This window comes from Acetobacter sp., from assembly GCF_022483985.1.
Classification (GTDB): domain Bacteria; phylum Pseudomonadota; class Alphaproteobacteria; order Acetobacterales; family Acetobacteraceae; genus Acetobacter.
The window spans coordinates 1208800-1265280 of record NZ_JAKVME010000001.1 but is presented as its reverse complement, the minus strand read 5'-3'; the positions used below and the strand labels follow the sequence as shown (position 1 = coordinate 1265280).

Below are 56481 nucleotides of genomic sequence, written 5' to 3'. Positions count from 1 at the left end.
TCGAAAAGTCAGCCAGAGACTGTGGCTTGCCCCATGACATGGCGCCACCCAACTGACGGGCCGTGGGCATCAGCGCCACAGGAAGCAGGGTCTTTTCCGGGGCCGCATGAGCAGCCGTTTCACTGCCGGCTGTGTCAGGCGTGCTCTGGACGCTGTCTTCATGCCCGGCGAGCGTGCGACCGGCAAAACGGATCAGTGTGCCACCTATTCTGACCCAGTCCGCGACTTTCTGCTGGGTCTCCGTATCGGCGAGAGTGCCGTCCGGAGCAATCAGAACCGATAGAGGCTGTGAGAGAAGCGTGGCGGTGCTGCCGGTATGCAGGTCGGCGTTCGGTGCAAGGGCTCGGCGCAGATAGAACAGATTTCCCACCAGAGGCGTGTCGCCGCTGCCGGTCGCAATCAGCCCGACGGGACGCAGCCTGTCGCCTTCGTCCAGCAGTAGGGTTCCAGGCGCGCTGGCGCTGCCGTCGATCGTCAGCATATCGACCCGGTTACGCATGACAGTCGGCAGGGAAACAGAGACCGGCGCGCTGCTGGTTCCGGCTGGCAGAGTGACATCGGTCAGAGACAGCGTTCCACCATCTTCACTGTGGGCTCTCACCCGAATACGTCGCGGAAGAGCGGACGGCAGAGTCTCCAGACGCGCCATGACGCCAGCGGTTGAGAGGCTGTCAGGTGATGCGTCTTGAGTTTCTGCCACGGCGTGACTGAGGACAAAGACGCCGTTACCCGTGAAACGGATTTCCTGAACGGCGCCAAATGTCTGCATAGCGGTTTTGAAAGAGCGATCCGCCGCATCACCGTTCTTGTCGTCAGAAGCAAGACCATTCGACAGATAGATGGTTGCCCCGACAGAAAGCCCGTCCGCTTTCATTTTCTCCAGCCGTTGGGCGGCAACAGCGCGGTCGGCGGCCCATGGCAGAGGGCGTAGCGCATCGAGCGTCAGGGCAACCTGCTCCGCCGGAAGAGCACGGAGTGTCGCCGGATTTTCTCGGTCTTCGGACGCCGTTGCCAGAAGGACAGCGGAACGGCCAGCCCTTCCTGCCGCGTCGAGCAGCGCATGGGCCGCAGCAGTTCGTTCGCTCCAGTCGGGAGCGGTCATCATATCATTGTCGATGACAAGCAGCAGGGTGCCGCTTCCGGGCAAGGGGACCGGTCTGCCCGGAATGACCGGACCGGACAGCCCCAGAATGAGCAGCGTCGCCGCAGCCAGACGCAGGATGAGCAGCCAGAACGGAGGTGTCGCCGCATCATCCTGTCTGGGATGGAGCGCTGCCAGCAGAGCTACAGGCGGGAAAATCTGGGCGCGCGGCGAAGGCGGACGGGCGCGTAACAGCCACCAGATGGCCGGAAGGCTCAACAGACCCGCGAGCAGGGCAGGGAACTGAAAGATCATGGACGTCCGCCCCCCCGGTGGCCTGACAGAGAGGCGCTGAGAGAGAGCAGGGCAGCGGCCGCAGAGGTGTCTGTCTGGTGAGGCTGGAAAGTATGGCGGCAGCGTTCCGCAATGGCCCGGAGATGCGCCTGTCTGCGCGCGAAGGCGGCGTCATACTCGGGACGCAGAGTTTCCACTGCGGGAAGAGTCAGGCTCGCCTCGTTTTCCAAGCCTTCGAAACGGATGCGCCCGGCGTAGGGCAGTGCACGTTCGGCGGGATCGATGATCTGGAGAATGTGAGCACGGACGCCACTTCCCGATAGCTGTCGGAAAAGGGTTGTCACATCCTTGTCTGGAGCAAGGAGATCGCTGGCGATGACAAGCTGTGAATGCGGAGGCAGAACCGTGCCCTTCAGAAGAGCCGTCTCATCGGACTGCCGGACCAGTGACGTGAGCGCTAATGCGATACGACTTGCGATCCTGCCCGCGCCGGGTGGCAGATCGACACGCCCGTTCGGAGACACAAGGCGCACACGTTCGCCGCTCCGCTCCAGCAGGGACGCCGCCGCCAGCAACAGCAGAATGGCGCGATCCCGCTTCAAGGGCAGAGAAAACGGCTGGGAAGACCACACCATCGACGGGCTGAGATCGCACCAGAGATGGATGGTCTGGGCATGCTCGGCTTCCGTCTCACGCACATAGGCCTTGTGACTGCGGGCCGACTGCCGCCAGTCGATGCGTGTGACCGGTTCGCCGGGCAAAGCTGGTCGATACTGCCAGAACGTCTCACCCGGACCGGAACGCCTCTGACCGTGCAGTCCGGCAGCGACAGTCGCGGCGATCCGTTCAGCTTCCGGCACGAGGGAAGCGAGCGTCGCCGCCAGCCTGTCCGCTTCTGACGCCAGCACAGCGGGACTGCCGCTGATGAGGGCGGCTGTGTCACGTCCGGCCGCAGGAGAGGCCGAGCGTATCCTGTCCGCCAGTCTGGAGAAAAAACCGCCGGACGAGGAAGAAGTGTCTTGCGCCACGATCAACCCAGACGGGAGACGAGCCCGTCGATCACATCCTCGATCCGGGTCGAATCGGCTCTGGCCGAAAAGCTGAGCGCCATACGGTGCGCCAGCACGGGCCGTGCAAGAGCGGCGATATCATCAAGGTCAGGCGAGAGACGCCCATCCAGCAGGGCGCGGGCGCGGGTGGCCAGCATCAGGGTCTGCGCGGCACGCGGACCCGGACCCCATGCGATGCTGTCTTTCACGGTCTGCACATCGGTCGTCTCGGGACGCGCAGAACGCACGAGGCGCAGGATCGCGTCCACAATACGTTCACCCACAGGGAGAGCCCGGACCATCGCCTGCGCGTAAAGCATGTCTTCAGTGGAAAGAATCTGCTGCGGAGCTTCCTGCGGCACGCCCGTCGTCGCCAGCAGCATGGCCCGTTCATCGGCGGCTTCCGGGAAGGTCAACTGGATCTGGAGCATGAAACGGTCGAGTTGGGCTTCCGGAAGCGGATAGATGCCTTCTTGGTCGATCGGATTCTGGGTCGCCAGAACGTGGAACGGACGCGGCAGCGCATATTCCGTGCCGGCAATGGCGACGCGATGCTCCTGCATGGCTTGCAACAAGGCTGACTGGGTGCGGGGGCTGGCGCGGTTGATTTCGTCGGCCATCAGCAACTGGCAGAACACCGGTCCCGGCACGAAGCGGAAACTGCGGTGACCGGCGGCGTCTTCATCAAGAATCTCACTGCCGGTGATGTCGGATGGCATCAGGTCGGGTGTGAACTGCACACGCCGGGAATCGAGACCAAGAACCGTGCCGAGCGTTGTGACCAGCAGGGTCTTGCCGAGACCGGGAGCACCGACCAGCAGGGCGTGACCACCTGAAAGAATGCTGACAAGCGCCTGATCGACAACATCTTTCTGGCCAAAAATGATTCGGCCGATTTCCGCCCGCACATCCTGCAAACGGTGGGCGACGAGGTCGACCTGCTGTGCTGCGGAGGCGCTGTCCGGGAAGGCGTTTCCACCGGAGGAACCCGTCTCGGGGGCAAGGAATACGGTCTGGTTTGGCATCATTTCAGGCGTCATAGGTCCAGTCTGACACGTCCGGGGCTTACATCAAGCCGGGGGGCAACCCTATATCGGTATGGTGCGCAGGCAAACAGATGTGGGTTAATTGAACGTGACATCAGATGCTTTTGGCGAAAAATCGGGAGATGACCGCCAGATCTCCAACGACGACCAGAGGAGTGGCAAGCCGCATCAGTGTGGCCAGTTGCCCTTTCTCATCCGTCGTGACGGAGTCTGGCTCTACAAAGGCTCCCCGATCAAACGAAAGCCGATGGTCTGCCTTTTCGCCTCGGCTCTTTCCCGTGCGGCGGACGGCGCTTACTGGCTCCGCACCCCTGTCGAGGAAGGCACCATCGAGGTCGAAGATGTTCCGTTCGTGGCGGTTGAGCTGGAATGGTGCGGTGTCGGACGGGAACAGCGCCTGTGTTTCCGCACCAACATTGATCAGGTTGTCACGGCTGGGCCCGAGCACCCCATTCTGGCGCGCTGGGATGTGCCGCTCGATGCCTGCGACAGCGCGCCACCGCCCTATCTCACGGTGCGGCAGGCTGAGGGAGAACTACCATTGCAGGCCCGCATTTCACGCCCCGTCTGGTACGAACTGGCGGCTCTGGCTGAACCCGGCTGCTGTGGAGGACAGGCCTGCATGGGAGTCTGGAGCGCTGGCGCGTTTTTCCCGTTGGCCCTTGTCCCGCGCGGATGCAGGGAAGGCATCGATGAGGATGGCGACTGCTGATGGTGAAAGTCGTGAGCCTGCCTCTTGAGGCGCTCCCGGATTTCCCGGCGCTCTGTCAGATATGGGAGGTGCTGCCTCAGGCCCGGCTGGTCGGAGGGGCTGTGCGCGACATGCTGAATGGCATGGTCGCCAGCGATTTCGACTTCGGAACACCGGAGACGCCTCAGGAGGTGATGAAACGTCTACGGGATGCAGGCATCAGCGCCGTTCCTACCGGCCTGTCTCATGGAACGGTTACCGCCGTGATTGATCATCGTGGTTACGAGATCACCACGCTTCGGCGGGACGATGTAACAGATGGCCGCCATGCCGATGTATCATGGACTCAGAATTGGGAAGAGGACGCGGCCCGGCGCGATTTCACCATCAATGCGATGTCCTGCGACCGGACTGGGCATATTCATGATTATTTTGACGGGCAGGCAGACCTGAAAGCCGGACGGGTCAGATTTGTCGGTGAGGCGGAAACACGGATACGCGAGGACGCTCTTCGTATCCTGCGGTTTTTCCGCTTTCAGGCCCGCTTTGGCGCAGGGGTGCCTGACCAGGTTACTCTGACTGCCCTTCGGCACGGTGTGGCGTTGATCGAGCGGCTTTCGGTAGAGCGTATCTGGTCTGAGTTGCGGCGTATCCTGACCGGTCCACGCGTGACCCAAACCTTGTGTCTGATGAAGGAAACGGGTGCGCTGACAGCCTGCCTGCCTGAACTGACAGACTGTCTGTCTGATGCGATCCAACATCTTGACGCGCTGATCTCCTCTGGAGGTCCGGCGGATTATGCCTTGAGGCTGGCGGTTCTGCTTGCGGGGGCGGCTGTCGATTCTGAGACGGCAAAGAGGTGTGTCGAACGGCTCCGGCTCTCACGCGCCGATTCCTCACGCGTTTTGGCATTTCTTCAGAAGCCCTTTCCGATGCCGGAACGTGTCGTGACGGAGGAGGACGTTATCTGCGTGCTGGCTGAAATCCCAAGAGAGGTCGCCTTGGGGCAAGTCTGGCTCGCGGAAGCGCAGCAGGTTCTGGCTGATCGGGCATGTCATGAAGCAGCGCCATGGAAACGTCTGAGGTTTCAGCTTGAGAGCCTTCCCGTACCGGTCTTTCCGCTTGCCGGGCGCGACCTTCTGGCGGAAGGGATACCGCCGGGGCCACGTGTGGGTGAACTGCTTTCCATGATCCGCTCATGGTGGTTACAGTCCGGTTGTCGAGCCGGAAGGGAGGAATGCCTGACCTGCCTGCGAAGGCTGCATAAGAGTTTTTCTTGAGTATTTTTATTAAGAAAATAAAATATCATATTGATAATAGAAAATATTTTCAGAAAATAATCTGTCCGGTCCGTGGTTGGGAAACGGTGTTCGGTTCAGCGGTTCTTTTCGTAAGCGGCCCGCGTTGGTAGATGACGCGAATGAATGCTCTTCCGCCGCGCGCCCAGTTGACTGATCTCCGGAACAAGTCCTCGCAGTCTGACGACAGCAGAGCGCTGCTTCTTCGCCTGTGGCGCGAGCAGATACGCCTCCATCGCGGCAGGATTCTGAGTGTTCTCGTCCTGACCATCGCCATGGCGACGCTGACGGCGCTCTATCCTCTGGTCATCCAGCGGGCTCTCGACATGTTCTCCACCCATGACGAGCGTATCCTGTATCAGGTGCCGCTTCTGATCGTGGCGATCACGATGGCAAAGGCCGCCGCCCAGTATGGACAGACGCTGGCGACACAGGGTCTGGTGCTTGTGGTTATCCGGGGCTTGCAGGGATCAATGTTCAGACACCTGACCATTGCTGACGTAGCCCGGATCGAGAAGGAAGCGCCCGCTTCGCTTGCCGCCCGTTTTACGACCGATGCGATTTCAATCCGTGAAGCCATGATCCGGGCCGTCAATTCCCTTGGCGATGTGGTGACGGTGGTCGGACTGATCGTGGCGATGATCTACATGGACTGGGAACTCAGTCTGATTGCCGCAATCCTGTATCCGATTGCGGCGGTGCCGATTCAGAGACTTGGCAAGAAAGTAAGGCGCGCTTCCGGCAACGTCAACGAACAGATCGCCTCGACAGCCGCCTTCCTGACCGAGAGCTTCGCTCAGGCCCGGACAGTGCGTGTCTACCGTCTTGAAGAGCGTGAGGAAAAGCGCGCGGATACCGCCTTTGACCGTCTCCATGAAGCGTTTCTAAGGATCATGCGTGGCCGCGCCCGTGTTGACCCCTTGCTTGAGGCTCTGGGCGGTTCAGCCGTGGCGGCGGTGCTGGGCTTTGCCGGATGGCGCGCCGCAATGGGAGGCGCAACGCTTGGGGATTTCTCCGGCTTTGTCGCGGCTCTGCTGCTGGCCTCACGTCCGCTCCGTGCGCTCGGAGCGCTGAACGCTGCCCTGCAGGAAGGGTTGGCCGGGCTTTCACGAATCTTTTCTCTTATTGATGAGAAACCCGCCGTGCAGGACCGTCCGCAAGCTCTCGCACTGCCTGCCGGGCATGGGCATCTGCGTTTCGACAGGGTTGCTTTCCAGTATGCCGACGGCCGCATGGGATTGAGTGACCTCTCGTTCGAGGCCCAGCCGGGGATGACCGTAGCGCTGGTCGGACCATCCGGCGCCGGAAAATCAACGGCTCTTTCACTTATCCCCCGTCTGCATGATGTGACCCGCGGGACCATCACCCTCGACGGGGTTGATCTGCGTGATGTCGGGCTGGAGCATCTGCGCAACGCGATTGCCTATGTCAGTCAGGACCCGCTGCTTTTCGATGTTTCCGTGCGGGAGAACATTCTGATGGGTCGCCCCGACGCCACTGATGCCGAGGTGGGGGAAGCGGCCCGTCTTGCCGCCGCCGAGCCGTTCATAACGGCGCTTCCTGATGGTTTTGACACGATTGTCGGCCCCGGCGGAGGACGGTTGTCCGGTGGCCAGAGGCAGCGTGTCGCTCTGGCGCGCGCGCTGCTGCGCGATCCGCGCCTGCTGCTGCTTGATGAAGCCACCAGTGCGCTGGACAGCGAAAACGAGGCGCTGGTGCAGGAGGCGTTGGGTGAGCTTCGGGCCGGGCGCACAACCATTATTGTGGCGCATCGTCTCTCAACGGTGCGTTCCGCCGATATGGTGGTGGTCATGGAAGATGGACGGGCCGTGGAACATGGAACCCATGCTGAACTGATCGCGCTTGATGGCCTGTACGCCCGTCTGGTTCGTAGTCAGGGGCTTGAGGAGTAGCAAAGAGTTGGGTTCACTGCCTCTACAGGGTGTCGCCCTCCGCCTGTGATCGGGGTTGCGGTATATTCTTCTCACCGTAACCACCGCCAGAACCGTATCCGGCTGCTCAGTCACGGCCAACCAGACATTCCATGTCTATGTGTGGATGTTCGGGTAAGGCATGGCTTAGCCGTCACGAAGATACGTGCGTTCCATTCCGTGCGGATAACAGGCAGGTGCTTCTTCCGTAAAAGAAAGTCGTTTTCAGACAAAACTGGAACAGGATTGTCCGCTATAAACAGTCGGTTTCAGACTGCCACAGCGTTATCTATCCGGAGAGTGTCATCATGGCGACAGGCTGGGCTCCAGAGGGAGCGGTACAGGAACAGATCGACGACACCATTGCAGATGCTGTCAAACAGGCCCGTTCCGGTATTCCGTCCGGAGAGAGCGCCCGTGAGTGTTGTGATTGTGGAGAACTGATACCAGAGGCCAGACGCAGAGCGCTGGCTGGCGTGAAGTTCTGCATAGAGTGCCAGTCAGAGCGTGACAGCCAGCGCGTGTTCAGCAGCATCAATCGGCGCGGCAGCAAGGACAGCCAGTTACGTTGATCAAACGCCGTTTTTAATCACGGTCCGTGTTTTGAGCAGGTTAACCGGTTGCCCCAAACGGCTTACGAAGGATCAGCGTTCCCCAGTCACCTTCACGAAGATGACGTTCCAGCACCAGCCCGCAACGCTGGTGCGCAGCCAGCACCATGCGGACCTGAATATTCAGCAGTCCGGCCAGAATGACCGTGCCGCCCGGCGCAAGACGACGGCTCAAATCCTTGGCCATCATGCAGAGCGGACGGGCCAGGATATTGGCGAAAACCAGATCATAGGGCGCACGACGACGGATTTCCGGTGTGGACCAACCATTGCCGAGCCGTGCTTCGATCAGACGTGACAGGCGGTTGCGGGCCGCATTCTCCTGCGTGATCCGGACGGACCACGGATCAATGTCGGTCGCCAGAACAGGGCGATGCAGCAGGGCCGCAGCACCCATGGCCAGAATTCCGGACCCACAGCCGAGGTCGAGAATATTCCGGGGCTTGCGGTGCGCCACCAGTTCAAGCGCCCTCAGGCATCCCCGCGTCGAGCCATGCTCTCCCGAGCCGAAAGCCATGCCCGCATCCAGCGTGATGGTGATGCGGTTGCTGTCAGACGCCTCATCCAGATGCGAGCCCCGAACGATAAACCGTTTGCCGACTTCCTGCGCCGGAAACGATTCATAGGTGCGGGCGAGCCAGCCTTCCGTCTCGGTGTTGGTGCGCTCCAGATCAGCGTTGATGCTTGTGGTCAGGGCAGCCAGAGCCAGAGCGGCCGCCAGTTCGTCTTCCGCATGACCGGTGTCTTTCACACCTTCGACACGCCAGAGTTTTTCTTCCTCGTCGAACTCGAAAATGCCGACCGTTGCGCAGACCGTGCTGATGGCGTTCTCGTAAGCTTCAACGGCAATTTCCGGAACAGTGACGGAAATTGTTTCAAGTTCTGTCGCATGTCTGCGGCGGGTGGCGGTCATTCGGGGCTCCGGATAGCACACGCGGGAGCAGTGTCCCGTTCGGAAAGGCTGGTGTTTATCAGTATCGTAGGGAGCAGCGCCAGAGCAATGCAGAGAAACAGTCGAGTTCCCAGCGCGCCCTGATGAAGCTTCTGCCGGACGGGAGCGTTAGCGCTTTCCGTTTGCCGCGACAGCAAAAGGCTTATCCGCTCACAAGGTTGCACGGATAAGCCTGTTGCTGGTTGCGTGGCATTATCCTTATCGGACCAGACAATGAAATCTGGTCCGATAGGAGGTTTAGCCGTCGAGTTTCTTGCGCAGGATATCGTTGACGATCGCAGGGTTGGCCTTGCCGCCGGTCGCTTTCATCATCTGTCCGACGAAGAAGCCGAACAGCTTGTCCTTGCCGCCTTTATACTCCGCCACCTTGTCGCCGTTCTTGCTGATGATGTCGTCAGCAGCAGCTTCGATGGCCCCCGTGTCCGTCACCTGACGCAGACCTTTGCGATCCACGATGGTTAGCGGAGCCTCACCGGTCTCGAACATATCTTCGAGAACTTCCTTGGCGATCTTGCCGTTGATCGTGCCGTCGGCAATCAGGTCGAGCATCGCACCAAGATTGTCGGCGCTGACCGGGCTTTCCTCAATCGACTTTCCCGTGCGGTTCAGGGCTGCAAAGAAATCGCCCGTCACCCATGCTGCCGCCGATTTGCCGTCACGTCCCTTGGCGACCTTTTCGTAGAAGTCCGCCGTCGTCTGCTCGGCCACCAGAACACCCGCATCATAAGCGGTGATCCCGTAATCCTGCTGGAAACGGACACGCTTTTCGTCCGGCAGTTCCGGCAGTGTCTGCTTGATCTGGTCAACCCAGCTCTGCTCGATCACCAGCGGCAGAAGGTCAGGGTCAGGGAAGTAGCGGTAATCGTGCGCATCTTCCTTCGAGCGCAGCGAGCGCGTCTCGCCCTTGTGCGGATCGAACAGCCGTGTCTCCTGATCGACCTCGCCACCAGACTCCCAGATTTCGATCTGGCGGGCCGCTTCGATCTCGATGGCTTGCATGACAAAGCGGATCGAGTTGACGTTTTTGATCTCGCAGCGGGTGCGGAACGGCTCACTGGCGCTCTTGCGAACGGAAACGTTCACGTCGGCGCGCATTGACCCTTCTTCCATGTTGCCATCGCAGGTGCCGAGATAGCGCAGGATCTGGCGCAGCTTGCGGACATAGGCTCCTGCCTCTTCAGGGGAGCGAATGTCCGGCTCACTGACGATCTCCATCAGCGCGACGCCCGCACGGTTGAGGTCCACGAAGGAACGCTTCGGGTCCTGATCGTGCATCAGCTTGCCCGCGTCCTGCTCAAGATGCAGACGGGTGATGCCAATGTCGCGTGTGCTGCCGTCGGAAAGCTCGATCTGCACAACACCGGTGCCGATAATCGGATGCTCGAACTGGCTGATCTGATAACCGGTCGGCAGATCGGCATAGAAGTAGTTCTTGCGGTCGAAACGGCTTTCCAGATTGATCCGTGCCTTCAGGCCCAGACCCGTGCGGACAGCCTGTTCCACGCAGGCTTGGTTGATGACCGGCAGCATGCCGGGAAAGCCTGCGTCAATCAGACTGACATGCGAGTTCGGCTCACCGCCGAAAAGCGTGGATGCACCGGAGAACAGCTTGGACTTACTGATGACCTGAGCGTGAACCTCAAGACCGACGACGATTTCCCACGTGCCGGTGTTGCCTTCAATCGTGTAGCTCATGCGCTCACTCCTGCGCGCAGGTCCGGACGGGCCGTGAACCCGGCGGCTTTTTCCAGAGCGGACCCGACCGCGATGATCGTTTCCTCGTCAAAGTGCTTCCCGATCAACTGGAGACCGAGCGGCAGACCTTTGTCATCGAGCGCCACCGGCACCGACATGGCGGGCTGCCCGGCCATGCTGGCTGGCACGGTGAAGATGTCGTTGAGATACATCTGCACCGGATCTTCCGGCTTCTCGTCGCGGGCGAAGGCCGCGGTGGGAGCCGTCGGAGTCAGCAGCACATCGACCTTCTCGAAAGCCTGCGTGAAGTCACGCTGGATCAGGGTGCGGACCTTCTGGGCCTTGAGATAATAGGCGTCGTAATAACCGGCGGACAGCACGTACGTCCCCATCAGGATACGACGGCGGACTTCCTCGCCAAAGCCATTGTGTCGGGTCTTCTCGTACAGGTCATCAAGGCTGGTCGCCCCTTCAGCTCGCTCACCAAACCGCACGCCATCATAGCGGGCGAGGTTGGACGAACATTCGGCCGGCGCGATGATGTAATAGGTCGCAAGACCGTATTTCGTGTGGGGCAGGGAGACATCGACAATCTCGCATCCGGCTTCACGGAGCATGTCGATGCCCTTCTGCCAGACGGCGAGAATTTCTTCCGACATGCCGGGTGCGCGATACTCAGCTGGAATACCAACGCGCAGACCCTTCAGGCTGCGACCGCAGGCGGCGCGATAGTCCGGCACGGCAACAGTGGCGCAGGTGCTGTCCTTCGGATCAGCGCCCGCCATGGCTGACAGCATGATCGCGGCGTCCTCGACGGAGCGGGTCATGGGGCCAGCCTGATCGAGCGAGCTTGCGAAGGCGATGGTGCCCCAGCGGCTGCAACGACCATAGGTCGGTTTCAGCCCTACGATACCGCAATAGGCTGCGGGCTGACGGATGGAGCCGCCGGTATCGGTGCCAGTGGCGCCCATGGCCATACGTGCTGCGACGGCCGCCGCGGAACCGCCGGACGAACCGCCGGGAACCAGAACTGACGCATCATCCTTGCGATGCCACGGGTTCTCGACGCTGCCGAACGCAGACGTCAGATTGCCGGACCCCATGGCGAATTCGTCAAGGTTGGTCTTGCCGAGAAAAATCGCGCCGTTTTCGAGCAGCTTCGCCGTGACGGTGCTCTCATAAGGCGGCACGAAGTTGCCGATGATCTTGCTGGCGGCAGTGGTTCGCACACCGTTGGTGCAGAACAGATCCTTGATGCCGAGCGGAATACCGGTCAGGGTAGGAGCCTCACCAGCGGCCAGCGTAATGTCGGCGTTTTTGGCTGCTTCCAGCGCCTTGTCGGAGGTGACGGTGATGTAGGCGTTCACCCGTCCGTTCAGCGCCTCGACTGCGTCGGTATGTGCCGTTGTCAGTTCGACAGCGGAAAATTCTTTCTTGCGCAGGCCTTCAGCGGCCTGTGCGATCGTGAGATCAGTCAGCATTATTCGACCACCTTCGGCACGGTGAAGAAGGGACCTTCACGGTCCGGGGCGTTTGACAGCACCTTCTCCTGACAGTCACCGTCAGTTACGGCATCTTCTCGGGGCTTGAGCGCCGCGTTGGTGCTGGTGCCGATCATGGGCGGTACGCCTTCGACATCAACTTCGTCGAGAATCTCGATCCAGCCGAGAATACCCCCGAGCTGTGTGCGGACAGCCTCGATTTCCTGGTCGTCAAGCCCGATGCGGGCGAGCTTGGCAATGCGTCTCGTGGTCGCGAGATCAAGCGACATGAAGCAAAAACTCTCAAATCATGAAAAATAACGCTGGCGTTGCCGCCGGCGCGACACCATACCCTCAGGCGATGCCTCTGTTCAACATAACCGAACTCAGTGAAAAACTTTCCACCGGTCAGCGGCTGCTGGGAATTGACCCCGGTGCGAAGACGGCTGGGCTTGCTCTGTCAGATGTCATGCTGATGGTTGCTTCTCCGTATGGGGTCTTGAAACGCGAAAAACTCTCGCTGATGGCTCAGAAAATCTCCGGGATTGTCAGAGAGCAGGATGTCGGAGCGCTTGTGGTGGGACTGCCGCTTTCCATGGATGGTGGATTCGGTCCTGCTGCACAGGCGGCCCGAGACTGGGCGCAGGCCCTTTCCGAACAGATCGGGATTCCAGCGGTGCTGTGGGATGAGCGGTTCTCTTCAAGTGTCGTGAACCGCACGATCATCGGTGAAGCTGACCTCTCCCGGAAGAGGCGGGGAGAAATCGTTGACAAGATGGCGGCAGCCTACATGCTGCAGGGAGTTCTGGATTATCTGTCGATGGAACGCAGCAGACGGTTCTCTTCGCCAGAAGACTGAAGCGACCTGACACCCCTTTGGAAATCAGGTCGCTTCATTGGTCAGGCAGCGACTGCCGTGCATTTCTCTCTGAGAAAATCGAGCTGCCAGTTCAGTTCCTTGGGGGTCAGGGCGTAAGAGCCGTCAGCAGAAGGCAGGATCGCGCGTGTCGGCGGAATCAGGGCAAGGTGAATCTGTATCGCGGCTGCCAGAGACGCTGGCAGACCAGCTTTCCATGACAAGGCGACAAGGCCGCGCGCATTGCGTCCGTTCAGCGTTTCCCGGGTGACGTCCGGGGCAATGTTCGGTGTACGGGCGAGAATCTCGATAATGGCGTCTACATTGTCATCATGAAGGGCCTGAGTGGCCAGATCGACGATATTGTCGTTCATGACCGTAGAAACTTGAGCATGTCTCGTTGGCTTGATGACTTCCGATGTCGCGGCCAGTTCGAAGGAAAGCTCTCTTTCGATCTTGTGTTTTACTGGCGCCACAAGGTTGGCGCACCGTTCTCTCACAAGGTTTTTTACCGTGGTGATGCACGCATATTCGAGACTGGTCGGCCGTTCCGGTGACCGCTCCATTTCATCGAGAGCCGGTTCCAGTTCGGTCAGCGGTCGTTCTGCGAGATGCTCAAGGATGGCGTGGGATCGAACCGTTTTGACCGACGAGATCATTTTACCGTCGTGTTGACGCCGGGTGATTTCCTGCTCCAGCGTGGAGTCATCAATTTCGTCCATGAGACGGTCAGCAATGGACGGAGATTCAGAGAGAGGTCCGACGATTGAAATCGCCTGCGCGTCTCCGGCTGCCTGAGCAATGACGCGGCGCGCGCGCTGCCAGCTTTCGGCCATTAGAACTGTCAGGGAGCCCTGAAGAGAGGCTGTCAGTGTTTCAATGCGCTGGTTGTTGAATTCGGGTCTCAGGGTCGCAATGCGGTTTTTCAGGCATTCCCATAATTCAGGTGCCGTCGCCATTGTGACGGTGGTCGCATTGCGTGATTTATCGCGTGACGCGGGGTTTATTGATGCTGGCGGAACGGAAGACAGCGAGCGCGTGGGCAGAATCTGAAAAAATTTTGGATCTAATGAATGGCTCATGGTGAGGACTCTTCCAATGATGTGTGCCAGCGAGCGCCCCCGGCGAGCTTCACGCTCCGCATGGCAAAACTTGCTCGGTCGATAAGGGATTCAGCGCTTTCCCCGGTTTCCCAATTCCGGGCGGCAAGGCCGACCGAGAAGGTGAGGGTGATGGGCTCCGCGACAAAAATAGCTGCGCCGTGCTGACAGAAGGCTTCCGCCCGTTCAGCAGCGACAAAATGATCAGCGCCGTCGAGCCAGAGCCCGAAAATGTCTCCACCAAGCCGTCCCGCAAGATCTGTCGGACGGATGGCGTCCCGCAGATAGCTGGCGACCTGCTGAAGGGCGCTGTCACCTGCTTCGAAACCGAAGCGGGCGTTGATGTCTGAAAAGCGGTCCAGTCCGATGACCAGAAGGGTGCCGGACAGACGTTCCCGATCCAGACGAGGCAGCCGCCGGGAAATTTCGGTCAACAGACCATTCCGGTTCAGCATGCCCGTGAGTGGATCAAATCGAGCATTGCGGGCCAACGCGCGGTTGAGAGCGCTCATTTCGAGAGCGGAGGCGAATGTCGCGAGGGCGGCGTCCGCCAGATTGGCGTCATCCTGTGACCAGACGCCGACATTGTTTCGCCACAGCGCCATGGCGGCAGGAGCATTGTAACGCACCCTGCTACGGCAAAGGATGACGTCATGCCCTTCGATCTGCCTGATTTCCGGCTCGAAGGAGAGGTTGCCCGCCACCGGCTGTCGCAACATCTGTTCAATCATGGCGTCGAAGGACGGTGTGGAGGTCTGAAGCCGGTGAACGATTTCCTCATCGGAATCGTCTTCGTCAGTTTCTGTTTTTCCTTCCGGAGATTCAGAAATCAGAATACCTCCGACTGCGCCGAGCATGGCGGCCAGTTCGTCGAAGGCAGGTGGAATGCCCAGACGCGACAGGGCTCGTGAACGCATCGTCGCCGTGATGCGCCGTACGATTTCACTGTGAAGACGGGCGACTGCCAGATCAGCGTTTGATCCGACCTCATCGGACACGTCGATACCAAGACCGCGCACGCCGGCATGCTGTCCGTCAGGAGAAAGCAGGGGAGTTGCATAAACCAGCATGCAGCCGAAAGTGCTGTCAGACCTTTTGATCCAGCAGCGACGGCTGCGAATAACATTTCGGGTTCTGAAAGGGTTGGGGGCCGGGGTCGAATTCACGCAGGGGAGGAGTCTGGTACCTTCTTCCCCGATCAGTTCCTGATCATTCCAGCCGAGTGCAGGCCCGGCCTCGAAAAAGGTGAAACGGCCTTCATTGTCCGTTTCAAAAATAAAATCGGCGACCAGCTGCGTCAGGCTTTTCCAGCGGCGACGACTGGCAAGAAGCGCGTCCATCAATTTGCCATCCTGACCGGGTGGCGACGATTCTGACGCAGGAGAGGAAGGCGTGATGTTCATGCTTCCGCATTTCATCCGGGAATAGTTTCTGTCCCGTTAAGAGCGGGTCGCGTTGACAGAAGATGCCCCGAACAGCATGGTCCGCCCTTCAGGTAACCTGTTCTGGCCCATTGCAGGGGCGCCTTTCAGCTATTTTGACTGTGGAAGACGATGAGCGAAGAGAAACTCAGATCCCGGATCGAAGCGCTTTGGGAAGCGCGTACCACCGTGTCGCCAGCCACGACCGGGGATGACCGGTCTGCGATCGAGACGGTTCTTGAAGGACTGGATTCCGGTCTTCTCCGTGTCGCCGAACCCGGAGAAGAAGGCTGGACGGTTCATGAATGGCTGAAAAAAGCCGTTCTGCTGTCTTTCCGTCTGTTCGATAATGCGATCATCGAAGGTGGAGCCGCAGGCGCTCCGGCGTTCGACAAGGTGCCGCTCAAATTCGAGGGCTGGGATGCGGCACGCTTTGCCGAAGCAGGATTCCGCGCTGTTCCGGGCTCCGTCGTCCGTCGTTCAGCTTTCATCGCGCCCGGTGTCGTTCTGATGCCAAGCTTCGTGAATGTCGGTGCGCGCGTTGATTCCGGCACCATGATCGACACATGGGCCACAGTCGGCAGTTGCGCCCAGATCGGCAAAAACTGCCACATCAGCGGCGGTGCGGGAATCGGCGGCGTGCTGGAGCCTCTTCAGGCCGCTCCCGTCATCATCGAGGACGACTGCTTCATCGGCGCCCGTTCGGAAGTGGCCGAAGGCGTGATCGTCGAGCGCGGTTCCGTCCTGTCGATGGGTGTGTTCCTCGGCGCTTCCACCAAGATCATTGATCGTGAGACAGGGGAAATTCACATGGGCCGCGTCCCGGCCTACTCCGTGGTCGTGCCCGGTTCGCTGCCGGCGAAAGTGCCGCTCAACGCCAATGGTCAGCCCAACCCGTCTCTGGCCTGCGCCGTGATCGTCAAGCGTGTGGATGAACGGACCCGCTCCAAGACATCCATAAACGATCTGCTGCGTGACTGAGAACACTCCATGACGCGTGCGCTTGATGTTACCGCCCTTGCTTCTGACCTGATTCGTCACCCGTCCGTCAGTCCGGATTCCGGCGAATCCCAGATCGCTCTGGGCGAAACATTAAGCGCCATGGGGTTTGAGGTCTTTCATCTGCCCTTCGGAGATGGTGAGGAACGTACGCCCAATCTCTTCGCCCGACTGGGGAAAAGCGGTCCGCATCTCTGTTTCGCCGGACATACGGATGTGGTTCCACCGGGACAGCAGGACTGGCGGCACGGACCGTATGCAGGCTCCGTTGAGGAGGGCGTTCTTTACGGACGGGGTGCCTGTGACATGAAAGGCGGTATCGCCGCCTTTGTCTCCGCCGTGTCTTCCTTTCTCGCGAACAGGCAGGAACCGCAGGGTTCCATCAGCCTGCTCATTACCGGTGATGAGGAAGGCCCCGCCCGCTTTGGCACCGTCAAGGTGCTGGAGTGGATGAAGGACCATGACCAGATTCCCGACTTCTGTGTGGTGGGTGAGCCCACCAATCCGACCGTCATGGGTGAAGTTATCAAAATCGGACGGCGCGGCAGCATCAATATCCGCGTTGTCGTGAAGGGACGGCAGGGGCACGTCGCTTATCCGCATCGTGCGGATAATCCGGTTCACAGGCTGATCCGTATCCTGAGCGAGTTGACGGAAAAACCTCTGGATCAGGGTTCGGAATGGTTTGAGCCATCCAGTCTTCAGGTAACGAGCGTGGATGTCGGTAACTCTGCTACGAATGTGATTCCCGCAGAGGCGAGAGCGGCCCTGAATATCCGCTTCAATGATCTTCACACCGGAGCGTCGCTGCGGGAGTGGATTGAGGCCGTCTGCCACCGACATGCGCCCGGCTGTCAGGTCGAGGCCAGTATCAGCGGAGAATCGTTTCTTACGCAGCCGGGTCCGGAACTGAACGCTCTGAAAGAGTCGGTTCAGGATGTGACGGGCAGGGAGCCACGTCTGGATACGGGCGGAGGCACTTCGGACGCCCGCTTTATCGCCTTGTACTGTCCGGTGGCGGAATTTGGTCTTGTCGGAGCGAGCATGCACCAGATTGACGAGCATGTTGCTGTTTCAGATCTTGAGACCCTGAAGCGTATCTATGAACGGCTTTTGGAAAGGACAGTGGCGTGAGAGGCGTTTTCAAAGGCAATACGACGCCCAATCCCAAGTCGGTTCTGGAGGGTATGACGCTGCTCGCCAGCGGAAAGTCTGAAGGACTTCAGCGTTTCGGCAATTCAGTTGAGCATCTGCTCGCGGCGCTCTCGCCCGGTCTGGCGATGTGTCTTGTCGGTATTCTGACAGTGCCGATGCAGAAAGACCCGGCGCTTGGCTTTATCCGCGTTGAGCTGTCTTTCTGTACGCTGCTGGCGCTTCCGGTATTTTCATGGTTTTTCGCTAAAAAATGGGGCAGACAAGAGCTCTGGCTGCGTTACGCGACCGCTGCAAGCTGGTGCGAATGGATCACCGTTCTGGTGTCCGCCGTTGCAATGACGATCGGCAGTCTGCTGTTTTCGCCGCTCGCAGAGACAACCGGATTTGCTCTGGCGATCGTTCTCAGCAGCGACCTCTATGGAATATGGCTGGGTGTATTCGTGGCCAAGGTCGGTCTGCGCCTGAGTTGGACGCGCGCGGCCATCCTGTACGGGGCGACATTCTGCTTCGCGCTGATATGCTACGGTCTGGCCTCGCTACTGCCGCCGCATTACAATTTTATCAATGATCTCCTACAGCCTGTTATGACCGCGCAGACGTCATCCTCTTCCGCCGTCTGATCTGCATATCTGTGGCTGGGGATGTTCGCTTGTTTGGCTGTGTGGCTGATAGAAACGAAACATCAGACGAGACCTTGTAGTCTTGTAAGGCGATATCCAATGGTATTGAGAATAGGAAATTGTGGAGGCTCTGTAAAAAAGCTTCAGAAATGTCTAGTGTCACGTGGATATCCTGTTGTTCCGGACGGCGTCTATGGTCACCAAACACAAGCAGCTGTTCGGAATTTTCAAACTAGAGAGTGTTTATTTCCAGTTGATGGAATTGCGGGAGTCCATACTCTTTACCGTTTGGGTTTTGATGGTGGTCCTGAGCAATTGCCACCGTATGGACCACAATCGCTTCCTCCAGAGCACAATCCGCCATCACAGAAATTAAAAGCGCCTGTTGCTTCGATGCATTTAAGTTATAATGGAGGAAATTTTATTTCTAAGGTGGAAGCTAAGATAAACCATTTATACTGTCCAAGTGATGAAAGTGGAGTTACAATAGGCATTGGTTACGATATGAAGCACAGATCTCAAGATTCTATATATGAAGATTTTATTAGTATTGGAGTGGATGAAGATACTGCGCGACGAATATCTAAGGCAAGAGGGGAGTTTGGAGAGAAAGCTAGAGAGTTCTCAAGAGAAAACAAAGATATAACAATCACAGATGAGCAAATGAACGATCTTCTTATGAAGGCAGCCGTTTCTTACGAGGCGATTATTAAAAGGCACATAAAGATAGCCTTGCGCCAAAACGAATTTGATTCTTTGGTTAGTTTTGTTTACAATCCAGCGGGCATTTTTTCTCCTGTTGCCGATAAAATAAATTCTGGAAATTCTATTGCAGCGATGCAAATAATTCATTCCAGATTGGGAAAAAATAAGAAGAATATAAAAGGTCTTTTGCGAAGAAGACAAGGGGAAATTCAGCTATATCTGAACGGAGAGTATAATTACTCGAAAGGTAGTCTCATTCCATTCCAATGATGGTGGTAAAATGAATTTTTTTTCTTTTTTTCTTTTTATGATTTCTGTAACCGCATTGTCAGGAGTGGGTTATGCTGCCCCACCTCCAAGCACGCCGGAATTTATTAGAATATTCAAAGAAAATGTAAAAAAATCTCAGCTAACAATAGATGGAAGTGAAGTATATGATGTGATGTGGGTAGATAACTGTAGGATGACGTTTTTAACGAAAAATGGTGATATTAAAATAGATTGGAATAATACAAAGGATGACTATGAAATTCATAATTATTCTGCGGACAAATACCCATTTGATGTTTTTTCTGAGTTAATTTTGTTTCCAGAAAAAAAATATAATTTTTTTTATAAATATAATGATTATGGCCAAAGACTTCGTATGATTATTCATAAATTTTCTACCTGTTCTATGGAAATGCGCAAAAAATATAATTTTTATATGAATGATAATTAATTTTTTTTGATTTGGCGTTTTGTTCTTGTAAAATTGGATAGTCTGATCGATATCGGTGGCGATAATTCGGATATAATATCATTAGCTGTCTCTCAAACATCACCTATTTGTAAGGATATTTTGGCAAGGTTGCAGGTGAGGTAATTGATTTTCTGGAAAAATATGTTACCCCGCGTAAAGCCAATCTATAGGTCAGAGGCCAGAAAATCATTATTTTGGTCCTAAAGCCCTGTTCAATCTTTCTGCAGTCAGAAGTTCTGCCGTTTTTGTCAGCACAGTTGCTTCATTGAAAAGCGTCAGAGCGCGCTTATGCCCCGCTTCTCCCATTTTTATCCGTAAGGACTGATCCCGAACGAGCCTGTTCAGAGCGTCAGCAAGAGGTCCGCTCTGTCCGACAGGAACGAGCAGCCCGGTTTCGCTGTGCACGACCTGTTCCCGTGGACCTCTGATGTCGGTGGCGACCACGGGGAGCCCGCTCAGCATGGCTTCGATGATCGACATGGGAAGACCTTCGAAATGGCTGGGCAGCGTAAAGATATCCGCTGCGGCCAGAATCGCCGGAATATCCGTACGATAGCCCAGCATGCGAAGTCTGCTGCCGAGAGTGTCACGAGCCCGCTGAAAATACGGCTCCAGTACCTCACCGTGATCGCTTGAGAGGCGTTCTCCCACGATCCAGAGTTCCGCATCAGGAATGGCTTCCATCGCGGCGAGAAGCTCGGGATAGCCTTTGTGTCTGACCAGCCTTGAAACGGCGACAATCACGATACGGTTTTCCGGAATATGCAGAGATTTCCTGATCCGCTCACGTGCCGCAGGATCAGGGTGATAAATCTCGGGATCACGACCATTTCCAACCGCTATGGGATTCGGATGGATGTGCAGGCGTCGGGCGTCCTGCGCTTCTTCCTGCGAGACGGTCAGATAGATATCGGTGATATGTCCGGCCAGCCATTCAAGCGTGAACGCCAACGCGTGACGGACAGGGGAACCGGGTTGATTGAACAGATAGCCGTGGCAGGTATAGGCGATGCAGGGGACACCGCAAAGTCTGGCGGCGAACCGCGCCAGCAGGCCGCTGATCGGCATATGGGCATGCACGAGATCTGGTTTTTCCTGCCGAATGACCCGGATCAATGCGGCAAAAGCGCGTGCCTGCGCCCTTAATGAAAAAGATCGGGCCATTGGCACTGTGACGATGCGGAAACCTTCAGTTCGTGCATCCTGAAGAAGAGCCCCCTCCGCACAGCAGCCGATAACGTCGTGACCTTCGGCCCGTAACCGGCGCATCAGCGGCAGAAGAAAATGACGCAGTGAAAAGTCGACGTTGGCGACTTCAAGGATTTTCACGGTATTTCCTTGCCCACACTCTGCTGTCAGGCATCAAGCCGCGTGAAGGCCCACCGTATGGTATTTGCCAGAACGGCAGGGGCGGGCGGCTCCAGCGGTAACGCCGCGTCTGTAGTGTCGCTCCTGTCGACAGAGGCTTCGGCCGCTGTCTCTTCCGTATCGACGCGTGTGGCTTCTGGCACGGACGCCTCAGCAAAGGAGCCGGAATCGTTCTCCGGATTTACACCGGCGTCCGCTTCTTTGGCTTCGTCGATGGCTCTGGCCAGAGGCGTCTGCTGTTTCGCGGCAGGATCAGTTTCTGCGTCTGGTGCCGCAGGAAGCCCATCTGTCCGGCTGGTTTCATCAGTTTTGACTGAAGCAGCTTCCGGTAGACTCTCCTCATCGACAGGAGAAACAGCAGGCTGCAATTCGGCAGGGCGGACCACAATCTGCTGGGTGGGAGTCGGGTCTCGGAAGCCGAAGTAAATGCTGTCCTCTATCGTGGAATAACCGTCGCTGCGGAATTTCCAGACTTCCTCTCCGGCATGCAGCAGAATGTCGGTTTCCTCCAGTTCGATCCGCACGGAGGGATGGAGATGGAAACGCAGCACGAACTCAGGCAAGGCTCCTGCTGTATCCAGACTGTCCTCTCCCCGCAGATCGGCTCCTTCTCCTGAGAGGAACATGCGTCGACGATATGATCCGCAACCAACCGGGCGATAGCAGTCCGACGCCAGTTCGATCATATGATCAATGCCGGAAACTGAGTGCTGCCATGTCACATCCGGTCGCACATCCACAGAGTCGTCCCGACGCCAGAGCACCGGCGGACAGGCCGGGATCGAGAGAACGGAGTGTGCGGGAGCGTCACGTAGCGCCTCGTGCCAGCCGGGGCGGGGGCTTGCACCGCAGTTGACGACGATCTGTGAGCGTCCGGAAGACAGCTCCATCGACATGAGGCCGCCGTGAGAGAGGGCATCGAACCCATGAGGTGGAGGGCCGCCCGTATCCACGAACAATATAGTATTGCCGGATGTCGCCCGTACAAAACGCCCATCACGCATGTTGCGGGCGAGGATATTTCCTCTCGGCATGGCGCGGGCGATGATCAGATCGATCAGCGCGGGCTCATGCGACCGTGTGCCGTTGAACAGGGCGAGGCGACCATCCCCATGACGAAAGGCGCGGAGCACCGGAGCCATCCGGTCCAGCGCGGAGGCGAGGGTGGTCGGCATCGGGATGCGTGCCGACTGAAGCAGCAGGCGCATCTCGGCGAGTTCCCGCAGTACGAGAAGCTGTGCGCCGGGGCTGCGGGAGGCGTGACAGCCGTCCGGCAGGATCTGCATTTCCAGTTCGGGGTCGATCAGCCGCATATAGCGGGCGAGAAAGGCTTTCTGTTCCGGAATGGCGACCGCTGTGGCCAGCAGGCCCTTCAGGCCGCGAAGGGCGGTCCAGTCATGACGGTCCGTCGGCAGGATGGCGGCAAGCGTCCGGGCTTCGAGGACGATCCTCTGGAGGAGCGCGCGGCGATAGTCCTCATCGGCGGAGGCTGCGAAAAAATCGTATTGCGCCAGCCATGCGGCGATACGTGCTCCGGTTGTCGATGAGTCTTCCAGAGGGGTCATGCCGATGGGTTGGGCCATCCAGTCCGCGACAAGGGCGCGGGCCTGAGCGCGCGCGGACTCGGAGCCGAGTTCTCTCAGGTCCCGCAGCCATTCAAAGCTCTGGAACCAGTCGCGAAACTGGGGCGACCAGTTATCGTCGGTCCAGACACCTTTCCGAATCGAATGGGTTTCGCCGCCGTGAGACGCCATGCCGCGCACGAGCCGCTCACCATTGCCGGCGTCACCGGGCCAGAGGTCACGGACGGTCTGCGCCGGAGTGGATGGGATGGATCTCAGACCACCCAAAGGGCCGAGCAGCGCAAAAGAGAGTCGCGCATCACGCCACCACCGGCCCAGACCCATACTCAAGCTCCTCCTCAACCCATCTTGTCAGAAACGCACGATGACAGTTCTTAGTTGCTGTTCCGTAACGCCCTGATGGCTGCTGCATAATCTTCACGCCCGTAGACCGCGCTGCCTGCGATCAGAACATCCGCACCCGCGGCGAGGGCGAGAGGAGCCGTTTCCGGATCAATGCCACCATCGACCGCCAGTCTGACCGGTCTGCCGCATGACTGGATCATGTCGCGCAAAGTTTTGATTTTTCGTATCTGGCTGTGCAGGAATTTCTGTCCGCCAAATCCCGGATTGACGGACATCACAAGGATGATGTCCACCAGATCAAGCACTTCGGACAGGGCTTCCGGCGGTGTGGCTGGACAGAGCGAAACACCCGCTTTCACGCCGAGCGCCTGTATGGCCTGCAATGAACGGTGCAGGTGCGGTCCGGCCTCGGCGTGAACCGTGATGTGATCGGCTCCCGCGCTGGCGAAGGCTTCCAGATAGGGATCGACGGGCTCAATCATGAGATGCACGTCGAACGGCAGCTTCGAGTGGGGACGAAGCGCTTTTACGATAGCCGGTCCGAAAGAGATATTTGGCACGAAGTGACCGTCCATCACATCCAGATGAACCCAGTCAGCCCCGGCCTTTTCTATGGCGGCGACCTCCTCGCCCAGACGGGCGAAGTCGGCGGCCAGAATGCTCGGTGCAATCAGAGGAGAAGAAATGCTGGTCATGGCCTCGTTATCGGCAAACATCGGAAAGGGTGCAACATCTGTTCTCAGGCTTCTGCATAAAATGACTGAAGCAGGTCTTTGCTGTCTTCTTTTTTGTTACAAATAAAACAGTTCTTAGATGACCATGATGAGTTGGCAATCAGTCATTAAAATGGCGATCCATGTGGGTCAGCCGGTTTCTTTCAGAGAATCTGTTGGTTTGAGGCCGTAACGATTCGTTCTGATAATGGGCTGCCTTGGTGTCGAAATCTTTAAAAACAAAGCGGATTCATAGGAAAATACCCGATATCCCTTGTCTGATTACTGCTGGAATTGCACCGTCGGTCAACTCCATCACACTATTCAGCAATGCCACACCAGCCAGTTGCACCCGGCCAGTTGCACCCGGCCTGTCGCACCAGCGCAGTCTGCGCCGCTAAACACAGAAAGAGACGTGTCCGGCACGGTTATCCGAAAACGGAGCCGTGAGAAACGTGACGGGTTGACGCCAGCTTTTCAGGCTCGTTACTTCCTGCATGAGCAACCGTGTTCTGATCTCATCGGATGACACATGCCCAAGAATGGCCGTTGCGGAAGATACAGCCGGTCTTCCTTGCCAGACTGGTGTGGAAAAAGCCTGAAACGCAGATGAAGCGTCTTCCATCAACGATGAAAGATCACGGTTGCTGAAAGCGATCCCTGAAACAGACTGGAAAGACGGTGCTGTGAGAAACAGGGCGCCAATAGGAAAGCCGCCACCGTCATTGTAGCTTGCCAGCAAAATGTCTTTCGCCGCCTGAAAACGAAAAAACGTCGTCTGATAGGGACCTGTCCATGAATCAGCGGACTGAATCATGCAGCCTGTATGGGGAGACGGGATGCGGAAAAACCAGCGCTCGAACAGTTCGGCCTGATACCAGAGAAGTCTACCGGAGGGGCAGAGAGCCTGTTTACTGGTCACGAAACCCAGAACGGCCTGTAGTCCCGGAAGAACACCCAGCATCTCACGCCACAGAGTACGACCCTCCGGCGTGTCGATATGCTCTATCCGGGCAGGTTCCATTCCTGCGATCCTTCAGCCTTCCTTGATGAAGCGCGCCGCGAAGAAGCCGTCCATTCCGCCGAGGTCCGGCCAGAGACCGGGATGGGTACGCACCCATCCCTCAGGCGTCAGGGCCTCGGGAAGATCCTGCATTTCCTCCGGCCTGATCGGGTCGGCCCTGAGACCGAACTGACCGGCAATTTTGCGGGCCTGATCCGGCCCTTCTTCCTGCTGAAGCGAGCAGACGGCGTAAACGAGACGCCCGCCCGGTTTCAGCATCTGCGCCGCAGCAGCAAGAAGACCTGTCTGCGCTTCAATCAGGGTGGCGAGGTCGCGAGGACGTTTGATCCACAGGGAATCCGGGTGACGACGCGCCGTGCCGGTGGCGGAGCAGGGAGCGTCCAGCAGAATGGCGTCAAGCGGCGCGTCCGGCTGCCACGCTGCCGCATCGGCACACACTGTTTTGACCGTATCGAGCTTCAGGCGGGTAAGGTTTTCCTTCAGCCGCTCCAGACGGGTGGGATCACGCTCCAGCGCCGTTACCTGAGCGCCGGTGCAGGCGAGTTGCGCCGTCTTGCCGCCGGGAGCCGCGCAGAGATCGGCCACATGCTCACCCGCCTTTGCCGCCAGAAGACGGGCGGGGAGAGCCGCGGCGGCGTCCTGAACCCAGAATGTGCCTTCCTCGAAACCGGGTAGCTCGGGAACGCGGGTTCCAGCCGGAAAGCGCACCGATCCTGTGGGAAGGACAATTCCTTCTTCCATTGGAGGAGCATCAGATTTCAGGGTCAGGTCGAGCGGGGCTTCCTGCTCCAGTCCACGGGCGATTTTGCGGGCGACACCCGGGCCGAGATATTTCCACGACGACCACATCCAACCGGGAATGTTCAGCCGTTCCTGATCAAGGCCTTCCAGAAGCGTCGCGCCCTGTGCGGCGACCTTTCGCAGGACGGCGTTGGCCAGTCCGGCGAATGGCGCGAGATCGCGGCGACGCAGCAGATTGACCGTGGTGCCGACAGCCGCATGAGGCGGCGTTTCAAGGAACAGAAGCTGACAGGCGCCGATGAGCAGCGCCACGCGGACCGGCTCGGGCGGCTGCTTGCGGAGGAACGGTTCCAGCACGGTGGACAACGTTCCCAGATGACGAAGCGTCGCGGCACCCAGACGGTGCGCGGCCGCACGGTCGCGCGGCTCGGCCTCGCGTGCTTCCTGTGAACGGCCGAGCGTCGTTTCCAGCATGCGGCGGTTTTCGATCACGCCCCGCACGATGTCGTACGCAATTTCCCGTGTCGGATCAGGAACAACCGGCGCGGCTGGCGTGCGTGATCGGCGTGCCCTGACCTGACCTGTTTTGGCAGGGTCGGTTTTTTTCGATCCGTTGCGGGAGCGGGGCTGCGAAGTATTTGACGGAATGTTCATTGTTCCCGGTGTGAATATCGGCTGGCGAGGACATCGCACGTCAGGCTGGTCGGTGCCAGTGGGTTTTTAGCCGCCGACAGGTTTTTAGCAGTACGTTTTCAGTGAGCGCATTTCTTAATTCATATCATGCCGAATGTTTGAAAGGACATGGCCGGACCGCCCATGGAGACTCTCATCGTCGATCCTGTCCCGCTGCGACAGACACTTTCTCTTTCCACCGGGATCACCATTTTTCTCCCTGCCACCAGCCCGCTCTGCGGGGGCATGGCTCTCAGGGTTTACCCTGATGAACAGCCCCGGCTTCTTGTGCCCAATCCGTTCGGGACCGGTGTGATGGTGGCCGGGATCGACGGGCGGGACATTCTCGGGTTTACACTGACGGCGTTTGACCGGGTTCTCATCCGTCATCTGGTCTCTTTCCAGACCCTGACGCCACAGGATGTCAGGGAGCGGTTTCTTGATACCGCGGCCAAAGGATTCGCGGGACGGGAGACGCAGAAACTCGCCCGCATCGCGACCAACGGGCGGACTGTCCGGCGGGCAGCCATTCATCGAAGCGTGTCTGAACTGCTGGCCGGCATCGCGGTGCATCCCGGCCTGTCTGCCTATCTGGAAAATATTTTTTTCCATCTGGGATTTTCTCCAGCCTGCATACGGGCGGGAAAAGGGGATATGGCGCTCAATGAACGCGTTCCGCCCCGTCTGGCGATTGTCCGGAATGCGCTGAGAGGGCTCGCACCCTGCCTCAATTCTCTGGAGGGGAACGCTCTCGTCACGGCGCGGGTGATCATGGTGGCGACGGAAGCCCTGCGACGCATTGAGGCGCTTTATGTGGCGCACGCGGGACTCCTCAACGATCCGGCGCGTCTTGCGCATTTCAACGTCTCATACGAGGGAGCGATCCGGGAAATCGCCACTCTGGACGGCTGGGTGCGCTTCGCCCTGCTGCTCGAAGAGATTCCCCGCGCACCCTGCGCTGTTCACATGCTCGCCGATCTGGCGTCGCTGGCGCAGATTCTCTCGCATAGCAACCATGCGTCGGCAGCGCGTTCGCCTCTGGCCAGTGTGGGGAGGCCGTCGTTCACGTCATGGCCGCCCGAGGTCGATCGCGCCCTTTATATCGAAGAGCGCAACGAGAGACTGATTCACATGAGTCTCTTTTACGATATCAAGGAGAACTGAGCATGACGCTTCCTGTTCTGCCCAATATCAGACGTGAGCCGTTTTCTGCCGAAGGGCCGGTCGCGACCTCCTTTACACTGCTGTTTCGTCCGTTGTGGCCGGTCATTGTTCCAGCGACGGAATGGATGAGGTCGAGCGAGCTTTCTGCTCGGTCCATACCGGATACATTGCTGGAACCTCTACGCATCTGGATCATGGACTGCTACCCGCAGGGAACTCTGGTCGAGAAGCTCATTGAACTCGGCGATGGGCTGCATCTGCCGGAGAGAGATCCTCTGGATGAAAAGGAATGGGCGGACCCGCTCTGGCGCGCTTCGCAGATGCTGTGGGTTCGTGCCGCCGAGGTTCTTTCGCGTCCAATTCCTCCTGCCGTGCTGGAGGAGATGTCGGAGGTTTCGGGGCTCAGGACAACCAGCATTGAAACCCTTCTTCCCGCAATCCAGCTTGTCTTCGCGGGGGCGCGACACTTCTTTCAGTCCAGAAAAGCCGTAGTGCCGGTGGTTCCGGACAGGGACGATCTCGCCCTGCTTCTGAAAGAGGCGGCGGGAAGGGGGATAACGGCCTGGTGTTTCGCTCTGACGCTGCTCATGACGTCCAGAAACGAGATTGATATCATTCTGCCGACAGCGCGTGCGGTGGCGCATGTTCAGCCCGACGCCAGACTGTGGCTGGAACTCTGCGATCACGCCATCACGGGTGTTTACGAGCTGTTTACTGTGCGCTGCGATCGGATCAGCCGGGAGGTCACCCGCATCAGACCTGCCGAAAGAGCGGAACGTCGGGTTCTTCTCTGGCTGGAGGCAAATGAGCAGGCGACGATGCATGCCCTCATCCGTTTTGCCGGACGGTGCTCGGTTTACGGAGCGGTGGCGGCTGAATTGATGGAGGCCGTAGCCAAAGCGGCAAAAGCGCAGTTCTCCCTGCTTGTGGAGGAGGATCGGCTGATTGCATGGCCGGTTACAGCATGGCCTGACTCCCTGATGATTTCTTTCGAGACGGGCAACCGCCGTTTCCGCCAGCTTGTGTCGCTCGGCGCCAGCTTTTCGCGTTTTGCGGATTATCGCGGCGGGATAGAGCAGTTGGTAGCCCATTATATGGACGAGCGGATAACCGGTCTGGGGGTCGCTGAAAAAATACATGCGTGTGAAATGTTAGAGGCGTCCTCCAGCCCGTCATCCCTGCTGACGGACTATCTCCAGCTTCTGCCATCGCCAGCACGAGGCAGGATTTTCGTACGCAGGGATGTGTCTCTCACCATGCCGTGGTCTGCTTCTGCCCGCTGAACCGATGCGCGCGGAACGACGGGTGGGTGCGTCGTCAGCCTGAATACGCTACGGAAGGAGCGCCTTTGGCAGCCTGAAGATTTTTCTGCGAGCGACATATCTTATGCCCCTTTCCGGAGACCGACTGTATGCGCGTTGTCTTCGTAGGGCGGTGGGAAGCGTCGCGGCGCTGTTTTTGAGCGGATTCTTGTGGCCTCCAGTCACCAGTGCGAGTGAACCGGTCTCCGGCAAACCGCCCGAGCGGGTGATTTCCCTCAATCTCTGTACAGATCAGTTGCTCCTGCTGCTGGCCGATCCTTCGACCATTGTCGGATTGTCCCAACTGGCGTCTGACTGCGCGAATGCCCCACTGTGCGACATGGCGCGTCATTATCCGGCAATTCGGACAAATGCGGAAACCATCCTGTCGCTGAAACCCGATCTTGTCGTTACAGGCACATCGACATTGCCTGTAACCCTGCTGGCCGCAAAATCCGTCGGCACACGTCTGGAAATGTTCGGCCCTGCTGATTCGCTGGCGGATATTCCAGCTTCCATTCGCAGGATGGCGAAGCTGCTGGGTGTTCCGGAACGAGGCGAGATTCTGGTGAAGGCTTTCGATGAGAGGCTGGCGCACCTCTCATCACCGTTATTCCCGGATGCGCCGGAAGCCGTGATTTACGCAGCCAATGGCTTTGTCACCGGCGCGAATTCATTGCCGGATGATGTGCTGCGTCATGCAGGGTTCAGGAATCTCTCGACGGATACGGGCAGGAAATGGATGCAGGCGATGTCGCTCGAAAAACTGATTTCCGCCCAGCCCGATCTGCTGGTTCTTGACCGTTCGGGGCCGGGCACGTCGCAGGCTCAGGCGTTGCTGGATAATCGCGCGCTGGAACGCGCTTTTCACGGGACACGCCGTCTCAATGTTCCCACATCCCTCTGGTTGTGCGGTCTGCCACAAACCCTTGACGCACTCGAAGAACTCGCAAAGGCACGGAAAATGATACAGAGAGGCGGGAAATGACACGTCATCCTGATCGTATCCTGCTGATTACCCTGACATCGTTTCTGCTTCTGCTGTTTGGACTGGCGGTTGCGTATGGTGAGACGTCATTATCTTTTCTGCCAGCCTTGAAAGATCTTCTGGCGGGGCGTGACACGGTCGGAGCCGTCATTCTCGGGCAACTCAGACTGCCGCGTGCCCTGCTCGCCGTCATGATCGGCGGCTCACTCGGGCTTTCCGGGGCGGTGTTGCAGGGCTATCTGCGTAATCCTCTCGCCGATCCCGGATTGCTCGGTGTTTCCAGCGGCGCGGCCTTGGGGGCGGTGCTGGTGTTTTATACCGGTCTGGCAGGGGTTTGCACTGTCGCCCTGCCGCTTGGCGGGTTGATCGGCGCTCTGTTGGCGGTTGTGCTGCTGCTCGGGCTGGCCGGGCAGGGAGGTGTGGTCAGCCTGCTGCTGGCAGGGGCTGCGCTGACAAGTTTCTTCGCCGCCATGACGGCTCTGACGCTCAATCTCGTGCCGAGCCCCTATGCTTCCTTTGAAATCATGCACTGGTTGATGGGATCTCTGGCGGACCGCACCATGCTACAGGTCTGGCTCTGCCTGCCGGGTATTGTTCTGGGCTCGCTTCTGATGATCATGAGCAGGCGTGTGCTGGATGCTCTGACCCTTGGCGATGAGGTGGCGGAAAGCCTCGGTTTTACTCTGCGCGGCGTCTGGGGAACGCAGAACCGTATTGTTCTTGGCGCAGCGCTGGCCATTGGCTCCGGCGTCGCCGTGGCGGGCGCTATCGGATTTATTGGTCTGGTCGTGCCGCATCTGCTCCGGCCTCTGACGGGCCACCGTCCCGGCAGACTGCTGCTGCCTTCCTTTCTTGGGGGGGGCATTCTGCTTCTTCTGGCGGATATCTGCGCGCGGCTCATCCCGACAAACACTGAACTGCATGTCGGCGTGCTGACGGCCCTGACTGGAGCGCCTCTGTTCTTCTGGCGGGTCAGCGTTCTGAGAAGAAACGGTTCATGAAGACACATCCTGAAACCCTTCGCGTGAATCAGGTGACATTACGTTATGGGAATATGGCTGTTCTCAGGGATATTTCCCTTTCTGTTCATGCTGGCGAAGTGCTTGGTCTGATAGGTCCTAATGGGGCTGGCAAAAGCTCATTGCTGCGTGTTCTTGCGGGATTGCAGCCACCCAATGAGGGGACTGCGCAGATGGAAGGCGTGAATCTCGCTGAAAAGGTGGCTTTGTGGAGAGCGCGCAGAATAGCGTTCCTGCCACAGGAGGCGGAGACGCTTCCTCCGATGGCTGTGCGGGAGCTTGTGTCTCTGGGACGTATTCCTTTTGGAAACGGGCGGTCTGATGAAGACCGGCTGGCTGTAGAGGAAGCGTTGCAGCAGACCCGGACACTGGAGTTTGCTCACCGGACCGTCACTTCTCTCTCGGGAGGAGAGCGTGCACGGGTTCTGCTTTCTCGGGCGCTGGCCGTCCGGGCGCCTGTTGTGCTGGCGGATGAGCCAATTGCGGCGCTTGATCCGGCCCATGCCCTGTCCGTGATGAACCTGTTTCGCGATTTGTCGCGTAAAGGCATGGCGGTTGTCGTGGTGCTTCACGATCTTGTTCTTGCTTCCCGATTCTGCGATCGCGTGGCGTTACTGAAAGACGGTAAGCTTGTTTCAATGGGGCTGCCTACTGATGTATTGACGGACAGTATGGTCTCCGACGTCTATGGTGTTACTGTGCAGCGCGTCTGTAATGCCGTGATTCCCTGGGATCTGGTTTGAGGTGTGTTCTTTTTATTTCGTGTAAGAAATGATTTATTAAGGGAAAAATCTATAAAATAAATGCATGTTAATGTTTTGTTGACGTTTGTTACTTTCTGATGCTCTTGTTCTACCCGAGCGCTCGAGATGTTTTAAATCGGAGAGAAAAATGCGTGAACTTAACGTAGCTGAAATGGCAGAGGTTTCGGGTGGATGTTTTCTGCTCGGCAGCATTGCTCTGGGCGTTCTGAGCAGCCTTGGGAACTGGGGCAGCAGCTGGGGTGGAAATAGTTGGGGTGGCAGCAGCTGTGGTTATGTCCCGGCTCCTCCGCCTCCTCCGTCAAACAATTGCGGTTGCAACACGCCTTCATTCTCGGGAGCCAATGGCGGCTGGATCGGCGGTTCGTTCAATGATGTCCTGAACAGCATCATCCGCAATTCCTGATTCCTGCTTTCCTGTCACTCCCTGAAAACAGTTCCGTTTTCAGGGAGTGATGGTTGGCAAGAAAAAAGGGTTGCCCGGCTTGTCCGGACAACCCTTTTCTGTTGATCTTTAAATGTCCGTTCTGAAACAGGATCAGGCGTAAGTATCCAGATTGTCATTATTGGAGGCAGTTGAGCTGCGCGGCGTTCCCTCGGTCGTCTGGGAAACGATGCTACCGTTTGAATCGGTAACTGTGATCGTGATGGTTCCATCACTGTTGAGAGTCTGCGACGTGGTGTCGGTCGAGGAAGTCGACGATGATGAAGAACTGGAGCTGGAACTCGTATCCGACGATGATGATGTATTGAAAAGGCTCGCTACTGATGAGCCGCCGATGGAAGAGATTGAAGAGGACATGGATTGAACTCCCTATATGGAAACAATCGCATTTTCAGGTGGAATCAATTAACGGATAGTAAAACTCAGTGTAACGAAGGGAAACTCAGGCTAAGATAGAGTAACCTGTTACATTATAAAAATATATACTTGGTGTTATCTGTTTTCTGAATTTATCGGCCTCGGTGTTTCCACGCAATAAAAATGTAATATGATCTGGATGCCACCGTGGATTAAGAAAGTACTGAAAAGATTGAGCCTTGCACTATTGGGTGAGGCATCGTGCCTGTTGGCTGCGCAGGCGAGAAAGTGCAGCGAAATCACTGGACACGAAAATCCGCACGCTGACCAGTGTCAGTGTCGGCCCGCGCATCTTTCAGGGCAAGGCCGGAAAACAGTAAAATCTCCCGGACTCAATCCGGGAGATTTTTTGTTGTAGTCTAAAGGCTTGTGCGAACAGCTTTCCTTACGCTGTCTGAAGCTGTTTCTGCACAAGCGTAATCAGGGCAGGCACCACGGACGTATCCGCCAGTGATGACAGGTCGCCCAGACTGTCCGTCTCATTGGAAGCAATCTTGCGCAGCAGACGACGGACAATCTTGCCTGAGCGTGTCTTGGGAAGTTCAGGAACCAGATAAACCTTCTCCGGCGCGGCATAACGTCCCACGCGTTCGCTGATCACCTTGCTCAGATGTGCCTCGGAAGGCAGCGTCTTGGTGTTACGCGCTACGACAAACACGACAATGCCCTGGCCCTTCAGGTCATGATTGATGCCGACTGCCGCAGCCTCCGCCACGGAGTGGTCAGTCGCGACGGCATCCTCGATCTCGGCGGTGCCGATACGGTGGCCTGAGACATTGATCACATCATCCATGCGGCCGGTGATCATGAGATTGCCGTCAGCATCCCGGCGAGCGCCGTCACCTGAAAAATAGCGACCTTTGCTGAAGGTGAAATAGGTTTCCCGAAACCGCTTGTGATCTCCCCATATCGAACGGGTCTGGCCGGGCCAGGATTCATCAAAGCAGAGGCAGCCTTCCGCTTCCGTGTTCTCGATGATTTCACCTTTCTCATTGGTGAGAGACGGAAAAATCCCCGGAATACCGGTCGTCGCCCATCCGGGTTTCAACGGCTGGGCGCCCGCGATGGCGCTCAGCATCGGCCCGGCTGTTTCAGTCTGCCACCACATGTCGATGACCGGGCACTTCTTCTGTCCGATCACTTCATAATACCACAGCCATGCGTCCGGGCTGATCGGTTCGCCCGCCGAAGCCAGCCTGCGGAGGGAGGCAAGGGAGTACTGGCGGGGCAGTTCGTCGCCATCTCGCATCAGCGCACGAATGGCGGTAGGCGCCGTGAAGAAACTCGACACGTTGAACTGATCGATAATATCCCACCAGCGCCCGGCCTGCGGCCAGCCCATCAGGCCTTCGAACAGCAGGGTCGTGGTGCCGTTGGCCAGCGGTCCGTACACCACGAAAGTATGACCCGTGATCCATGCGACATCGGCCGTGCACCAGTGCGTTGTACCCCGTTCGGCCGGGAAGGTGACATCAACGGTATAGGCGGCCCAGACGAGGTATCCGCCCGTTGTATGCACAATCGCCTTGGGTTTGCCGGTGCTGCCGGACGTGTAAAGCAGGAAGAACACATCTTCCGCGTTCATGATTTCCGGTTCGCAGATATCGGACTGACCCGACACGAGTTTTCCGTAATCATGGTCACGTCCCGCAGTCATGGGAGCGCTGGTATCGCTTACATTCACGACGATGACGTTTTTCACGCTGCCGATGGAGCCAGTGTGCCGAAGGGCTGCGTCAATGACTTCCTTGTGCGGGATGGTTTTCGCGCCACGTTTGGCCGCATCACAGGTAATGACCGCGACCGCGCCGCTGTCGATCAGACGCTCACCAATGCCTTCGGGCGAGAAACCGCCGAACAGCACGACATGAACCGCGCCGATACGGGCACAGGCCAGCATGCACGCCACGACTTCGACCGTCATGGGGAGATGAATCGCCACGCGATCACCACGCTTGATTCCAAGGCTCTTCAGGGCATTGGCGACACGACAGACTTCCGCATGCAGTTCACGGAAAGTGAGCTGACGCGACACACCCGGGTCATTGCCCTGCCAGATCAGGGCTGTCTGATCTCCGCGTTCCTTCAGATGCCGGTCGAGACAGTTGACCGAGACGTTGAGTTTGCCGTCCTCATACCACCGGATGGACACATCGTCCTCGAACGTCGAACGGTTCCCGACAGTCGGAAAACGCTCCCAGTCAAGGCGTCGCGCCTGATCCAGCCAGAATGTTTCAGGATCGGCCTGTACCTGTTCGCGCATTGCCGTGATCTGCAACGCCTTGTCAGTATCAACGCTTTCAATATCCCAAATGACTGTATCGGTCTGGGGTGTGGACACCTGTCTTCTCCTGAATGGAAACGGGCGATGTAAAATCGCCCGGGTGGTGTAACCTCTATTGAGTCTGCTTCTTTCAATACCGCTTGTGGCAGATTGAAAGAAGACGGATTTCCTGTGGTCAGGCCGCTATGGTCGGCAGCACGGTCTCGACAATGCTGCGATCAAGCGCCTCGTAATCATGATAGCGGAGGGTGCGATACAGCTCCTCCCGCGTCTGCATACGGGGCAGCATGGCCTCGGTGCTGCCGTCGCGGGCGATGGTGGCATACAGATCGGCCTGAGCCTTGTTGGCGGCACGCAGTGAACTGACCGGCCAGATGATCATGCTATAGCCCATCTCTTCGAACTCTTTCGCCGTGTAGAACGGCGTGCGCCCGAATTCGGTCATGTTGGCCAGCAGTTTCACGCCCGGCATCCGCTTCGCAAACTCACGGAACATTTCGGCGTTGACCAGCGCTTCCGGAAAGATCGCGTCCGCCCCGGCTTCGATATACTTCTTCGCACGGGCGACCGCGCCGTCGATGCCTTCGCTGGCAGCGGCATCCGTTCGGGCCACAATGACCAGATCGCGACGGGCGCGGCGGGCGGCGCTGACCTTCATGGCCATGTCGTCCGCGCTGGCGAGCTTCTTGTCGTTCAGGTGCCCGCACTTCTTCGGCAGAAGCTGATCCTCCAGATGCAGGGCGCCCGCACCGGAATCCTCGAACGCGCGAACCATGTTCATCACATTGAGGGTTTCGCCATATCCCGTGTCACCATCGACAAGAAGCGGCAGACCTGAGGAGCGCACGATCTGGCGGATGAAGAACTCCACCTGATCAATGGTGATGATGCCAAGATCCGGCAGCCCCATGCTGGCCGTCATGGCCGCGCCCGAGAGATAGAGAGCCTGAAAGCCCGCATCCTTCGCCTGAAGAGCCGCCTGACCGTTATGAGCGCCCGGCAGTTGAAGGATGCCGGGAGCATCAAGGAGTTTACGGAACCGGCACCCTGCTGATTCTGAAGAGGCTTCCGCGCCGACCAGATAGGTCATGCTGCTTTCTCCTGTATGCTGCGATTATGGATATGAACGAAAGCCCGATCTTCCGGTCCGACATACTCGGCGGAAGGACGGATGATCTTGCCGTTCTCGCGCTGTTCGATCACATGCGCGCTCCATCCTGCCGAGCGGGCGATGACGAAAATAGGTGTGAACATCGCGGTCGGGATGCGCATCATGTTGTAGGAAACGGCGCTGAACCAGTCGAGGTTGGGGAACATCTTCTTGGTGTCCGCCATGACTGTTTCGAGTCGTTCCGCCACATTGTAGAGCCGCATCGAGCCGTTCTTGCGGGACAGGGCGTACGCCGTGCGCTTGATGATCTCGTTGCGTGGATCGGCGATTGTGTAAACCGGGTGCCCGAAACCGATCACGACCTCGCGGTTCTCCACGCGCCTGCGGATGTCGGCTTCCGCCTCGTCCGGCGTCTGGTAACGCTGCTGGATTTCGAGCGCCACTTCGTTCGCGCCGCCATGTTTCGGACCACGCAGGGCGCCGATCCCGCCACACAGTGCGGAATACAGGTCCGACCCCGTACCCGCGATCACGCGGCAGGTGAACGTCGAAGCGTTGAACTCATGCTCGGCGTAGAGAATGAGCGAGACATGCATGGCCTTCACCCACTCCGCAGGCGGCTCCTTGCCGTGCAGGAGGTGGAGGAAATGACCGCCCACCGTGTCGTCATCCGTCTCGACTTCGATCCGGCGTCCGTTGGTGGCGTAGTGATACCAGTAGAGCAGGATCGAGCCGAGAGAGGCAACGCAGCGATCCGCAATCTCCCGTGCTCCGACGGGGTTCTGGTCACGTCGCTCGGGCAGCACGCAGCCCAGCGCGGACAGACCCGTCCGCATCACATCCATCGGGTGCGTGGCGGCGGGAACCTGCTCCAGAACGCGCTTCACCTGTTCGGGAAGACCACGCATGGAGCGCAGGCTTTCCTTGTATTCGGCCAGTTCCGAAGGGTCGGGGAGGTGGCCGTGAATGAGCAGGTGCGCGACCTCCTCATATTCACAGTTCTCAGCCAGATCCTTGATGTCGTAGCCGCGATAGTGCAGGTCGTTGCCGCTATGGCCGACCGTGCACAGAGCGGTTGTCCCCGCAGTGACGCCTGACAGCGCAACCGACTTTTTCGGGCGTTTTTCATGAGAGGTTTGCGTCATGTCCTGCGTCTCCTCTTTCTTGTTCTGTCGTCTGCTGCGGACGGCTTCATCGGACTGAAGCCGTCCTTGCTGTGTCGCTGTGCGTTAATCGCTGTGCCTTACTGGCCGAAGCCGAAGATGCCGACTTTCGGATTCTTCTTGAGTTCGCCACCCGGGAGCGTGATTTCCAGTTCGTAAAGCTCCTTCGCGGACAGTTCCGGCAGGCGCTGCGCGACTTCAAGGAACCGTTCGGCTTCCTGCGGCGTGATGATGCCATCCGTCAGCGTGCGGAACTTTTTGATGTAGTCCGGACGTGTCCACGGGGTGGCGCCGAGCGGGTGAGCATTGGCGACAGCCAGTTCGTCGGAGATGACGGAACCATCATTCATCGTGATGGTGATGCGACCGCCGAAAGCCTTCACGTTCGGATCGATGGAGTGGTAGCGCTCCGTCCATTCCGGACGCTCGATCGTGTGAATCTTCTGCCACAGACGCACCGTGTCGGCGCGGTTGGCGCGTTCCGGCGAGTAGGAGCGGACATGGTGCCATGAGCCGTCCTGCAACGCGACCGCGACGATATACATGATCGAATGATCAAGCGTTTCGCGCGAGGCTTTCGGATCGAACTTCTGCGGATCGTTCGAGCCTGTGCCGATCACGTAATGCGTGTGATGGCTGGTCTCGATCAGGACGTCCTTCACGTCGTCCCAGTTCTTCACCTGCTTGCCCAGCTTGAAGGCAAGGTCGATCAGGGCCTGACTCTGATACTCGGCGGAGTGTTCTTTCGTGTAGCTGTCGAGGATCGCCCGCTTGGCTTCACCCGCCTCAGGCAGACGCACCACGTAATGCGCGTCCTTGCCGTCCAGCATCCAGGCGATCACGCCGTCCTCACCTTCATAGATCGGGCTTGGCGAGGTCTCGCCGAGCATGGCGCGATCGACGGCTTCGACCGCCATCTTGCCCGCGTGGGACGGTGCGTAGGCTTTCCACGAGGAAATCTCGCCCTTGCGGCTCTGACGTGTGGCGGTGGTCACATGCAGCGCGTGCTGGACGGACTGATAGATCGTCTCGGTCGGCAGGCCGAGCAGGGTGCCGATGCCAGCCGACACGGACGGGCCGACATGCGCCACATGGTCGATCTTGTGCTTGTGCAGGCAGATGCCGCGCACGAGATCGATCTGGATTTCATAACCCGTTGCGATACCGCGAACCAGATCGCGGCCCGAGCGCTGGCACTGCTGCGCCACGGCGAGGATGCCGGGGATATTGTCGCCCGGATGCGAATATTCGGCAGCGAGAAACGTGTCGTGGAAGTCCAGTTCACGCACTGCGGTACCGTTGGCCCATGCGGCCCACTCGGCGTGGACGCGCACGTCGGGTCCACAACCGAAGACGGTCGCGCCACCCGGACGCTGATGCGCCAGAGCCTCGGCGCGGGCGCTCATCACGGAGTGACGGTTGACTGAAGCGATGGCGACCGACGCGTTATCAATCACACGGTTGATGATCATCTCGGTGACGGGGGCTTCGATCTCCACCGGGTCGGACGCCACTTCGGCGATATGCCATGCGAGCTGCTTTTCGCGGGGCAGGCGGTCTTTCTCGGGGTGAACCTTGATATCGTAGGTTTGCATGTCAGCCTCATTCACGGAAACTGGGGCGAGTATGGCTTGTGTGAGAATTTCAGCTATGGTGAACGAAGCGAATTGAAGCGATAAAAAGAGGTCTTTTTTGCAAAGGGTGCGAATTTGGCGGAACGTCACAGCAAGATCTTCGCGGGATCACGTATTCGAGAGTTGCGCGGGAGAATAAGAAAAACACAGCAGGATCTGGCGAAAGAGCTTGGCCTGTCCCCGAGCTACCTCAATCAGATTGAAAACGACCAGAGACCAATTCCGTCGCCTCTGATGTTAAAACTTTGCAACCTGTTCGATGTGTCTCCCGCCTATTTTGGCGACAGTGACGAAATCAGGCAGATTCAGGCTCTGAGAGAAATTCTTGGCGACCCGCTATTCAAGTCCGCTTCCCTGCGACCAACGGAACTCCAAGGCGCGGTAAGGGCAGCGCCAGCGTTAGCTGACCGGTTTGTGACGCTGTATCGCGCCTATCGGACCATTGTCCGCGAACGGAACGGCAGCGAAAATCCGCTTCAGAATAAACCATTTGCAGGGCGAGACCTGTCCGGCTCTCAACTGGACACCTCCGGCACGCCTGTCATGGCGGAGCCGGTCACAACAGTTTCACCGTACGAGGCGGTGGGAGACTGGGTCCAGCGCGAGCGTAATTATTTTGACGAAATAGACCGGGCTGCTGAAGACCTTTACGAGACACTCGATTTCTCGGAAGGTCTGCTGGCTGCCAACCTGGAGCGCTATCTCCGTGACCATCATGGCGTAAAAACCCTGACGGACAGCAGTCTGGACAGTCGATCGGTCATCTGGCGTTTCGACAAACGCGGGCGTCGTCTGCTCATGGCGGATGGTGTGCCGTCGGAAAGCAGTGTGTTCTGCATGGCGCAGGTCGTAGGGCGTCTTGGGTATGGACGTCTGCTTGACCGGGCAGTGAAACGCTCGGGCCTGACATCTCCGGACGCTCGTGATCTGGCGCATGTGGGGATGAGCAACTATTTCGCCGGTGCGCTGCTGCTGCCCTATACGCGGTTCCGGCAGTCCGCCCGTACGAAATCACATGATCTCGACCAGCTTCAGCGTCAATTCGGGGTGAGTTTCGAGCAGGTCTGTCATCGTCTCTCAACGCTTCAGAGACCCGGTCATGAAGGATTGCCGTTCTACTTCATCAAGACGGATATCGCTGGAAATATCCTGAAGAGTTACAGTGCGACCCGTTTCAATCTGCCGCGTTTCGGTGGTCTGTGCTCTCTGTGGAACGTCTTTCGCGCCTTTGCGACACCGGGAGAGCTACAGGTTCAGGTCTCGCGCACGACGGATGATGCGGTGTTCCTGAATGTCGCCCGCACGGTCGGCCATGCGGGCACATCCTACTTCGATCGTCCACGACGGGTGGCAATTGTTCTGGGATGCTCGGTCTCGCACGCTTCGGAACTGGTTTACGCCGCTGGTCTCGATCTGTCGGATGAGCGCACGATCATTCCTATCGGCCCGGGATGTCGGGCCTGTATCCGCACGGATTGCCGTCATCGGGCCATCCCGGCGGCTGGTTTTCAGATTGATGCCGGAGGTGAGGAGAGAGGCGTCGTTCCCTACCACATGGTGGCGCAGAGCGGCGAGTGAGGCGGCATTCCAGATTTCCGTAATGTCGGACGCGATCGCACGGGCGATCCGAGAGAGTTTTTAACGCTTTGCGGAATGGGAAGAACGTCGCTTTCTTATCAGAATCCGCACGGCGCCACGGTTGGCTTCATGCGTGTGCGTGACAGCCAGAATCATGCGCCCGAGATCGTCCCGGCCGAGCCAGAAAGGCAGTTCGCGCCGCAGCACGCCTCCCTCGGGCCCGGAGCCGAGACCGGTCACGATCTCAACGCATCGGACGTCCTGCCTGTAGGCTGAAAAGAGGAATTCGTGCAGCCGCATGAAGGCCGCCTGCGCCGTCATGCCGTGCAGGTCAAGCTTTCGCTCAACCGGCGTGTGTCCCTTCGAAAGTCTTTTCCAGCTTCCGGTGTCCAGACCTGCCTGTCGGTTCCCGATCTGGGCTGGAGGATTGGCTGACTTTTTTCTGGCCGCTTTTCCACGCAGATGGTTTGCGACCGCGAGTTCTCCGGCTGTCATGAAGGCTGCGGATCGTATGTGACTCTGAATGAGGGGGGCGGCAGGAGCTTCCAAAGCTGATCCGCTCACGGCAGGGTCGATTGTCGGCGCACGCTCCGCATTGCGGCGGGCGGATATCGCCTGATCCGGGGTGGAGGTCCGGGGCTTTGCGGGAAGGCTGGATGAGCGTCCGTTGAGGGCGAGCGGTTTCACACTGCGGACGAAGGACGTCCATAGTGTCTGCTCCTCTTCGCTGATCCCCCGTTTCCGGCGCACCCATTGCTCCTCTTTCTGTGCGGGAACACCGCTTCGCACAAGCATCACCTGCCGGGAGGACAACTGCAAGCTGTAAGCGCTACAAACACTTACCGGACTGATTATATTCGGTCTTTCACGCATTTCGGATCATGCAGCAAAAATATCATCCCCGTCAGGCAGACAGCCCCTTATGCTGGACCGCACAATGTGCGATGCCTCGGGGTATCAACGGCACAACGAAAGGGCTGCCCCCATGAGTGAAGACGAAATCAACCTTGAAGACGAAGTCGTTGTAGGCTTTCTGATCCAGCGCGAAGCCGAGAACGGCGATCTCTCCTTCTGGCACCCCGAGACGAAGTGGACCGACGACCCCAACGAAGCCATGCTTTACGAAGACGAGGACGTTGCGGAAGACACGGCTGACAAGCTTCAGGCCGAAGACGAGAGCACTGAAATTACCGTCGCCGTTGTCATCGAAGATGACGAGGAAGACGATGAGGACGAAGAAGAAGCCTGATCGGATTTTTTTGAAGCAGGGCCGCTCTGTGGCTCTGCTTTTTTTATGATCTGCGTTTGATGGGCACGCCTGTTCTTGTAATGCTGCGTTTGGACCGTGATTTTTAAACGGTCTTTGGAAGCCATCTCGTCATACCGAGGTAACGCGCTGACGAGTGGCTGTTTCTACAGAATAATGATCCCGAGCGCGTGGCCCGACTTTTTCCGGTGCGGGTCACCAGCAGGTTTTTAAACAAAAAACCTTCGGAAAGCTGCTTTCCGAAGGTCCGTAGATATTCGTGGTGAAGTGGATCAGTAACCCCGAGGACCGCCCCCCATTCCGGGGCCGCCACCCCAGCCGCCGCCTCCCATGCCGGGACCACCGCCACCGGGTCTGCCCCAACTACCACCGCCATGATGGTGATGTCGTCCGCCTCCCGGAGGGGGGCCGTAGCACGCCGAGAGTGAGGCGGTCATGGTGAGTGCAAGGCAGAGAAGAATAAGCCGTCGCATGGCAGGCTCCTGAACAACGGAAGGTAACAGACCGAACCGGTCATATCGTAATCGGGGCAGATATCCTGAAGATGATCTCACACAATGAGGATGCTTCCCCTTTCAATCGTACGCAAGCTGGTGGCTTGAACACTGTCGCAATATCCTCCCCAAAGAGGGCGATATTGCGACTTGCATAAGCTATCCGGAAAAAACCGCCAGACTGGGTATCAGATCATGGTGTTGCCTTGACCTGCTCCAGCGGCACTCCTTTGTATTTTCCAGTCAGGGTCTTCAGGAAAGCCGTAATATCCAATACGTCCTGATCGGAGATCTTCGCATTCGGCGTCTGATAGTACGCCATCTTGCGGACGGCGTCTTCCAGCGTCTTCACGCTGCCGTCGTGGAACCACGGGCCAGTCAGGGCGACGTTGCGCAGCGTCGGCACAAGGAAGCGGGACTTGTCCAGCGCGTCGTGTGTCACGTCTTCCCGACCGCTGTCTGCTGCCGTGAAAGCGTCCCCTCTGTCTGCGAAGTAGTCATGTTCCAGCCCCATGACCTCCATGGCGCCACCGCCCATGCCGGGACCGCTATGGCACCCGGAACAACCGATACTTTTGAAGAGAGCGTAGCCGTGCTTTTCCTGATCCGTCAGAGCGGTTTCATCTCCTTTCAGATACAGGTCAAACTTGCTGTCCGGTGTGATGAGTGTTTTCTCGTATTCTGCAATCGCGTCGGTGATGGTGTCCTTGCCGATCGGCCTGTCAGGATAGAGGCTTGCGAACTGCGCGCCATAATCAGGGTCGTTCATGATTTTGGCAGTGACGTCCTTCCAGTCGTGCGACCCCATTTCCACAGGATTCATGACCGGACCGGCGGCCTGCTCGGCCAGCGTCGCGGCGCGGCCGTTCCAGAACTGCACGATGTTGTAGACAGAGTTGTAGACGGTCGGGACATTGATCGGACCTTTCTGGCCCGCGATGCCCGTCGCAGTCACAAGATTGTCCACACCACCCTTGTCCAGCCCGTGACAGCTTGCACAGTTCAGGGTGTTATCGCCTGACAGACGCTTGTCGAAAAACAGCTTCTCGCCCAGTGCGACCTTCTCGGCGTTCACGGGCCAGCTCTCGGGAATAGGCTGGACCGGGTCTGCCGCGAACTTCGCCGCCACACCGTCACCTGCGTAATGCGCCCGGCGTTCCGCGTCGATCCATGTCAGAACGGCCTTGCGCTGATCTTCGTTCAGGTGGGCGTGCCAGTGAAGCAGCAGATACAGCGACGGCGGCATCCGGTTCTGTGTGATGACTTCCTCAATACGGGAGAGTTGCTCCTCGGTGGGAGCTTCGCCCTTCTGGAAAGCCGCGATCACCGGTTCCATGCGGAAATGCCGTAGTCCCTGATCCAGATCATGCTGCATCAGCGTGCTGGCGACGGGGAGGCTGAAATAGAAGGGCAGGTTTGCGCCTTTCGTGTGACAGTAATCACACCGGGCTTCACGCAGCACATCGAAGGCGGCCTTTGCGACCGGATTTTTCAGTGTTGGTGACCCTGCGGAGAGGGTTGGTCCCCCCTGATGATCGAAGTGCTGGATATAGGCGACGGTTCCGCCATAGGCTACCAGCCCGGCACCGATCAGTCCTGCGACGATACGTTTCACAATTCTCTCCAGAATTAAATGTCTGTAACCCGTATGTGCAGGATACGGCTGCATCCTGTCAAAACGATTATATTCGTTTAAATCATCGTCAAAATCGATCAATGATCGAGATCAATCGGCGGACTGATCTTTCAGCCTCTGGCGGGCGATTGCCACATAGGCAGGATCAATCTCGATCCCGATGCCGTGCGCCTGTAGACGGGCGGCGGCCAGCAGCGTCGTTCCCGTACCCATGAAAGGATCGAGAACAACCGGGGCAGGCTGACCATGCAGCCGGATACAGAGTTCGGGCAGCGCGATTGGAAAAGTGCCCGGGTGATTGAATTTCTGCTGTCTGTCACGCACGGTTTCATAGGGCACAAACCATGTATCGCCCCGGCAGCGGCGATCCTGGGCATGGCCCCGGCGGGCGATATTGCTCTTGTCCTTGAAGGGCACACCGGCATCGAGCCGTTTCAGCGGCACGTCACCGCTCAGCGTCAGGTGAAACAGATGCTCGTGGTTGCGGTTGAGGTAGCGTCCGCTGTTGACCGGTTTGAAGTGGCCGAACGATGTCTCGCCGACCGCGATCGATTTGACCCATGAGATGTGATTCTGGAGCACAAAAAGTTCACGCAGACGTACCGCCAGTTCGAACGGAAGCCACGGCTCGGAGGAAGTCCCTGCGATATTGAGGAAAAACGACCCTTCCGGAGTCATGACGCGCCGGACGGCGGCGGCCACATCCATCATCCAGTCGAGGTAATCGTCTTCGCTGCGGCGGTCCCTGTAGGACAGGTACCCCAGACCGATATTGTAGGGAGGAGAGGTGATGACGACATCAACCGTTTCCGCCTTCATCCGCTTCAGAACGCGAAGGCAGTCTCCCTGAACGATCTCTTGCTGACCAATGCGATACCGGCGGGTGCGGGAAGGCGGAGAGGCTTTTTCAGCCTCCGTCCTGTCCGGGGAGACGCCGTCAGTCTTGCGCGTCACGCACTCCGGGCCGCCGCCAGACGCCAGCTTGAGCCGGCGACACCGAGAAGTTTCTCGAATGTCCAGAGGTCGGAGAATTCGGTCACGGCATCCGTGCCGGTGACAGGCTTGCCATCCTTGTCCGCTACAAGGCTGATCTGGTCGGAGACGATACGCACATCAATGGAGGCTGCCGTTCCGGCGGGACCGTCGTTGAGACGGACATCCTCTATTGCCAGACTGTCGATTCCGCGAATTTCGCTTTTCTGGGTTTCCTCGGCCTGTTCACGTGCGGTGAGGGCGGATTCAAAAGTGGTATAGGCATCCGGTGTCAGGCGCTCTTTCAGCACATTACGGTTGCCAGTAGCATAGGCCTCGACGACCTGACGGAAAGCGCCCTCGACGCCTGTCATGAACTGCTGGGGAACAAAGCCTGCTTCCTTCTGGGCGACCTGACCGAGAACGGCGCCGACCCGGGTGTTGGGGCCCGGGATATCGAGGCGCGTGGCCGGGGTAGGCTCTGCCTTGCCGTCGATAACGGGTCCTGCGGGAGCCTGCTGGGCCGGAGGCGGCATGGGTGCGATCTGGAAGCCGACTTTCTTGCCGAGAACGCTGCGCAGGCGCAGAGCAAGGAAGGCTGCAATCAGCGCGAAAATTACAATATCGACCGGAAAATGGCCGAGAGAGCCGTCCATCAGCAATGTCACCCAACATGGATGCCGGCGCGGTTGTCGCCCGGCAAAAGGAATCAGTCCTTAGAATAAGGGCCGCTCCCCCGCCATGCAATGACCCCGCTCATATTTGCTCTGATAACGCGGCATTCATGCCCGGATGGCAGGCTGCTGTTTCTGCACTGTCCGCCATTGCGAACAGGGGCGCGTTGCCCCTATCTGGGAAGCCATGATCGTTCTTCGCCATTGCCAGTCCGAGTTCAACCGGCTTTTCACCGCGACCCGCAAGGACCCCGGTATTGCCGACCCGCCTCTCTCCACACTGGGGGAGAAACAGGCGCAGGAGCTTGTTCAGGCGCTGGTGGGCGAGGGAATCAGGCATATCATCGTCTCTCCTTATACGAGGGCTCTTCAGACTGCGGAGCCAATCGCCCGTGCGCTGAACATCACCCCCACGATCAGTCCGCTGATCCGGGAGCGGGCCGCTTTTTCCTGCGACATCGGCAGTCCCGCCGCCGCGCTGGCGCTGAACTGGCCGGGCCTCGATTTTTCGGGTCTGGATGAGATGTGGTGGAGCGCTGCCATCGAGTCTCCGGAAGCTGTCGAGGAACGGGCCGAGCTGTTCCGGGCCGAGATGGCGGCGTCGCCGTTGTGGCGGGATACGCTCGTGGTCTCGCACTGGGCTTTTTTACTGGCGTTTACACGGAGCAGTGTCGAGAACGGCTCATGGTTCAGACTTGATCCCACTGTGCCGCCAGAGACTCTTTGATCGGCGGTGGTTGGCGAACAGGGTTCGTCATGCTACCGCCGGGCACTACACACGGGCGAATTCGTCCGAAGATGAAGGAACAGGGACTATCATGTCTGACACCACCAATCAGGGCGTTCCGCCAGCTCTGCCTCTCGCCGTCAACCTTCAGTACACGAAGGACCTGTCCTTCGAAGTGCCGCATGGTCCTGAAATCTTCACGGCTCTGACAGCGGCTCCCCAGATTTCCGTCAATATCGACGTGCAGGCCAATCGTCTTCAGAACGATCAGCCGCATTTTGAAGTCGCTCTGACGATCAAGGCTGAAGCAGACGAAGCACCGGCTTCCGAAGGCGGTGCGGTTGGTCGCAAGGTGTTCGTCGCCGAGCTGACCTATGCTGCCGTCGTCACGCTGAACAACCCGCCTGCCGAGCTGGTCGAGCCGTTGCTGCTGGTTGAAGTGCCCCGCCTGATCTTCCCGTTCGCCCGCAACATTCTGAGCGACGTCACGCGTGATGGTGGTTTCCCGCCGGTTGTGTTGCAGCCGATCGACTTCGTTGCCCTGTGGCAGGCCCGCCGCGCCGAGGCTTCACAGACGGTCGGCCACGCCTGATTGTCCTGCCCGCAGGGAACGGAGGGCTCCTTCAGCCGTTTCCTGCGGTAGATGTTTGATACGACAGACCAGAGGAAGCAGACCGCATGGCCCATCTTTCACCCCGCAACCGGTTTCAGGCTGTTCATGTGGGTCTGATGGCAACGGTGCTTGCGTTCTCTTCCTTCGGCCTCTCGGGATGCGCGGAGCATCCCGACGCACCTTCGGCTGCCCGTTCCGGTCGTATTCCTCCCCAGACATTCCCGCCGGGCACTGTCACGGAAACACCGCCGCCGGAGGGACAGGCATTGGTGAATGATCCTTCCGCTCCGGCAAATACACCGCTTTGCGGAACCTCCGCACGCGAGGCTAACGCCATGGGACAGGCGGTTTATCCTCAGCCGCTGACCAATGGCGGGGCCTGCACGCAGAACGCCTGCTTCGACCCTGCGACCCAGACCTATATCGCCTCCGATAACAGCAGGCGCGTCTGCCGCTGAGGGCCTGTCCGTGTGACGGACTCCGGATTGACTGAAAGCACGGATGTCTGCGGGCTTCTGAAACAGGATGTTTCAGTAAGGATCAGATTCGGGCAGAATTATTATTGTGTATTTTATATTACAGGCGCAGCAGTTTTCAGAACTGTGCTCCCTGCATGACGTGGGTGATGGCTGTTTGATGCGTTCGGCATAACTGACAGATTTTTGCGGAGGTCGATGCGGGCTTTGCCCGTAACTGCAAGGGATCACAGGTCTCTGGGCCCCAGTTTGCTGTAAACAGAAAGGTTTCCAAGCGTGTCGTCACGCAAACCTTCCCGGCAGAAAAGATCACGCGGAAAAACCGCTGGTATTATCTCCTGCGGCAAAATGGGCGACTGCCTGCCCTTATGGAGTAGCAGCAGCCTCAGATGGTGCTGAGTCATAGCTCCGTTCCTTGAAGACAAGCGGGATGTTACCGAAGTCGGAGTTGTCCGGGTGGGCTTCTCCGTGAAGCCACATGAGACAAGGGCAGCAGGCATTCTCCGTTATCCTGTCTGCCAGAGCGTTTAAAGTTGCTCGATAGACAATGAGTGAGAGCGGCATCCGTGATCCATTCTCAACGGACGCCGCTCTAATGACGGATCAGGATATAGTTCACCGTCACGTCCAGATCGAAATGATCACCTGTAATTCCCGGGGGTATGGGCGGGAGCTGGGCATTGCGGAACATGCCTGTCGTGGCGGCGTCGAGGAGATAGGAACCGGACTGGCTTGTCAGACGCACAAAGCGGACATGCCCTGAACGATCCAGCACGACATGCACGGAAGATGGTCCTTCCTCGCCGTTCTGAGCGGCTTCTTCCGGGTAATACATGTGCCGCCTGATCCAGCGATCGACTTCCTCGCTGTAATCATCACTGACACCGCGCACGGTGCTACGGGTGGCGAATGGCGTGTTCAGCTTGCCGTTCTGCACCAGTGGTCCGAGAGACAGGTCGATCGGACCACCCGAGCCGCCTGTACGGCCGTGGCGGTGCGGACGGGGCGGGGCGGAGGACTGGTCCAGTGACAGATCGGTCAGGGAGTCAAAGGGAGACGGCGCACGTTGACGGGTCGGCGTCTGTCTGGAGGTCTGTTTACGGGGAGTGGAGTGCTTCGTCGTCTGACGGCTTGCTTTCCCGGCCTTGTTGGAAGTCGGGTTGACCGGTGCGTTCTCATTGACCGGTTTGGGATAGCTTTCGTCTGACGGGGCTTCCGGTATCGGTGGAGCCGCTGGTGTTTCGGATGTGGGACGGTCCGTGCCTTCAGCCGCTTCAGACTGTTCGGGCTGGGTCTCGCTGCTTTGTGAGGATTTTGTCGCTGACGTTCCGCCGGCCTGCTGGTCCGAATGCTCGCCTTTCAGGCCGCTTTCTGCTGGCGGTGTAACAAACATCATGTCCACTGTGCCGGTTTCTGTCGCGTTCGGGTTGCCGCGCGGGGCGTGATACAGGGACATGTAAATGGCGAAGGCCAGCAGAAGCGCATGGAGAAGCGCGGAAAACAGCAGAATGAACAGCAGATCCGGGTCCGCGAAAACCTGTCTGGGCGAAAGTGGGGTTTTGGCGGATTTGAGGTTCCGGTAAGCGTCTGTTTTAGCGATGAATGCCGGGCGCAGGCCGTTCCGACCCGCTGCATCGGTTTCGGCTTCCATGGCGCGGTGTCTGGTTGTGGAAGTATCCCGCTGTTTCCCGGTGCCGACGAGCAAGGGCTCTTTCTTCGTTCCGGGCGTAGCTGAAGACCGTGGCGACGCCGTCATGGAGGTGAACATGTCTCCGGAAGAAGAAAACAGAAATGCAGCTATTCAGGGACTGTTACCGCACATTGCCACCACGAGGGAAGTGTGGCTACCCCTCTGTTGGTTATCAAAATGTCACGTATCTTGACGACATTGTCTGCTTTCTTCGCGAGGCTGCCACGGAGGGCTTCTCGCTGGCGTCCGGATGAAACCCGACCGGATGCTTTGCGTTCAGAAAACATACCCTCGCAGACGAAGGGGCGTGAAATGACAAGGGAGCGCATCATGGGTGAGTTCACAGACAAACTACAGGGTGTAACCGACAAGGTGGTTGGCGCCGTCAAGGAAAGCATTGGCAAGGCGACGGACAATCCCGATCTTGAGGCTGAAGGCAAGGTTCAGCAACTCAAGGGGAAGGGCGAAGAGATCAAAGGCAAGGTCAAAGGCGCCATCAACGATCTCTGACTGATGTTTCCCGCTCCATCTTCAGCGGATATCCGTTTGGAGATGGAGTTGCTGGCGGCCTTCAGGACAGGTAGCCGCGATGCCTGAAGCCGACCGCTTCGGCGACATGCTGTTTTCCGATGAGAGGAGAGGCCGCGAAGTCTGCGATCGTGCGTGATACACGCAGAAGCCGGGTAAATCCGCGAGCCGACAGGCGCAGCTTTCTTGCGGCATCCGTCAGAAGTGTTCTGGCGTCATGGTCCAGTTCAAGCTGGTCCGGATTGGCTTCGGCATTGCGGCCGTTCTGTCCCCGCTGATGCTGAAAGTCTCGGGCGGCCGCTACACGCTCTCTGATTGCGGCAGAACTTTCACCGGCGGGTGCTGTCATCATGTCCACCGGCGAAAGTGGCTGCATGCTGACCCACAGATCCATGCGGTCGAGAAGCGGACCGGACAGACGGTTGAGATAGTCCTCTCCGCAGCGTGGCGCCTTGCGACACTCGCGGCTGGCGTCCCCAAGATATCCACACCGGCAGGGATTCATCGCGGCCACGAGCTGAAAACGGGCGGGATAGGTGATGTGGGCGGCGGCGCGGGCGATTGTCGTCTGGCCTGTTTCCAGTGGCTGCCTCAGAGATTCCAGCGCTTGTCGTGAGAATTCCGGAAGCTCGTCCAGAAAAAGCACGCCACGGTGGGCAAGGCTGATTTCACCGGGCTTCGCTTTGGCGCCACCGCCGATCAGGGCCGGTTGGCTGGCCGAGTGATGCGGGTCACGGAAAGGCGGTCGGCGCACCGGGGCTCCGTCCTCGCTGATGATCCCGGCGGCGCTGTAGATTCGGGTGACCTCCAGCGCCTCCGCCGGCGTGAGATCCGGCAGCAGACCGGGCAGACGGGCCGCCAGCATGGATTTTCCGGAACCCGGAGCGCCTGACATTAGGATGGAGTGTCCACCGGCTGCTGCGATTTCCAGCGCCCGTCTTGCGACTTCCATACCCTTGACATCCGCCATATCGGGGAAGTGGTGGATGGTGTCGTCCGATGTGGAGAAGGCGGGAGGAGACAGAACCTGCTCACCGCGAAAATGGTTGACCAGTCCGACAAGGTCGGGTGCTGCGAGAATGTCTGGGTTGCCGCCGAAGAGGGCTTCGCCGCCCTGCATGGCGGGGCAGATCAGGCCAAGCTCCATTTCCGCTGCGCCCAGTGAGGCGGAAATGACATTCGGGACACGATTGATGCGCCCGTCGAGCGAAAGTTCTCCCAGCGCGGCATAACGTCCCAGTTCTTCGATCGGGACGATTTCCATCGCTGCCAGCACCGCGAGGGCGATCGGCAGATCGAAATGCGAGCCTTCCTTGAGAAGGTCCGCAGGCACCAGATTGACGAGAATACGTTTGGGAGGAAGGGCCAGACCCATGGAGGTCATGGCGGCGCGGACCCGTTCACGCGCTTCCCCGACGGCCTTGTCAGGCAGTCCGACGATCAGAAAGGCGGGAAGACCGTTCGCGATCTGGACTTCCACCCAGACCGGAACGGCCGTTATTCCTGAAAAAGCAAAGGCCCGGACTCGCGTGTTGATCATCAGTTTTCCCGTGACAGCACACGCCGGGCCGGGCGTCAGTTGCCCTGATAGAGCAGTCTGGCGCGCACGGTGCCTTTCAGTTCCCGCAGCAGGGACAGCAGATGCGTATCCTTGTCGTCGTTTCCGCCGGTTTCAGCGTCCACCACGACATAACCGATCTCACCGTCCGTTTGCAGATACTGCGCCGTCACGTTGCAGCCTTCGTTGGAGAAGATGTCGTTGATCTTGGACATCACGCCGGGAAGGTTGTGGTGCACATGCATGAAGCGTGTGCCGCGTGGGCTCTGCGGCAACTGCACGCTCGGGAAATTCACAGCGCCAAGGGTGGAGCCGATATCCGAGTATTCGACCAGCTTGCGGGCGACTTCCACGCCGATACGCTCCTGCGCCTCGACTGTCGAACCGCCGATATGTGGGGAGAGAATGACATTCTCAAGCCCACGCAGTGGAGAGACGAACTCATCACCGGCCACTTTCGGCTCGACCGGGAACACGTCGATGGCGGCGCCCAGAAGATGGCCGGATTTCAGGGCTTCGGCTGCCGCATCAAGATCGACCACGTTGCCGCGTGCGTTGTTGATGAGGAAGGAGCCGGCCTTCATCTGACGGATCTGTTCAGCGCCGATCATGTTCTTCGTGCCGGGCAACTGAGGAACGTGAAGGCTGACGACATCACTTTCGGACAGAAGTGTCTCAAGCGTGTCGCAGGCCGTGGCGTTGCCGTGCGGCAGCTTGTCGACGACGTCGAAATAGAGGACGCGCATGCCGAAGGCTTCGGCCAGAACCGAAAGCTGGGAACCGATCGAACCGTAGCCGACAATGCCGAGCGTCTTGCCGCGGACTTCCCAGCTATTGGTGGCCGACTTGTCCCATTTACCGTCGTGGCAGCCAATGGAGCGCGGGAAAATACGGCGCATCAGCATCACGATTTCACCCATCACCAGTTCGGCGACAGAGCGTGTATTGCTGTAGGGGGCGTTGAAAACGGGAATTGCGAGCTCGCGGGCAGCGTCGAGATCCACCTGATTCGTCCCGATGCAGAAACAGCCGATGGCGAAAAGACGGTCGGCAGATTCGAGAACTTCGCGGGTCAGTTGCGTACGGGAGCGGATACCCACCACATGCACACCCTCAAGGGCTTCTTTCAGGGCATTGCCTTCAAGGGCGCCCTTGTGTCGGGTGACGCTCTCATAGCCACTGGCTTTCAGAAGTGCGACAGCACTGTCGTGCACGCCTTCAAGAAGCAGGATGCGGATTTTGTCCTTCGGGAGGGACAGATGAGGAGTCATTCAGTTCGCTCGTGCTGTTAAAGCGGCCCCGGCCAGATTGGCATTGCCCGGAGCAGCTTGATTTGTGCCTGCGGGATCATGGGAAATCCTCACGGACAAAGCATCCAGACGAAGTTGCCGGGGAAGGCAACCTAACGGGTGCGCCCTCATAGCACGTTTCCCGAGAAGCGGAAATTAACCTGCATGGGGCGCTCCGAAGATGTGGAAAAGGCAGTGTGGTCAGGAGCGAAGGCAGCCAACTGCGGCTTCGTGAAGCGCCCTGTTACCTGCGGCGAGGACTGTGCAATCCCCATCGTGACGCAATGTCTGGCCATTCCAGTCGGTCATGACGCCACCCGCGCCTTCCACGACGGGAACCAGAGCGCTCCAGTCCCATGGCTTCATGTCGCATTCCGCAATGACGTCGATATGCCCGCCAGCCAGCAGGCCATAGGCATAGCAATCGCCTCCCCAGCTAACCCGCTTGGTGGCGGTTTTCAGCTTGCTCCACACGGGGCGGGGCGCATCTTCCAGCATTTCAGGCGAGGTGCAGGAGAGATCGGCCTCTCCCAGACTGCCGCATGGGCGGGTCGTGATGGGCGCAAAAGCGGACGGCTCGCCGAATCCGGAGCGAAACAGCGTGGAACGCCCTTCAGCACCGATCCAGCGCTCACCAGTGATGGGCTGGTCGATGATGCCGATGATAGGCTTGCCCTCGAAGGACAGGGAAATCAGCGTGCCGAACGTCGGGCGTCCCGTGATGAAGGCGCGGGTGCCGTCGATGGGATCGAGCGTCCATTGATAGCCGCTGGTACCCTCTTGCAGACCGAACTCTTCTCCCAGAATCGCATGATCGGGATGGAGTTCGGCAAGCTGGGCGCGCATGACCCGTTCCGCCATCCGGTCGGCGATGGTGACCGGGCTTTCATCGCTTTTGTCGGAGGCGGTAAGGCGGGAGCGGAAGAAGGGGCGGATGACGGTCCCGGCCACGTCTGCGAGCGCGTGAGCCGTCCGGACAAACTGGTCGAGATCGTAGGGCATGGGTGGGTTCCGTTCTGGTTGAGGGATGTTTTTCTATCAGTGCAGAGTTTTGAGCCACGCAATGATATTGGCGCGCTCGGCGACGTCAGGCAGGCCACGGAACGACATGCGGGTGCCGGGACTGAAGGTGGCTGGATTTCGCAGCCAGGCGTTCAAATGAGCGTCGTCCCACTGACCACCAAGAGACATTAGGCCATTGGAATAGGTGTAGCCCGGCTGTCTGCCGATGGGGCGGCCATACACGCCGAACAGGGAGGGTCCGGCGGAGTCCTGCGCGGATGGTGTGAAGCTGTGGCAGCGGGAGCAGGTGGCATTGGCCAGAGCGGCGCCGTTTTCGACATTGCCTGCGGGAAGCGGCGCGGCGGGGTCGCCTTCCGTGGTGACAATGACCGGCCGGCCGGGGAGACGATCGGGGATCACCATTGACCCCGTGAGCCACGAGGCCCCCATCGTCGCCGCGACGACAAGGATGACAAAAGCCCCACGATTGGCTGCCGCGAAGTTCATTGGTGGCAGAGGCGTCCCTGTATGCCACTCCGAAGCTGCCGGAAAAACACTGCCGGACAGGCGTTTCGGGGTGCAGTTGCGTCAATTGACTGTCTTTCCTAGAGTGCGCTCCGCTTCATGTGAAGCCATCGGCTGAATACGCGCCGTTTTCTCCCACTCTTCAGGTTTCCATACGCTGCAATGATCAGCCCGATCGTCATCATTCCCGCCCGCATGGCGTCCTCACGTCTGCCGGGTAAACCGATGGCCGACATTGCTGGACGCCCCATGATTCTTCATGTGCTTGAACGCGCCCGGATAGCGGCGGTCGGGCGTGTGGTCGTGGCGGCTGCCGAACAGGAAATCGTCGATGTGGTGAGGCTGGCTGGTGGCGAGGCCGTTCTGACCGATCCTGATCTGGCGTCTGGTTCCGACCGTGTTCACGCAGCCCTGCGTGAGGTCGATCCGACCGGCGAGCATAATGTCATCGTCAATCTTCAGGGCGATCTACCGGGGCTGGACCCTGTGACCCTTCAGGCGGCTCTGCTCCCGTTGCAGGACCCGGCGACGGACATCGGCACGCTGGTCGCGCCGATAACAGAAGAGCGGGAAGCGCAGGCTGAGTCGGTGGTCAAGGTTGCCTGCGCGTTTGTCTCGGAAGACACGCAGAGCACGCGGGCGCTGTATTTTTCCCGGTCCTGCATTCCGTGGGGCGCGGGGCCGTTGTGGCATCATATCGGGGTCTATGCGTGGCGTCGTCAGGCGCTTGAGCGTTTTGTCACTCTGCCGGAGTCTCCGCTGGAAAAGAGAGAGCGTCTGGAACAGTTGCGGGCCTTGGAAAACGGCATGATTATCGGATGTTCGCGCGTGGAGAAAGCGCCGTTCGGTGTCGATACGCCGGATGATCTGGAAAGAGCGCGTCGGATTTTGGGAGAACAGTTGTGACGGTCGGACACTCGCACGGGCGGATCGCCTTTCAGGGACGCCCCGGAGCCTATTCCGATCTCGCCTGCCGCACGGCCTATCCCGGCTGGACGACTGTTCCCTGCGAGACCTTTGCTGGCGCGATTTCCGCCGTTCATGAGGGCAGGGCGGAACTGGCGATGCTGGCCTGTGAAAATAATCTCGCCGGTCGTGTGCCTGATATTCATGCGCTGCTCCCGGAGGCCGGGCTCCACATTGTCGGCGAGCATTTCCAGAGAGTTGAACACTGTCTGATGGGCGTGCCGGGCGCGACACTGGAGCAGGCGCGCAAGGTCCACACGCACCCGATGGCGCTGGGGCAGGTCAGGGGGGTCATCAAGGATCTGCATCTCACGCCGATCGCCGAGTTCGATACAGCCGGTGCAGCCGAGATGGTTGCGAAATGGGGACGTCCCGAAGATGTGGCTGTGGCCTCGGAACTGGCTGCCGAACTGCACGGTCTGACGATCTTGCGGCGCAATGTGGAAGACGCCAGGCACAACACGACCCGTTTCTACATTGCCGCCCGCGAGCCGTTGCCGTTGCCGGAAGACAGGCCGATCATGACCACGGTTCTGTTCAATGTCCGCAATGAACCGGGCGCTCTCTACAAGGTGTTGGGCGGATTTGCGACCAACGGCGTCAACATGACCCGTCTTGAGAGCTATATGCTTGACGGATCGTTCGCGGCGACCCAATTCCTGCTTGATGTGGAAGGGCGGCCCGACAGGCCGAACCTGAAGCAGGCGCTGGCGGAACTGGAATTTTTTTCCGCGCGTTTCCGCATTCTCGGGGTCTATCCCCAGTCGCCGTTCCGGGAGCTGAAGAAAACCGGGACGGCCTGACAGTTTCCATCATTCGTGGCATACCGACCGCCACACCTGAGTTTTGCAGCGTCGGACGACAAGAAGAAAAGCCAATGACCGAAGCCATGTTCACGGGGGCGATCACGGCCCTCATCACACCGATGAATCGCGATGGCTCGCTCGACCTTCCGGCCTTTGACCGGCTTGTCGAATGGCAGATTGCGGAGGGAATTTCCGGTCTGGTGCCTGTGGGCACGACTGGTGAGAGCCCGACCCTTTCCCATGAGGAGCATCACACAATCGTCGAGCGGACGGTGCATGTGTCGGCAGGCCGTGTGCCCGTCATCGCAGGCGCGGGCTCCAACAGCACGGCGGAAGCGGTCGATCTGGCGAAGCACGCGGAATCTGCCGGTGCGTCTGCGGTTCTTGTCGTTTCGCCGTATTACAACAAGCCGACACAGGAAGGTCTCTACCGGCATTTTGCGGCGGTTGCCGATGCGATCAAAATTCCGGTTGTGCTTTACAATATCCCCGGTCGTTCCGTGGTGGATATCTCCGTCGAAACGACAGCGCGTCTGGCGGCTCACGGCAATATCGTTGGGGTGAAAGACGCGACGGCCAATCTGCTGCGTCCGCTTCAGGTGCGTCGTGCCGTGACGAACAGGCATTTCAATCAGTTGTCCGGTGAAGATGGTACGGCTGTGTCCTTCCTTGCCGCCGGTGGTGATGGCTGCATCAGCGTGTCGTCCAATATCGCGCCTGCTCTCTGTTCCAGAGTTCAGAGTCTGTGGCGGGAAGGGCAGGTGAAAGAGGCTATGGCGCTTCAGGATCGCCTGTTGCCGGTTCACGATGCGATGTTCTGTGAGACGAGCCCGGGCCCGGTCAAATACGCCGCTTCCCTGCTCGGGTTGGCTGGCGAGACATGTCGCCTGCCGATTGTCCCGGTTTCGGATGAGACGCGTGCCACGGTCCGGGCGGCTCTGACGGAAGCCGGGCTGCTGGGCTGATCATGGCGAAGGCAGCAAAGAAGTCGGGTCTGATTTCGCACGGTATTGCGGCGCAGAACAAAAAAGGTCGCTTCAACTACACGATCATCGATACGGTTGAAGCCGGGATCGTTCTGAAAGGACCGGAGGTGAAGAGCCTGAGGTTCGGTCGTGCGACGATCACGGAAGCCTATGCTGGCGAGCGCAACGGAGAAATCTGGCTCTTCAACAGCTATATCCCGGAGTATCAGGGAGGGGTACTGTCGCGTTTCGACT

The 56481-nt window shown here is 58.6% G+C and carries 55 protein-coding genes (2 of these 55 cut by a window edge); 27 read left to right on the top strand and 28 right to left on the bottom strand.

Annotated elements, in window-relative coordinates; all coding sequences use genetic code 11:
• The 3 genes in view from LKE90_RS05605 to LKE90_RS05595 are tightly spaced (at most 2 nt apart) and all read right to left on the bottom strand, a layout consistent with a single transcriptional unit that may run on beyond the window.
• Positions 1 to 1396: the 5' portion of a DUF4159 domain-containing protein gene (locus tag LKE90_RS05605; RefSeq protein WP_291492936.1), read on the bottom strand. It extends 1463 nt beyond the left edge of the window; the window shows 1396 of its 2859 coding nt (coding positions 1–1396); it begins with the start codon at positions 1394 to 1396; its stop codon lies off the left edge, out of view.
• Entirely contained in the window at positions 1393 to 2403 is a 1011-nt protein-coding gene (locus LKE90_RS05600; RefSeq protein ID WP_291492934.1) for a DUF58 domain-containing protein, read from the bottom strand. Before LKE90_RS05600 ends, LKE90_RS05605 begins: the two co-directional genes overlap by 4 nt.
• 2 nt (positions 2404 to 2405) lie before the next feature.
• The gene (locus tag LKE90_RS05595; RefSeq protein WP_407066085.1) at positions 2406 to 3449 is read right to left on the bottom strand and encodes an AAA family ATPase; all 1044 of its coding nucleotides are present in this window, start codon (positions 3447 to 3449) and stop codon (positions 2406 to 2408) included.
• Positions 3450 to 3552: 103 nt separating this feature from the next.
• Here LKE90_RS05595 and LKE90_RS05590 point away from each other — a divergent pair, with 103 nt between their 5' ends.
• The 4 genes from LKE90_RS05590 to LKE90_RS05575 all read left to right on the top strand — a co-directional run bounded on the left by LKE90_RS05590 (position 3553) and on the right by LKE90_RS05575 (position 7962).
• Positions 3553 to 4182: a DUF1285 domain-containing protein gene (locus tag LKE90_RS05590; protein WP_407066082.1), complete on the top strand. Its 630-nt coding sequence runs from the start codon at positions 3553 to 3555 to the stop codon at positions 4180 to 4182.
• Positions 4182 to 5441 (top strand): CCA tRNA nucleotidyltransferase, encoded by a 1260-nt coding sequence (locus tag LKE90_RS05585; protein ID WP_291492930.1) that lies wholly within the window; start codon positions 4182 to 4184, stop codon positions 5439 to 5441. The genes LKE90_RS05590 and LKE90_RS05585 overlap by 1 nt, the downstream gene beginning before the upstream one ends.
• A 140-nt stretch (positions 5442 to 5581) precedes the next feature.
• Positions 5582 to 7372: an ABC transporter ATP-binding protein gene (locus LKE90_RS05580; protein WP_291492928.1), complete on the top strand. Its 1791-nt coding sequence runs from the start codon at positions 5582 to 5584 to the stop codon at positions 7370 to 7372.
• 326 nt (positions 7373 to 7698) lie between these two features.
• On the top strand, positions 7699 to 7962 hold the full coding sequence (locus LKE90_RS05575) for a DksA/TraR family C4-type zinc finger protein (protein WP_291492926.1): 264 nt from the start codon (positions 7699 to 7701) through the stop codon (positions 7960 to 7962).
• A 40-nt stretch (positions 7963 to 8002) separates the two neighbouring features.
• Here the strand turns inward: LKE90_RS05575 and LKE90_RS05570 are convergent, their stop codons facing one another.
• From LKE90_RS05570 to gatC, 4 genes are all read right to left on the bottom strand, one after another.
• Positions 8003 to 8914: a 50S ribosomal protein L11 methyltransferase gene (locus tag LKE90_RS05570; RefSeq protein WP_291492924.1), complete on the bottom strand. Its 912-nt coding sequence runs from the start codon at positions 8912 to 8914 to the stop codon at positions 8003 to 8005.
• Between the two features lie 276 nt (positions 8915 to 9190).
• Positions 9191 to 10648, bottom strand: coding sequence for an Asp-tRNA(Asn)/Glu-tRNA(Gln) amidotransferase subunit GatB (gene gatB / locus LKE90_RS05565; protein WP_291492921.1), 1458 nt, complete (start codon positions 10646 to 10648; stop codon positions 9191 to 9193).
• Positions 10645 to 12129 (bottom strand): Asp-tRNA(Asn)/Glu-tRNA(Gln) amidotransferase subunit GatA, encoded by a 1485-nt coding sequence (gene gatA, locus LKE90_RS05560; protein ID WP_291492919.1) that lies wholly within the window; start codon positions 12127 to 12129, stop codon positions 10645 to 10647. The genes gatB and gatA overlap by 4 nt, the downstream gene beginning before the upstream one ends.
• Positions 12129 to 12419, bottom strand: coding sequence for an Asp-tRNA(Asn)/Glu-tRNA(Gln) amidotransferase subunit GatC (gatC, locus tag LKE90_RS05555; protein ID WP_291492917.1), 291 nt, complete (start codon positions 12417 to 12419; stop codon positions 12129 to 12131). Before gatC ends, gatA begins: the two co-directional genes overlap by 1 nt.
• 71 nt (positions 12420 to 12490) lie before the next feature.
• Between gatC and ruvX the strand changes: the two genes are divergently transcribed.
• A complete protein-coding gene (ruvX, locus tag LKE90_RS05550) occupies positions 12491 to 12988 on the top strand; it encodes a Holliday junction resolvase RuvX (protein ID WP_291493033.1) in 498 nt (165 codons plus the stop codon).
• A gap of 41 nt (positions 12989 to 13029) precedes the next feature.
• Here the strand turns inward: ruvX and LKE90_RS05545 are convergent, their stop codons facing one another.
• On the bottom strand, positions 13030 to 14067 hold the full coding sequence (locus LKE90_RS05545; protein WP_291501393.1) for a hypothetical protein: 1038 nt from the start codon (positions 14065 to 14067) through the stop codon (positions 13030 to 13032).
• Positions 14064 to 15488 carry a sensor domain-containing diguanylate cyclase gene (locus LKE90_RS05540; RefSeq protein WP_291492913.1) on the bottom strand — a complete coding sequence of 475 codons (1425 nt, stop codon included), beginning with the start codon at positions 15486 to 15488 and terminating at the stop codon, positions 14064 to 14066. Before LKE90_RS05540 ends, LKE90_RS05545 begins: the two co-directional genes overlap by 4 nt.
• 150 nt (positions 15489 to 15638) lie before the next feature.
• Between LKE90_RS05540 and dapD the strand changes: the two genes are divergently transcribed.
• From dapD to LKE90_RS05515, 5 genes are read left to right on the top strand one after another with little or no spacing between them, the layout of a single operon-like run.
• Positions 15639 to 16487: a 2,3,4,5-tetrahydropyridine-2,6-dicarboxylate N-succinyltransferase gene (gene dapD, locus LKE90_RS05535; RefSeq protein ID WP_291492911.1), complete on the top strand. Its 849-nt coding sequence runs from the start codon at positions 15639 to 15641 to the stop codon at positions 16485 to 16487.
• Between the two features lie 9 nt (positions 16488 to 16496).
• Entirely contained in the window at positions 16497 to 17639 is a 1143-nt protein-coding gene (gene dapE / locus LKE90_RS05530; RefSeq protein ID WP_291492909.1) for a succinyl-diaminopimelate desuccinylase, read from the top strand.
• Entirely contained in the window at positions 17636 to 18280 is a 645-nt protein-coding gene (locus LKE90_RS05525; RefSeq protein ID WP_291492908.1) for a hypothetical protein, read from the top strand. Before dapE ends, LKE90_RS05525 begins: the two co-directional genes overlap by 4 nt.
• A gap of 21 nt (positions 18281 to 18301) precedes the next feature.
• Positions 18302 to 19255 carry a peptidoglycan-binding protein gene (locus LKE90_RS05520; protein ID WP_366509536.1) on the top strand — a complete coding sequence of 318 codons (954 nt, stop codon included), beginning with the start codon at positions 18302 to 18304 and terminating at the stop codon, positions 19253 to 19255.
• Between the two features lie 10 nt (positions 19256 to 19265).
• Positions 19266 to 19706: a hypothetical protein gene (locus tag LKE90_RS05515; RefSeq protein ID WP_291492904.1), complete on the top strand. Its 441-nt coding sequence runs from the start codon at positions 19266 to 19268 to the stop codon at positions 19704 to 19706.
• A 210-nt stretch (positions 19707 to 19916) separates the two neighbouring features.
• Here the strand turns inward: LKE90_RS05515 and LKE90_RS05510 are convergent, their stop codons facing one another.
• The 5 genes from LKE90_RS05510 to LKE90_RS05490 form a co-directional block, all read right to left on the bottom strand.
• Positions 19917 to 21056, bottom strand: a complete 1140-nt coding sequence (locus LKE90_RS05510; RefSeq protein WP_291492903.1) for a glycosyltransferase family 4 protein — start codon at positions 21054 to 21056, stop codon at positions 19917 to 19919.
• A 26-nt stretch (positions 21057 to 21082) separates the two neighbouring features.
• On the bottom strand, positions 21083 to 23002 hold the full coding sequence (locus LKE90_RS05505) for a heparinase II/III family protein (protein ID WP_291492901.1): 1920 nt from the start codon (positions 23000 to 23002) through the stop codon (positions 21083 to 21085).
• A 50-nt stretch (positions 23003 to 23052) separates the two neighbouring features.
• Positions 23053 to 23718 carry a ribulose-phosphate 3-epimerase gene (gene rpe, locus LKE90_RS05500; RefSeq protein WP_291492899.1) on the bottom strand — a complete coding sequence of 222 codons (666 nt, stop codon included), beginning with the start codon at positions 23716 to 23718 and terminating at the stop codon, positions 23053 to 23055.
• 415 nt (positions 23719 to 24133) lie between these two features.
• On the bottom strand, positions 24134 to 24760 hold the full coding sequence (locus LKE90_RS05495) for a hypothetical protein (RefSeq protein WP_291492897.1): 627 nt from the start codon (positions 24758 to 24760) through the stop codon (positions 24134 to 24136).
• Positions 24761 to 24772: 12 nt separating this feature from the next.
• The gene (locus tag LKE90_RS05490; RefSeq protein ID WP_291492895.1) at positions 24773 to 26155 is read right to left on the bottom strand and encodes an RsmB/NOP family class I SAM-dependent RNA methyltransferase; all 1383 of its coding nucleotides are present in this window, start codon (positions 26153 to 26155) and stop codon (positions 24773 to 24775) included.
• Positions 26156 to 26317: 162 nt separating this feature from the next.
• On the opposite strand from LKE90_RS05490, the gene LKE90_RS05485 reads away from it, so the two are divergent.
• From LKE90_RS05485 to LKE90_RS05455, 7 genes are all read left to right on the top strand, one after another.
• Positions 26318 to 27337: a hypothetical protein gene (locus LKE90_RS05485; RefSeq protein WP_291492893.1), complete on the top strand. Its 1020-nt coding sequence runs from the start codon at positions 26318 to 26320 to the stop codon at positions 27335 to 27337.
• A 2-nt stretch (positions 27338 to 27339) separates the two neighbouring features.
• The gene (locus LKE90_RS05480; RefSeq protein WP_291492892.1) at positions 27340 to 28620 is read left to right on the top strand and encodes a hypothetical protein; all 1281 of its coding nucleotides are present in this window, start codon (positions 27340 to 27342) and stop codon (positions 28618 to 28620) included.
• Positions 28621 to 28795: 175 nt separating this feature from the next.
• Positions 28796 to 29626, top strand: a complete 831-nt coding sequence (locus LKE90_RS05475; protein WP_291492890.1) for an ABC transporter substrate-binding protein — start codon at positions 28796 to 28798, stop codon at positions 29624 to 29626.
• Positions 29623 to 30627 (top strand): FecCD family ABC transporter permease, encoded by a 1005-nt coding sequence (locus LKE90_RS05470; RefSeq protein ID WP_291492888.1) that lies wholly within the window; start codon positions 29623 to 29625, stop codon positions 30625 to 30627. Before LKE90_RS05475 ends, LKE90_RS05470 begins: the two co-directional genes overlap by 4 nt.
• Positions 30624 to 31388, top strand: a complete 765-nt coding sequence (locus LKE90_RS05465; protein ID WP_291492886.1) for an ABC transporter ATP-binding protein — start codon at positions 30624 to 30626, stop codon at positions 31386 to 31388. Before LKE90_RS05470 ends, LKE90_RS05465 begins: the two co-directional genes overlap by 4 nt.
• Positions 31389 to 31536: 148 nt before the next feature.
• Entirely contained in the window at positions 31537 to 31812 is a 276-nt protein-coding gene (locus LKE90_RS05460; protein WP_291492884.1) for a hypothetical protein, read from the top strand.
• A 160-nt stretch (positions 31813 to 31972) separates the two neighbouring features.
• Positions 31973 to 32215, top strand: coding sequence for a hypothetical protein (locus tag LKE90_RS05455; protein ID WP_291492882.1), 243 nt, complete (start codon positions 31973 to 31975; stop codon positions 32213 to 32215).
• A gap of 438 nt (positions 32216 to 32653) precedes the next feature.
• Here LKE90_RS05455 and acs read toward each other — a convergent pair whose 3' ends face one another.
• From acs to LKE90_RS05435, 4 genes are all read right to left on the bottom strand, one after another.
• Positions 32654 to 34609, bottom strand: coding sequence for an acetate--CoA ligase (gene acs / locus LKE90_RS05450; RefSeq protein WP_291492881.1), 1956 nt, complete (start codon positions 34607 to 34609; stop codon positions 32654 to 32656).
• A 118-nt stretch (positions 34610 to 34727) separates the two neighbouring features.
• Positions 34728 to 35642, bottom strand: coding sequence for a methylisocitrate lyase (prpB, locus tag LKE90_RS05445; RefSeq protein WP_291492880.1), 915 nt, complete (start codon positions 35640 to 35642; stop codon positions 34728 to 34730).
• On the bottom strand, positions 35639 to 36808 hold the full coding sequence (gene prpC / locus LKE90_RS05440) for a bifunctional 2-methylcitrate synthase/citrate synthase (RefSeq protein WP_291492879.1): 1170 nt from the start codon (positions 36806 to 36808) through the stop codon (positions 35639 to 35641). The genes prpB and prpC overlap by 4 nt, the downstream gene beginning before the upstream one ends.
• A gap of 98 nt (positions 36809 to 36906) precedes the next feature.
• Entirely contained in the window at positions 36907 to 38421 is a 1515-nt protein-coding gene (locus LKE90_RS05435) for an MmgE/PrpD family protein (RefSeq protein WP_291492877.1), read from the bottom strand.
• A 114-nt stretch (positions 38422 to 38535) separates the two neighbouring features.
• Between LKE90_RS05435 and LKE90_RS05430 the strand changes: the two genes are divergently transcribed.
• Complete coding sequence (locus LKE90_RS05430; protein ID WP_291492876.1) at positions 38536 to 40038, top strand: helix-turn-helix domain-containing protein; 1503 nt, start codon at positions 38536 to 38538, stop codon at positions 40036 to 40038.
• 60 nt (positions 40039 to 40098) lie between these two features.
• Here LKE90_RS05430 and LKE90_RS05425 read toward each other — a convergent pair whose 3' ends face one another.
• Positions 40099 to 40788, bottom strand: coding sequence for a Smr/MutS family protein (locus LKE90_RS05425; protein WP_291501002.1), 690 nt, complete (start codon positions 40786 to 40788; stop codon positions 40099 to 40101).
• A gap of 235 nt (positions 40789 to 41023) precedes the next feature.
• Between LKE90_RS05425 and LKE90_RS05420 the strand changes: the two genes are divergently transcribed.
• Entirely contained in the window at positions 41024 to 41287 is a 264-nt protein-coding gene (locus LKE90_RS05420) for a hypothetical protein (RefSeq protein WP_291492872.1), read from the top strand.
• A 290-nt stretch (positions 41288 to 41577) separates the two neighbouring features.
• On the opposite strand, the gene LKE90_RS05415 is transcribed toward LKE90_RS05420, so the two are convergent.
• The 4 genes from LKE90_RS05415 to LKE90_RS05400 all read right to left on the bottom strand — a co-directional run bounded on the left by LKE90_RS05415 (position 41578) and on the right by LKE90_RS05400 (position 45063).
• Entirely contained in the window at positions 41578 to 41778 is a 201-nt protein-coding gene (locus LKE90_RS05415) for a hypothetical protein (protein ID WP_291492870.1), read from the bottom strand.
• A gap of 214 nt (positions 41779 to 41992) precedes the next feature.
• Complete coding sequence (locus LKE90_RS05410) at positions 41993 to 43414, bottom strand: cytochrome-c peroxidase (RefSeq protein ID WP_291492868.1); 1422 nt, start codon at positions 43412 to 43414, stop codon at positions 41993 to 41995.
• Positions 43415 to 43525: 111 nt separating this feature from the next.
• Positions 43526 to 44254 carry a DNA-methyltransferase gene (locus tag LKE90_RS05405; protein ID WP_407066084.1) on the bottom strand — a complete coding sequence of 243 codons (729 nt, stop codon included), beginning with the start codon at positions 44252 to 44254 and terminating at the stop codon, positions 43526 to 43528.
• A 131-nt stretch (positions 44255 to 44385) separates the two neighbouring features.
• Positions 44386 to 45063 carry a Tim44/TimA family putative adaptor protein gene (locus LKE90_RS05400; protein ID WP_291492866.1) on the bottom strand — a complete coding sequence of 226 codons (678 nt, stop codon included), beginning with the start codon at positions 45061 to 45063 and terminating at the stop codon, positions 44386 to 44388.
• Between the two features lie 205 nt (positions 45064 to 45268).
• On the opposite strand from LKE90_RS05400, the gene LKE90_RS05395 reads away from it, so the two are divergent.
• The 3 genes from LKE90_RS05395 (at position 45269) to LKE90_RS05385 (ending at position 46879) form a co-directional block, all read left to right on the top strand.
• Entirely contained in the window at positions 45269 to 45808 is a 540-nt protein-coding gene (locus LKE90_RS05395; RefSeq protein ID WP_291492864.1) for a histidine phosphatase family protein, read from the top strand.
• A 91-nt stretch (positions 45809 to 45899) separates the two neighbouring features.
• The gene (gene secB / locus LKE90_RS05390; protein WP_291492862.1) at positions 45900 to 46400 is read left to right on the top strand and encodes a protein-export chaperone SecB; all 501 of its coding nucleotides are present in this window, start codon (positions 45900 to 45902) and stop codon (positions 46398 to 46400) included.
• 137 nt (positions 46401 to 46537) lie between these two features.
• Entirely contained in the window at positions 46538 to 46879 is a 342-nt protein-coding gene (locus tag LKE90_RS05385) for a hypothetical protein (protein WP_407066083.1), read from the top strand.
• A 610-nt stretch (positions 46880 to 47489) separates the two neighbouring features.
• Here the strand turns inward: LKE90_RS05385 and LKE90_RS05380 are convergent.
• On the bottom strand, positions 47490 to 48665 hold the full coding sequence (locus LKE90_RS05380) for an energy transducer TonB (protein WP_291501392.1): 1176 nt from the start codon (positions 48663 to 48665) through the stop codon (positions 47490 to 47492).
• A 252-nt stretch (positions 48666 to 48917) separates the two neighbouring features.
• On the opposite strand from LKE90_RS05380, the gene LKE90_RS05375 reads away from it, so the two are divergent.
• Positions 48918 to 49097, top strand: coding sequence for a CsbD family protein (locus LKE90_RS05375; RefSeq protein WP_291492857.1), 180 nt, complete (start codon positions 48918 to 48920; stop codon positions 49095 to 49097).
• Positions 49098 to 49158: 61 nt separating this feature from the next.
• Here LKE90_RS05375 and LKE90_RS05370 read toward each other — a convergent pair whose 3' ends face one another.
• The 4 genes from LKE90_RS05370 to LKE90_RS05355 form a co-directional block, all read right to left on the bottom strand.
• The gene (locus LKE90_RS05370; protein WP_291492855.1) at positions 49159 to 50655 is read right to left on the bottom strand and encodes a YifB family Mg chelatase-like AAA ATPase; all 1497 of its coding nucleotides are present in this window, start codon (positions 50653 to 50655) and stop codon (positions 49159 to 49161) included.
• A gap of 35 nt (positions 50656 to 50690) precedes the next feature.
• Positions 50691 to 51944, bottom strand: a complete 1254-nt coding sequence (gene serA / locus LKE90_RS05365; protein ID WP_291492853.1) for a phosphoglycerate dehydrogenase — start codon at positions 51942 to 51944, stop codon at positions 50691 to 50693.
• Between the two features lie 219 nt (positions 51945 to 52163).
• Positions 52164 to 52964, bottom strand: a complete 801-nt coding sequence (gene hisN, locus LKE90_RS05360) for a histidinol-phosphatase (protein WP_291492851.1) — start codon at positions 52962 to 52964, stop codon at positions 52164 to 52166.
• A gap of 36 nt (positions 52965 to 53000) precedes the next feature.
• Positions 53001 to 53471, bottom strand: a complete 471-nt coding sequence (locus tag LKE90_RS05355) for a c-type cytochrome (RefSeq protein WP_291492850.1) — start codon at positions 53469 to 53471, stop codon at positions 53001 to 53003.
• 180 nt (positions 53472 to 53651) lie between these two features.
• Between LKE90_RS05355 and LKE90_RS05350 the strand changes: the two genes are divergently transcribed.
• The 4 genes from LKE90_RS05350 to smpB form a co-directional block, all read left to right on the top strand.
• Positions 53652 to 54395 (top strand): 3-deoxy-manno-octulosonate cytidylyltransferase, encoded by a 744-nt coding sequence (locus LKE90_RS05350; RefSeq protein ID WP_291492849.1) that lies wholly within the window; start codon positions 53652 to 53654, stop codon positions 54393 to 54395.
• Complete coding sequence (locus tag LKE90_RS05345; protein ID WP_291492848.1) at positions 54392 to 55258, top strand: prephenate dehydratase; 867 nt, start codon at positions 54392 to 54394, stop codon at positions 55256 to 55258. The genes LKE90_RS05350 and LKE90_RS05345 overlap by 4 nt, the downstream gene beginning before the upstream one ends.
• A gap of 74 nt (positions 55259 to 55332) precedes the next feature.
• The gene (gene dapA / locus LKE90_RS05340) at positions 55333 to 56226 is read left to right on the top strand and encodes a 4-hydroxy-tetrahydrodipicolinate synthase (protein WP_291492846.1); all 894 of its coding nucleotides are present in this window, start codon (positions 55333 to 55335) and stop codon (positions 56224 to 56226) included.
• Positions 56227 to 56228: 2 nt separating this feature from the next.
• Positions 56229 to 56481: the 5' portion of an SsrA-binding protein SmpB gene (smpB, locus tag LKE90_RS05335; RefSeq protein ID WP_173572774.1), read on the top strand. The gene runs 242 nt beyond the window's last position; the window shows 253 of its 495 coding nt (coding positions 1–253); the start codon lies at positions 56229 to 56231; the stop codon falls past the right edge of the window.

Excerpts from the sequence above, each read along its gene's own strand:
- LKE90_RS05595 (WP_407066085.1), bottom strand. The coding sequence starts at position 3,449 with ATGCCAAACCAGACCGTATTCCTTGCCCCCGAGACGGGTTCCTCCGGT.
- LKE90_RS05585 (WP_291492930.1), top strand. The coding sequence starts at position 4,182 with ATGGTGAAAGTCGTGAGCCTGCCTCTTGAGGCGCTCCCGGATTTCCCG.
- LKE90_RS05580 (WP_291492928.1), top strand. The coding sequence starts at position 5,582 with ATGAATGCTCTTCCGCCGCGCGCCCAGTTGACTGATCTCCGGAACAAG.
- LKE90_RS05575 (WP_291492926.1), top strand. The coding sequence starts at position 7,699 with ATGGCGACAGGCTGGGCTCCAGAGGGAGCGGTACAGGAACAGATCGAC.
- LKE90_RS05570 (WP_291492924.1), bottom strand. The coding sequence starts at position 8,914 with ATGACCGCCACCCGCCGCAGACATGCGACAGAACTTGAAACAATTTCC.
- gatB (WP_291492921.1), bottom strand. The coding sequence starts at position 10,648 with ATGAGCTACACGATTGAAGGCAACACCGGCACGTGGGAAATCGTCGTC.
- gatA (WP_291492919.1), bottom strand. The coding sequence starts at position 12,129 with ATGCTGACTGATCTCACGATCGCACAGGCCGCTGAAGGCCTGCGCAAG.
- gatC (WP_291492917.1), bottom strand. The coding sequence starts at position 12,419 with ATGTCGCTTGATCTCGCGACCACGAGACGCATTGCCAAGCTCGCCCGC.
- ruvX (WP_291493033.1), top strand. The coding sequence starts at position 12,491 with ATGCCTCTGTTCAACATAACCGAACTCAGTGAAAAACTTTCCACCGGT.
- LKE90_RS05545 (WP_291501393.1), bottom strand. The coding sequence starts at position 14,067 with ATGAGCCATTCATTAGATCCAAAATTTTTTCAGATTCTGCCCACGCGC.
- LKE90_RS05540 (WP_291492913.1), bottom strand. The coding sequence starts at position 15,488 with ATGAACATCACGCCTTCCTCTCCTGCGTCAGAATCGTCGCCACCCGGT.
- dapD (WP_291492911.1), top strand. The coding sequence starts at position 15,639 with ATGAGCGAAGAGAAACTCAGATCCCGGATCGAAGCGCTTTGGGAAGCG.
- dapE (WP_291492909.1), top strand. The coding sequence starts at position 16,497 with ATGACGCGTGCGCTTGATGTTACCGCCCTTGCTTCTGACCTGATTCGT.
- LKE90_RS05520 (WP_366509536.1), top strand. The coding sequence starts at position 18,302 with ATGTTCGCTTGTTTGGCTGTGTGGCTGATAGAAACGAAACATCAGACG.
- LKE90_RS05515 (WP_291492904.1), top strand. The coding sequence starts at position 19,266 with ATGAATTTTTTTTCTTTTTTTCTTTTTATGATTTCTGTAACCGCATTG.
- LKE90_RS05505 (WP_291492901.1), bottom strand. The coding sequence starts at position 23,002 with ATGGGTCTGGGCCGGTGGTGGCGTGATGCGCGACTCTCTTTTGCGCTG.
- rpe (WP_291492899.1), bottom strand. The coding sequence starts at position 23,718 with ATGACCAGCATTTCTTCTCCTCTGATTGCACCGAGCATTCTGGCCGCC.
- LKE90_RS05495 (WP_291492897.1), bottom strand. The coding sequence starts at position 24,760 with ATGGAACCTGCCCGGATAGAGCATATCGACACGCCGGAGGGTCGTACT.
- LKE90_RS05490 (WP_291492895.1), bottom strand. The coding sequence starts at position 26,155 with ATGAACATTCCGTCAAATACTTCGCAGCCCCGCTCCCGCAACGGATCG.
- LKE90_RS05485 (WP_291492893.1), top strand. The coding sequence starts at position 26,318 with ATGGAGACTCTCATCGTCGATCCTGTCCCGCTGCGACAGACACTTTCT.
- LKE90_RS05480 (WP_291492892.1), top strand. The coding sequence starts at position 27,340 with ATGACGCTTCCTGTTCTGCCCAATATCAGACGTGAGCCGTTTTCTGCC.
- LKE90_RS05470 (WP_291492888.1), top strand. The coding sequence starts at position 29,623 with ATGACACGTCATCCTGATCGTATCCTGCTGATTACCCTGACATCGTTT.
- LKE90_RS05465 (WP_291492886.1), top strand. The coding sequence starts at position 30,624 with ATGAAGACACATCCTGAAACCCTTCGCGTGAATCAGGTGACATTACGT.
- LKE90_RS05460 (WP_291492884.1), top strand. The coding sequence starts at position 31,537 with ATGCGTGAACTTAACGTAGCTGAAATGGCAGAGGTTTCGGGTGGATGT.
- prpB (WP_291492880.1), bottom strand. The coding sequence starts at position 35,642 with ATGACCTATCTGGTCGGCGCGGAAGCCTCTTCAGAATCAGCAGGGTGC.
- prpC (WP_291492879.1), bottom strand. The coding sequence starts at position 36,808 with ATGACGCAAACCTCTCATGAAAAACGCCCGAAAAAGTCGGTTGCGCTG.
- LKE90_RS05435 (WP_291492877.1), bottom strand. The coding sequence starts at position 38,421 with ATGCAAACCTACGATATCAAGGTTCACCCCGAGAAAGACCGCCTGCCC.
- LKE90_RS05420 (WP_291492872.1), top strand. The coding sequence starts at position 41,024 with ATGAGTGAAGACGAAATCAACCTTGAAGACGAAGTCGTTGTAGGCTTT.
- LKE90_RS05415 (WP_291492870.1), bottom strand. The coding sequence starts at position 41,778 with ATGCGACGGCTTATTCTTCTCTGCCTTGCACTCACCATGACCGCCTCA.
- LKE90_RS05405 (WP_407066084.1), bottom strand. The coding sequence starts at position 44,254 with ATGAAGGCGGAAACGGTTGATGTCGTCATCACCTCTCCTCCCTACAAT.
- LKE90_RS05400 (WP_291492866.1), bottom strand. The coding sequence starts at position 45,063 with ATGGACGGCTCTCTCGGCCATTTTCCGGTCGATATTGTAATTTTCGCG.
- LKE90_RS05395 (WP_291492864.1), top strand. The coding sequence starts at position 45,269 with ATGATCGTTCTTCGCCATTGCCAGTCCGAGTTCAACCGGCTTTTCACC.
- secB (WP_291492862.1), top strand. The coding sequence starts at position 45,900 with ATGTCTGACACCACCAATCAGGGCGTTCCGCCAGCTCTGCCTCTCGCC.
- LKE90_RS05385 (WP_407066083.1), top strand. The coding sequence starts at position 46,538 with ATGGCAACGGTGCTTGCGTTCTCTTCCTTCGGCCTCTCGGGATGCGCG.
- LKE90_RS05380 (WP_291501392.1), bottom strand. The coding sequence starts at position 48,665 with ATGTTCACCTCCATGACGGCGTCGCCACGGTCTTCAGCTACGCCCGGA.
- LKE90_RS05375 (WP_291492857.1), top strand. The coding sequence starts at position 48,918 with ATGGGTGAGTTCACAGACAAACTACAGGGTGTAACCGACAAGGTGGTT.
- LKE90_RS05370 (WP_291492855.1), bottom strand. The coding sequence starts at position 50,655 with ATGATCAACACGCGAGTCCGGGCCTTTGCTTTTTCAGGAATAACGGCC.
- serA (WP_291492853.1), bottom strand. The coding sequence starts at position 51,944 with ATGACTCCTCATCTGTCCCTCCCGAAGGACAAAATCCGCATCCTGCTT.
- hisN (WP_291492851.1), bottom strand. The coding sequence starts at position 52,964 with ATGCCCTACGATCTCGACCAGTTTGTCCGGACGGCTCACGCGCTCGCA.
- LKE90_RS05355 (WP_291492850.1), bottom strand. The coding sequence starts at position 53,471 with ATGAACTTCGCGGCAGCCAATCGTGGGGCTTTTGTCATCCTTGTCGTC.
- LKE90_RS05350 (WP_291492849.1), top strand. The coding sequence starts at position 53,652 with ATGATCAGCCCGATCGTCATCATTCCCGCCCGCATGGCGTCCTCACGT.
- dapA (WP_291492846.1), top strand. The coding sequence starts at position 55,333 with ATGACCGAAGCCATGTTCACGGGGGCGATCACGGCCCTCATCACACCG.